Genomic DNA, 56,590 nt, shown 5'->3' on the forward strand with positions numbered 1-56,590 from the left:
TGGTGTTGGTGTGACTGCAACGACTGGCTGTGCCAGCGCGCCAATCAGTTCGCCCGCACGTCCCAATTCCTGCTCGACCGGATAAATCGCCGTCACCAGCGTGCGCGTGCCGGTCGGTAAACCTTCTGCATCGGTCTCACCGAGCAGGAGCAAGACCAATCCGGGATTGACCTGCCGGAAGATGCCGGTATCGCTGCGGCGCACGTCACGCTTGTCCTCAAAGGCGAAGGTTAGGATGGCGCCGGTATTCATCTGCAAGCGGAATTCCGCGCCCGCGCTGATTTGCGCGAACCACGCCGCGTTGTCCTCCGACCACGGGATGCCGATCACCGGACGCACGCTCATGCCGTTCAAGAACGACGCCGTATCCGGGTTCGGATCGAAATTCCACTCCGAGGCGCGCACCGCCCGGCGCTGCACCACCCACACGCGCGGCACGGTCTGATCGGGCAGGCTAATTTGCAGGTTGATCGGATAGAACGGCGCACGACTGGTATCCCCGCCTTCAATCACTTCGTCCTGCGCTTCGAGCGCGAGGGGTGTGGGTGTGATCCCCGGCGGGAGCGTAGCGGTGACATCGACTTCGGCGGTGGTTTCTGCCATACCGCTCGTTCCATCCCCGCCGCGCAGCAAGAGGAATGCCAACATCAGGAACATGAGCGCACCCAGTACCGCGATCACTTTGCCTGATGGCTTACCGGTTTTGCGCGCGTTCCGCCTTCCGGTGCGTCAAACCCTTCACCGCGCTGTGCCGCGTCCTGCACGCGCTTCGGCGCACGCGCCCAACGCAATCCAACCGGGACGAGCGCCGCCTCGTGATAACGCTTGAGCAAGGCGAGCGCAATCTTGCGTTCTTTGACGTCTGAGCCTTCCGCCCCCGCCGTTTTGACTTCACGATCATACGCCGCACGATAGGCACGCTGGCGGTCGGTCGGCACCAGTTCCCACAGGGCACGCAGCTCATCGAGCGAGAGTGCCCGCAGGTCTTGCAGGGTGTGATAGTGCAGGCTGTCGCTCATTCCGTTCCTCCCAAAACCGCGCTGCTGCCGCTCATGGATGCGCTGGAACGCATCGCGTCTTCATAATTCGTGCCTGAGTCTTCTCCGTCGTTTTCCGCCGCTTCAACCGTGATGATCGGTTCGACCTTGACCTCCGGCGCGACGGTGATGGAAGGTGCAGGCATGGAACCGTAAGCGGTCATCTCATTTGGGAGCAACCGGGCGGCGATCTCCAACCGGTTGACTTCCCGTTCCGCCTCGTCCCGTGAACGTTCCGCCGTGATCGCGCCGTCAATCAGTTCATTCCGAGTCGTTTCTGTCAGCCGTCGATCCGGCGTTTCTTTGACTTCGCGCCCGACCCGCTCGGTCTGTTCGGGGGACAAGCCCAAGCGGGACGCACCGTCGATGAACATGCCAAAGCGAGCGAGATCGTCGCGCACCGGGGGGCGCCCATCCTCTGAGCGGTGTCACGCCCACCGCCTGCGCCATCAGACCGCCGACGGCCAGGTGGTCGACACCGCCGTGCCGCGACCACCGAGCAGGCGCATGCATCGCCCATCACGCTCGTCGACGTCGGCCGTTCCCGCGACGCGCAGACTCCGCCTGGTCAGCGTCCTGGCAGCCCGTTCGAGCGCTTCGGCACTCCGTTCCAGCCGTCCAGGTGCGCGCCGCGCCGCGATCCGCGTCCGACTTTGCCACCTTTCCCGTCGCCAACTGCGTGACTTCGCTCAGGTGCTGCTCCATCTCTTCGCCGCGCATGTCGTCGCCGTAGGCTGCGCGCTCACGGGCCAGTTCCTCATCCTGCGGACGCTTCGGTGGGCGACGCCGGCGCGATCGGTGTGAACATGCCCATCCGCCGCGGCCGCAGCGGGCTGAAGCCGGGGATCAGCTCGCCATCCTCGTCCTCGATCCACTCGAATCACCATCCAGTTCATGCCGCTGCGGCGCGCGCCGCGCGGATAGGTGACCGCCCTCCAAACCTGCACCGACCGCCGGGACGAGCATCGGCCGCCGATCAGCCGGCCCTGGTCATCGACCTCGGCCTCTTCCGGGTCGCGGTCGGTCAGCAGCGTCGCGCCCAGCAGCGGCCCAGCCGCCCGTCCGGAGCCGGGGACATCGCGGGCCACCCGCCGGCTCGGCGCGCCTTCCGCGAACTGCTCCGCCGCATCGCCCAACGCCGTCCCACGCACGCCGGGCAGGAGGCGAGCGCCCGCGCCGCGCCGGCCACCGGCTGCACGCCGCCGAAGATCAACCCGGCCGCCTGCGCCGGGGTCGCCCCAGCCTGCAGGCGCGGCGCCCCGCCAGGCGCTGGCCGTGACGCCCATCAGGCCACCGCCAGGCCCGCGCCTGCCGCGCCACCGCGCCGCCGCACAGGCCGCGCATCGCGGCCGCCGTGCCGGGGCAGATGACCGCGCCGCCGGTCGCCTGACCGAAGGCGGTGAACAGCCGGTTGAACGGTTCCACACCGCCCGCACGCCGCTGAACAGCACGATGACCATGAAGATCAGGCACAGCAATCCGATCCCCAGCACGACGATGCCGTTGCCGCTGGTCGTCCCGGCCAGGAAGAAGGTCACCACCAGCGCCTGGATGAGGGCGATCACCACCGTCTGCACGATCAGCTCGATCCACAGGTCGATGATCGAGCGGGCGATGACCTCGGTCTTGCGGAAGAAGGCGAACAGGATGGCGATGCCGAAGGAGAGGAAGGTCAGCCCCTGGGCGATGCTCAGGAGCAGGTAGACGAGCTGCTCGGCCACGCCGAAGAGGATGAGGGGCCAGGCGGTCAGCAGCCGACCCTGCGCCGCCGACGCCATGCGGATCGACGCGGCGCGCTGCTCGTCGGTCAGGATCGGGTAGATCTGCCCGCTGGTCATCAGGTCGAAGTACGAGCCGGGCCGCTCCCACTCCCAGGGGATGACGCCCGCCGTCCACAGCCCGGTCGCCGGGTCGGGGGTGTGCGGCTGGCAGTACGGGTCGCGCGGCGTCGAGGGGTAGCCCATGATGTCGATGCCATCGGCGCGCAGGTAAGCCAGCGCCACATCCAGCCCGTCGAGCGTGTGGTTCCAGACCGGCATGTACGAGCCGAAGTTGTCGCACAGGCCGATCAGCCCCAGGTCGCCGCTGTCCACGCTGCTCAGCGAGCTGAACGCCGTCCCGGTCGCATCCTCCAGCCCGCTCAGGCTGCTGGCGTAGAAGGCCGCAGCCAGGTCGCGCCGGAAGTCGCTCATGCCCTGGTACAGGCTGGGGCCGAGGCTGAAGAAGAGCGCACCCGCCAGATACCAGCCGATGGCGCTCTTCGGCTCGACCACCCGCATCCGGGCGAAGGCGGCCAGCAGGTAGGTGACGCCCAGCACGATCAGCGCGACGACGAAGGCCGCCGTGACCGCCGTCTGCAGACTGGCATTGGTCTGGGCGATGAGCGGCGTGAAGGCGTGGTCGACCAGCCACTGGTTCATCAGCTCGATGGTGTAGCCCATCATCAGGAAGGCCCGCTGGAAGCTCCACCCCATGCCGGCCAGCGCTGAGCAGCAGGTTGTACCACAGGATGTCGATCTGGATCTGCAGGCCGTTCAGCACATCATCGACGATTGGCATTCGTTCTTCCTTTCTCTACGGAGGCGGCAGCACGCCGCTTGGCGGATCGGCAATCGCAGCGCTGCAATACGGGTTGGTGTCCACGCGCCAGACGAGCGCGTTGCTCCCCGGCAGACGGGGCGGCGGTGTGGGGCGGATAGTCGGATCGAGCATGAAGGTGATGCGATCCGGCGCTGCGCCATAGGGAATGAAGCCCGCCAGCGTGAAAGTGCGCGTTTCGTTCGGCGCAAGGCTGATCGCTTCATACGTGACCGTCAGTCCGGCATCGACGGCGGCGTTGGTTGAAGCGCCCCAGACGCCCGTTGCCCCGCCCACAAGCTGACTCACATAGCTCTGGTAGGCGGGGAACACGTCATAGCCACTCCCGCTCAGGTTCTTGATTTCCAGTTCCCAGACGGCAACGGTGCGTCCGGCAGGCGTATTGATTACCGACACGTTCACCAGCCGGAAGCGCGCCGCCTGCGGACTGCGCGTGAAGATGGCATCACCGCGATAGAACGCCGCTGGGGGACGGATGGCATAGGGTGTGACCGTCGGTGGCGGCAGCGCGGTCGGAAACGGGACGAGCGTCGGATAGCCGGGATCGGTACGAAGGTCGGCATCGGCGTGGGCGTGAGAAGGATGGGCGTGGGACAGACGTAGATCGGCGCGCCGGTGATCCCAGTCAACGTCCCGGTACGCATGCGCCGCCAGTGCCAGAACGACTGGCACGAGGACAAATGTTTTCTTCATCGTCACCTCTAGGGGATCAAACCCGGCTGGTTGCCCGGCGTGAGCAGGAGCGTGTAGGCAGGCGCGGCACTGTTGCCGCCGCGCTGCACCGTCCATGTCTCACCGAAATACGGCACGACGATCTGCGCGGGTGCATCGGTCACGACTTCAAACGACACATACCCGCGCTCATCGGTGAAGCCGCTGGCGATCACGCGGTTGGTGTTGATCTCGACCACGCGCACTGAAATTCCGGCGACGCCTTCCGCCGGATCAACGGTGCGATTGCCGTTCTCGTCGTAGGCGATGACCACTTCGGCGGTGACGACGCGCGGCGGGATCGGGGTTCCGGTTGGCTGCAGCGTGGGCGGCGCGCCGACCAGTTCGACCCGCGCGGCGGGCTGGGGTTGTGGCGTTGGGGTATTTGTGATCGACGGCGGTGGGAGGATCAGCGTGTGCGCATCCCCGCGAAAGACCTGAATGGTGTCTAGTCCGATCACGTAGCCTTCGCTGGCATTGTTCTTCTGCCCTATCCCCCGCAGTTCGACTCGATGCGTCCCGCTCCCGACGTAGTACACATCGGTCACCGGGAAGCGGAGTTCATCCGCGTAAGCATCAATCGTGTCCAGCACCACACCATCGACGGCGATCTCGAACCTGCCCATGTTTTGCGCCGCGACGTAACGCACGCGCAACCCTTCACCCTCAAACATGAAAATGGCAGTGTCATATGCGCCTTCCGTGCGGTGATACTGTCCCCGACTGGCGAACTGCGACAGACGTGGTGTCCACGGCGGGGAATAGCGGATCGTCGGATAGTCCGACTCGAAGCTGTACCAGCCCAAGAACGGCGGTGCGGTATCGGTCGCATCTGGGAGCGGTTCGACGGGGCTGGGTGGCGCGGGCAGCAGGATCGTCCCCAGCGGAAACGACGTGAGCGTGGGCGGGATGTACACGCCCGGCAGTACAACTGCGATCTCCAAGACACGTGCACTCAACGTTGGCAGGAGTGTCGGCATGGGCGTATCCGTTGGCGCACTTGTCGCCGTTACCGTGAACGTCGCCGTGAGCGTCGGAGTTGAGGTTGGCACTGGCATATCCGTCGGCGTGAGCGACGGCAGCACCATCAGGGTGGGAATTTGAACATCATTCGCGCCGGGTTGAGCGCGGATCAGGAAAAAGGCGGCAGCCCATGCCGCAAGGCAGAGCGCCGCCAGTACGGGCAGCAATCGTCGCATGTCGTCACTCCGGGTTGGTTTACGCTGGTTTCAGCGTATCAAAGCGGAGTCCTGCGACTTCTGAAATATTCCGGTTGAGGGTTAGGAAATTTTCAGACTCGCCACGCAAATTTCCAGTTCATTCTGGAAAACTGCCGAATCCTTCGGCAACAGCACGGCTGATGAGGTGTTCGTTCGTGGTCGCGCCGAAGCGATGGCGCAGCTTCTCGCGCACCCAATAAATACGGCGAGGTTTTGCCTTTAATTGGGTAGCAATCCGCCCAATGGTCAACCCCTGCGCCAGCAGGCGCAGGACGGAACGTGCTTCAGCATCAAGCTTCCAGTCTTTGTCGCCTGAGTGCATGGTGACCAGATACTCAGCGTTTGCAGTTGGGGAAAGATAGGGTCGGTTGCGGAGCACCGTGTCGATTGCCGTGCAGAGACATCCGGGCAGATCATCGCCGGATGCCAAGTAGCCACGCGCACCAACGGCAAATAGATCGCGAATGAGCAATCCGTCGCTCAACGTACCCATTACGATAATCCGAACGACGGGAGAAGCTTTCAAGAGCTGCTCAACCAGCGCAAGCGTGTCAATCGCTGGATCAAACTGGTCGCCCATCAAGATCACGTCTGGACGAAGATCAGCCGCCATCTGGACGAGTTGAGAACCTGTCTGGGCTTTGGTGATACGGGTGTCGGCGCGTTCCTTAAGCAGGGTCTCCGCGCCGACCACAGTCAAACTGCTGCTGTCCGCGATCAAAATATGTGTGGCTGTCATCTGGATTCCCCTCTTTTTGTCTACCTCGTCTCAGACTACCACAGTGAAAGCGTTCGATGTTGAGACTCTGTGACATTTCAAAGGGAATATGGGACATCACGATGGGCAAAATTCTCGCCACTACCCATTCGTTATTCTTCTCTTGCCGAGTCGAGTAATTTGGATTGGTGGGCGATGTCTATGAGCTGCGCATTACTTTGAGCATCATAGACTGTTCTCATCGTTCGCAAACTCCGGTATACGCTTTTCCGATTGAGCTCCAGATGGGCGGAAATCTCCTTGATTTGGAAACCGTCCGCTAGGAGCTGAAGCACATCAATATCCCGTTGATGAATCCGTTTGGGCAGCGGATGCTGCATATCGAGTAACCGTGAAATGGTGGGCGACAAATAGACCCCGCGCAGCGAAGTCAGCCGAATTGCTTGGTTCAGATCATGCTCGAGATCGTCATCTTTGTGGATCATGCCGCTGACACCATGATCCAGTAGCAGCCGAATCAAGCTCGCGGTTGGGCGCTGTGCGAGCATCAGCACCGCCAGCCCCGGATGACGCTCCATCATCTGTTTTACTTCTTGAGCGAGATTGGTTGAACGTGGCAGCGAATCATCGACCAGCAGCACAGTCGCGTGGCTGTCGTTCAAAAACTTATGTGCTTCTGAAAAATACGCAAACATTCCCACCACTTGGATGGGAACGTCCGACTGAGCCACCACCTGCTGAATACCGCTTCTAATCAGTGCATTGGTGGACACGACGATCAGTTGTATGGAACCCATGAACGGCATCTCTCCTTGTCCGATAGACGTTCCCTCGGTCAGCCGACAGTAAAAGAACAGATGAGCTACTTCGGATTGTCATTGTATTACAAGATTCCAATGTTTGCACAAGTCTGAGGGGGTAGAACCTGGTTAGAAACTTCCTACTCTAGACGTGTTTTGGTTAGCCTCAGCGAGGATTTTGGGAAATCGTGCCATTTCAATGTCACAAATTCTCACCCTGTCCCATTTTGCCCATGCCAATGTCCCATTTTTCCAGAACAAATGTCATAAATTCCCGCCTCAAAAACGCTGTAATCCATTATGCTGGACACACGTTGAGTCGAGTTGGAGTAAGCCAGGAATGTGGACTGCATCGCAAGGTCGCAAAGTGAAAACACCTGTCGATAGGAATTCCGCTACACCACGTGTCGTGCGCGAGATGTTTGATCGCGTTATGACCGTTGCGCAACTGCTGCACCAGCATGAGCAGACCCTACCCTCTCGCTTCGAAAGTGACCGCGAAGATGCCGAAAAAACACCGGATGTCGATGCCGTCGTATCGTGAAAATGCGCAGGGCCTCTTTGTGAATAGGTGAAGCATATGGCACGAAAAAAACGGGCAACACCACATCAGAACGGCTGGGCAATCTACTTACGGACCAGCGATGAGGAAGCGCAGAATCCTGAGGCATCTCAGCAGCGTCAGCGTTTCCTTATTGACCGCTCCGTTCTTGAACGCTCAGAGATGCCGATCATCGAGACTTATCGAGACGTTCTGACCGGAAAGACTCCGCACCGCAAGGACTATCAGCGAATGCTGGACGATGCGCGTTTGGGTCGGTTCTCACATGTTGTGGTTGAGCGTGCGGATCGGTTCGGACGCAATGATACGGAAGCGCTGCGCGCTATTGATGAGCTGGACGAATTCGGTGTCGCTGTACGGTTTGCGAACCATCCCGATCTCGATCCGATGGATCCTGATGACCGGGTCATCGTCGCTCTGTCGTTCACGTTGGCACGCCGCGAGTCAATGCTTTCGGGGCTGCGAATCAAGGGTGCGGGTGAAGCCAAGCGGGAGAGAGGCGGGTATTTGGGACTTCATCCTGATGGATACGTCAGTGTTGAAGACGACGAGCCGGGACGCAAGTCATATATGAAGAAAGGACACCATCTTGAGATAAACCCGGAGCGTGCCAAGATATGGCGTGAAGCGTGGGATTTGCTACTTGAAGATCGCTATACACTCGCTGAAATCGCTGAGGAACTGCACGCCAGAGGCTACCGCTATCGCAGTGGTCGCCCATTCGTCGAGATCAAAGCGAACGGCAAACGCAAGGTCAATTACAACACCTTGGCGGATATCCTTCATAACTGGACATACGCAGGCTGGATACACAATGACGAAGGCACTATTCCGCCGAAAACAATGCGCGGCAACTGGGAACCGATAGTCACAACGGAAGAATTCGAGCGCGGACTGGACATCTTAGCTCGACGGGCGCAAAACAAGTACACCAAGCGCAAGCGCAACTATTTGCTGCGCGGGTTGATTTACTTGGCGGGCGATCCAAGAGACCCGACTGTGCCTGGAACACGGCTCTATCGAATGCAATGTTCAACTTCCAATACGCGGCGATCTGGCGGTGGTACAGCACATTATCGGCTTGAACGTCACCCAATCCATTTTCTATGTGGCGAAGTGGAAGAACAACTAGCGCGCATCTTCGGCAAGTGCAGCTTGATGTAGGACTGATGCCCCGTATTCGTAAGTATTACATCGAGGAGGTAGCAGACAAACTTGGACGTATGCGACCGGATGAGCGCACCGAAATCGAGCGGACGCTCAAGGCGATAGATGAGGAAGAAGCGCGGGTGCTGCGGTTGTATGCCGCGAGTATGGTCACGGAGGAAAACTGGCGCGCGCTCTGGGACGAGTGGCAGGACAAACGCCAGAGGCTTCGCGGCAGCCTCGCCCTGCTGGATCAGCGCTGCGAGACGTACATCAGTGATCTTGATGATGGGTTAAACATCATTGCCAAATTGGGTATACTGTATGAAACGCTTCCGTTTGAGGATCAACAGGAGTTACTGCGGAACGTTGTTGAGAGGGTTGTTTTGAACCCTGAGGGGACAGTACTGCGTGTGGATTTGCTTCCGCCGTTCGGCTACCTACAGGATGTCTCTGAAAAGGTATCTGGGCGGAGGGGAAGTGCCTCGGAAAAACCCGCTGAAACAGAAACACCCGGTGACGTTGCCGGGTGTTCGAGTGGTGTCCTAGATTGTGGGCAGTAGAGGACTCGAACCTCTAACCACTCCCACGTCAAAGGAGTGCTCTGCCAATTGAGCTAACTGCCCGCAGATGATTGAAAGTATACCCGAATTGGCTTTGTGATCAAGACCCAAGTTAACGCCCATAGGGGAGAAATGCCCCGTCAAAATTGACTACTTGACATTATGCAGAATTCTGCATAAACTAAATCTAATTATGCAATTTGATGCATAAAGTGAATAATTCGCATACGGTGCATAAAAGGAACCCGCTGTGGATAACAACTTCGTCCTCGCCCCGGCTCTCGTGACTGTCCGGTTTGACCTCGACCCGGTGAGCAATGCCCTGCAAAGCCTGCGCATGCTCAACGATCTCGAACGGCTCTCCGGCCTGCATGACTGGCTGACGCGGACGCAAGCGGCACTATCCCCGGAGCGGCAGTCTCAGAACCGCATGGTGTTCGTGGCGTTTGAGCCGCTGCTGTTCTTGCCAGCACAGAAGCTGCCGAGCTTTCCGGCGTTCCTCGACTATCTGGCGCGGTTGACGCCCGTCGAGCTGATCGCGAAACAGGACGAGTATCTGGCCGATATGTACACGCACTATCCGGAACACATGGCGCAGCATGAACAGGGCGTCACGTTTCGCGCGCTGCTGACCGACCGCGATCACTACGTCCGCTTCATGACGCAGCTGGAAGAGCTGGATGAACCGGAGTTCTGGAACGCGGCCTACGACCTGACCCGTGACCCGGCGGTCATGCAGCAGTATGTGGTCGAACACCTGCGCTTCATGTGGGAGACGCATCTGCGCGCCGAATGGGAGCGCCAACTGCCGCTGCTCACCGAGTCGATCAACGCCTTCCGGCGCATCGACTTCACCGACAAGACGGCGTTGGAAGCCGCGCGCATCGTCACCAACCGCGATCTGCGTGAACTGCTGGAAAAGAAGCTACTGATGTCGAACGTCATCGAATTTGTGCCGAATCCGCACCTTGGGCCGTATGTGTCCGTCGTTTCGCGCTCCGGATACACCAACATCAACTTTGGCGTGCGGCTGCCGCGCGGAGCGCAGTCGACGGCTCAATCTGAATTCAGCCGCGCCGAGCTGCTCATTCGCCTGAACGCGCTGGCCGACGACGCGCGTCTGCAAATCCTTGAACTGCTGACCCAGCACGACGAACTGTGCGCGCAGGACATCATCGAAAAGCTCGGCGTCAGCCAATCGACCGTGTCGCGCCACCTGAGTCAGCTCCGCGCGACGGGGTACATCATCGAGCGGCGGCGCGAAGTCGCCAAGTGCTACAGCCTGAATACCGACCGTGTAGTGGATACGCTGCGCGCCCTGACGAACTTTTTATCCCGACAGTAAGTATTAGTAGTGGAGCGAGAGATCATGCGACCGATAGACTATTTGGCTCAGACCGAGATCGCTCAGCAGCGCCGCGAAGCGACTGCCCAACACGAACGCGCGCTTCTCATCAAGGAAGCTCTGGCGGGGACGCGCGGCCACATCGCCTTCTACCAGCCTCTGCTGATCAGCGTGGGCAAGCGGATTGAACGCTTTGGCGCGGGTTTGCAAGCGCGCTACAGCGTCGGCCTGGAAATTAGTCACTCCGGAACGTTAGCGCGCGACACCGCCTGCTAACTCCGCCTACATCAAAAAGGCAGCTCGTACTTCGTCCAGAATCGACTGCCTTTTTGATTCCTTGTTAATTGTGGAAGCTAAATGCTCCGTCCGGCAATTGATTGCAGAAAAGGCGCGCCTTTTTGCTAGGGGGCAGGCCGTGCCGCACAAACCCATATTCGACCATTTACCGGATGAGAGCACCAAAGCAGAGAAAACAACACTTCAATACCGAGTACCACCAAAACGCTCATACCCCTCTATAGATTTAGGAGGGGCAGTTAGGAAGAGCATTTACGCAATCTGCGCGAGTTCGACGGGGACTTCTGCGTACTGGATCGCCTGCGCGAAGGTCACGCGGTTGCCGTCGGGGTCGGTGATGGTGAAGGCGCGCTCGCCCCACAGTTCCTCATGCATCTCAGTGCACAGGTGCACGTCATGCGTGCGCAAGCGGCGGTACAGCTCGTCGATTCCGTCATTCAGCGTGATGTACAACTCGGAGCGGCACACGGTCAGCGTGGAGAGGGATGCTCGCCGGGCGAACAGCACCCGTGCATCCCCGAGATACGCTTCTGCCGCCGCGACTTTACCATCGGTGCCGGGCAGCCCGCCCTCGCCAGTGAACCCCAGCAGATGCGTGTAAAACCGCAAACTACGCTCGACATCGCGAACACGGAGTACGGGTGTAATCATCAGAACAACCGCCTTTTCGTTCTAAACAAGTGTTCTAATTTTAGCCGAAAATTGACGATTTTTCAAGCAAATTTGACGATTTGATCGACCCAATTTCGCACTGCTTCCGCGACAATTTTGGGCTGTTCCAGAATCAGTTTGTGCCCCGCGTTTTCGACCATGATCAGCGTCGAATTGGGGATGTTATCATGCAAAAACTGGCTGAACTTGGGCGGCAGCATTTGATCGTGCGCGGCGCCGACTACCAGCGTCGGCACATGGATTTCGTTCAGGCGCGGACGCGCGTCGAAGCCCGCGCAGGCCACAAAGTCGCCATGCATGACTTCCGGAGCGATCTGTAATATCGACGCGGTGCTGTTCTGCAGGCTGGCGGCGTCCGCGCCACTCACCCACGACCAAGCAGTGATCAGCTGCGCGACGCGTGGCTGATCGCTCACGGCGTAGTTGAGGATATCCGGGTGAATCGGGATCTTCGCGCCCGTCGCGATCAAGGCGATGCCTTGCACGCGCGCTGAATAATCAAGCGCCAGCGCCTGCGCGATCGCGCCGCCCATGCTGTGCCCGACCATGATCGCCCGCGGGAGGTTGAGCGCATCGAGCAGGGCGACGATGTCCGCTGCGTAGTCGGCGATGCGAGTGCGCCCCGGCAGCGGACTTTTGCCGTGACCGGGTAGATCGACGGCGATTACGCCCGCGTTGGGCAGACGGCGCAGTTCCGCCGACCAGTCGAGGCGCGTGCCCGCCGCGCCGTGAATGAGCACGACGACGGGCTGAGGGCTATCGGGAGTGCGCCCATCGGCGATCCAGATCGATGAGCGTGAGGTTGATACGAGCGACATAATCACCCTCCTGAAGGTGAGTTCGGGAACCACCGTGCGCCGATCCTAAACAAGACAGGAAGGCTGGCGATCAGAGCACCCACGACCAGTGGGGCTGACCACGAAAACGTTGACCACTGCAAATAAGCTTCCTCGAAGCCCCGCCCCAGCAGCACAAGCGTGATCGGCAGGTTGAGCAGCAGCGCGGTCAGGGTACCGGGGGCATAACGCCGAAGGGACAGCGTGGCGAGCAGGTGCGGTATCACCACATTGAGCAGCATCGCCAGGGCGTAGCCCGCGATCAGATAAGCCGGGACGCTGGCTTTCCCGGCGATGCTGACCGCCGCCGCAAGCGCATACGCAAGCAGGGTCAGCACTGACACGGCGAAACGAAAGACCGGAGCGCGCACGGGATGATGCCAGCGACCCGCCGTTTGCGACCAGTCAGGCAGCAACCACGCTTCCTCAGCGTTATGAATGGTGACCCCGATGGCGAACAACCAGCTCAACGTGGTAAAGGTCGGCATAATTCTCTCCTGCGCTACGGCGGGGGCACGGTGACGTCTACGCGCACAAACGTCTCGCCGTCTGCCCGCGTGATGCGCTGCAAATCGGGGAGCGTGTAATGCCCGATGTCGAGCGTGTAGCCGTCCCCCGGCGGCACATCGAAGAAATCCGCCATGACGATCACGCGGTCGCCAGAGCGCCACGTGTGGATCGACAGCGGCACATCCGAACCCATGAACGGTTCGCCCTCGCGCGTGTCGGCATTCCGTAGATGATGGAACTGCTGCACGACGCTTGTCGTTGTCAGGTCGCCCACCCGCCAGAGCGTCGAGACGCGGAAGCGGCTGCCAACCCAACGTACGCGCCAGCCTTCCAGCGTCGTGCCATCAGCGAAGGCGACCGGATCGAGGGCGGTGAACCCCTGCGGGTCGCTCACGCCGTCATAGCGCGTGGTCATGAACGGGAGCGCGCCTTCGCGCCGCGGAAATTCGCGCACATCGACCGCCAGCCCCGCCGCGACCAGTTCTTCCCACATCTGGAACGGCGCGAGCGTGGCGATCAGCGTGGTTGGCTCGGACGGGAGAATCAGCAGCACGTCGCCATTAATGACGCGGTGCGGTTGATCCCACAGCAGCGTCTCGAATACGGCGACTTCGCCGTCAATGGCCGCGACATCCCCGTGCGTGAACATGAGAACAGGTGCTTCTGACCCGTACGCCACATCCCGCGATTCGCGCAGAATGCTCGATAAGGCGCTGTTGGGCGGGCGGTTGAGCGCCGCATAGTTGAGCGTATTGACCGCTTGCAGCGTCCAGACGACGGCCACGGTGACCGCGACGGCGGCGGTCAGGAGCTGCGTTTCCGCGCGCGCGCGAATCATCCCTGCGCCGACGAGCAACGCAGTTGCGGGCAGCGCGATCAACTGGTAGTGGATCAGCACGGGCGACGAATGCCGCAGGAAGGCCAGCGGCGAAATCAGCAGCAGGAGCAGCACGAATTCCGCGAGCAGAGCACCTCTCCCCATCTCCAACCCCTCCACGGGGGGAGCCTTTTCTGTCTCCCCTCCCTGAATTCGGGGAGGGGCCGGGGGTGGGGTCGGATCTTCACTCCTCTCCCCTACAGGCTTCTCTTCGTCGGGATGTTCATGATCGCGTGTGCGCCGCCACCCGGTGACCAACTCCCGCACCAAACCGATCGCCCCATTGAGCAGCAGCAGCCCAACGAGCAGCGGCGCGAACGGATCGCGCCCGTACGTGTCATAATCGCCTTGCCCAAGGTAGCCCCAATCCCAGTTGAGCGCGAGGCGCGTCAGATTGGCGAACCCATCCAGCGAATAGGCAACCTCCCCGCCCGCCACCGAGCCGAAGCGCGCCAGCACATTCGGGTCGATCACGGTGATGTAGTACAGATACGGCAGCGCGAAGATCAGCGCGACCGCCGCGCCGATAATCACCGGGATGAGCGATTTGTACCAGCGCAGCCGGAAGAACAGATAGGCCGTGCCGAGCACGAACGCCACGCCCGCAAAATGCACCTGCACCACGCTCAACCCGACGGCGACGCACGCGGCAATGGCCGCTGAACGCGGGCGTCCGCTCTGCGTCACGGCGAGGTACGCCAACCCCAGCCAGAGCGTGGCCAGCGGTGCCAGCAGGTTCGGCTGCCAGATCGAGCGGGCGTAGAACACGCCATACGGCGCGGCCGCGAGGAACAGCGCCGCGATCCATCCTGCGCCGGGATGCCACTTGCGCCCCAGTGCCAACACGCCGATCACGGCGAGCACGTTGAGCGCGGCGGTGAACTGCGTGGCGAACAGCGGATCATTGGAGAGGCGATAGGGCAGCGCGTACACCCACACGCTGAGCGGCAAAAATGGAATGTTGACCGAGGACTGCTGCCCCGCCATGACGAATTCATCGTGCATGCGCAGCGCGTCAAGGCTGATGCGGGCTTCATCGCCCGCGAAGGAGTTCACGCCCGCCCAACCGAAACGCAGCGCCGCTGCGAGGGCGATCACCGGGACGAGGGCGATCAGTTCAAACAGGGTGCTGCGTTTCAGGGGCGTTACTCCTCAGGGTGTAAGATCACGGTTCAGCCCGCAGCGCCGCCGGAATGCTCTTGATCGACAGGGTGGCATCGCGCCCGGGTTGCCGGGTAATGCGGCGCGTCACATCGTTCAGCAAGCCGCCGATCACCTTGCGCGTTGTCAGTACCTTGACGACCAGACCGGTCTTGCCATCGGTCGCGCTGGAGGCCAGCCACAGCGCTTTGTTCGCCGGGACATCGGCATCATTCGCCCACCAGCGAATCACCGTGCTGAGCGGCTTGAGCTTCTTCTCATAGCCTTCGACGGCTTCCAACTGGCGCAGCATGTCCGTATCGACCAAACCGGGATTGAAGGCGTAAATCCCCACGCCATCCCGCTTGTGTTCCTGGGCCAGCGCCAGCGTGAAGCTGCGGATCCAGATTTTACTCGACGCATAGGCATTTTGGTACTTGACCGGGCCGTCGTCGCCGCGCCCGAGCAAATTGATCAGCTTGCCGGACTTGCGCGGCAGCATGTGTTCGAGCGCCACCATCGAACCGTAGTACGTGCCGAGCACATTGGTATTGATCACCGCCTCAAACCGTTGGACCGGGATGCTGGAGGTCGGGCCATAGGCGTTGGACAGCCCGGCATTATTCACCCAGATGTCGATTTTGCCGAAGGTTTCCACGGCCAAATCCGCCAGCGCTCGCACCTGCATGAGATCGCCCACATCGCACGAACGCCCCGCCGCCTGCGCTCCACTCGCGCGCAGATCGGCGACCACTTGCTCAATCTGGCGGCTGTTGCGCGCCCCAATGACGACCGCCGCACCCTCGCGGGCATATGTCTGCGCAATAGCTAACCCCAAACCGCGGCTCGCGCCGGTGATAACTGCGACTTTGCCTGCTAACTGTCCCATAATCTCCCTGTACATCTCGTACTTGGTATGCACTGTAAAAATGAGCCTGTCTTCATCATACGAGAAGTGTAGCACACCTAAATGTATGGATGACGAACGCTAACCAGATTATAAATATTTACGGCGAATATCGGGAGTTTTAGGGGCACATTTAGCAATCAAGAGAACTGTAGGGACGCCCCATAGGGCGTTCACAGGATTTGAAACGCGCCGCACGCCTCGTTGCGCGGTCGGGGAAGCTGGCCACCGTAGGTCAAAAGCGTCCCTATATGAAACGAATTGAGAGAACAGACCCAGAAATGACGCTGTCGTAGAAATCTAGCTTGCCGACGTACGATAACGTGAAGCAGAATGTGGGCAGCGGACGCAATGAATTGCGTCCGCAAACTGCCAAGTCAGAACCGACCTATTCTCCATGTTCACGGTATTCGGCGCACTTACTGGCTTGCCCCTCCTCTACATGGTTCTGGCAGGTATCGAATTGTCGCTTCCGCAGGTTCACACAAGCAAGCTGGGCGAGTGATGTTGTTTCCCCTTCCTAAATTCGGTCGACAACTTTCAGGCTTAGTCGCCCACCAACCCCGCGGCGATTGCCTCGGGATCGAGCGCTCCGCCCGCGTCAGCGAGCACCTGATATGTGCTTGCCCCCAGCTGCTCGCGCAGCGCCGTGACCAGCCGATCCAGCAGCACTCGATAGACGCGGTCGCCACGCCAGCGCGTGATCAGCAAGCCGCTGATCTGCGCGGCGGTTCGGTCATCGCCTTCCGCGGCGGCGAGATACGCGGCGGCGGTCAGCGGGCGCAGGTGATCGACCTGGAGCGTCTGGGAAGCGCCTAGCGCTTCGCGCAGAGCCGCCCACGCGGTGGGGCGGTCACCCTGCCGCGCGGCAGTGATCGCCAGGCTGGAGGCCGCATAGGTGATCGGCTCGGGCGTTTGCATCTCCCGCGCAGTAACCAGCGCCGCTTCGAACAGCGTCCGCGCCCCCGCGTCGTCACCGCGCAGCTGACGCGTCAGCCCAAGGCCGTGCTGCGCGAACATCTCTTTCCATCGCCACGGCTTGATCTTCCCGATGCGCAGCGCGTCCTCGTAGTAGCGCGCAGCCGTCTCCAATTCGCCGCGGGCGAGCGCGGCATCGCCGAGTTCGGGCAGCGTGCCGATCACGTCGCTGCTGCCCGCCTGCTCACATTCGATCTGCTGCGCGGTTTCGAAGAGGTAACGCGCGGTGTCGTCGTTTCCAGTCTGAAAGGCGACCTGTCCGCGCACGGCGAGGATATTCGGCAGGGCGTAGCGATCATCCATCTGTTTTCGGATCGCGTGATTCTGATCGACGTAGGTCAGCGCCGTGTCATAGTCTTTCTCGTACAGCGCGACCGTGCCGAGCATTTGCAGGCTGATGCCCTCGCCGCGCCGGTAACCCGCCGCGCGGCATTCTTTCAGGCACATCTCGGCGTATTCCCGTGCCAGCGCATAATTGCCCCGCCGCGTCATGATCAGCGCGAGGTTGTTGAGCGCGGTGATCGCCTTCCACAGCCCGCCAATCACCTGAAACAAGTGGATGCTTTCAGTATAGTAGGCGATGCAGTTCTCAAAGTCGCCGCGATACGACGCGAACACGCCGAGCGTGTTGAGGATGCGCGCCTGTTCCTCATACAGATTGAGCGCGCGGGCGGTGGCCAGCCCGATCTCGGCTTTGCGGAGCATCTCGTCATGGCGGCGGAGCATACTCAAGGCCTGCACCTGCCCATCGACGGCGCGCGTCCATGCGGCGCTGTGCGGCGGTGCCTGCTGTTCCAGCGCTTCGAAATGCGCGAGCGCGGCCGTGTACTCCAGATTGAGCAGCATGGCATCGCCGAGCTGCCACGCCAACTCGAAGGCATGCTCACCCGGATCACGGTCGAGCGCGCGCCGCACTAGCGCCTTGATCTTCGTGATCTGCCCGGATGTATCCCGCGTATGTCGAATCGCCGTCATCAGGTGCTCAACTTCGGTGTGCGGATCGCCAGCCATGGCCGCGTAATCGGCGAGCAGTTCGGCGTAGGTCGGCGTGTTGGGGTAGGCCGCTTCGATAGCCTGCGCCAGCCGCCGCGCCCGCGCGGGCAGCACCCCCGGCGCGATGTCTTCGCGCAGGGTTTCGCGCAGTTTGTCGTGCGCGAACTGCCAGCGCCCGTCAATCCAATCCAGCACCGCCGCGTTGACGCATTCCGTCAGCCAGTTGTCCCAATCGCTGACCGCCTGCGTGGCGAACAGCACGCGCGGATCAATCGCGCGTCCGAACAGCGCCGCCAGTTCGAGCGCTTCGCGGCCCCACGCGGGCACGCGGCTCAGGCGCTGGCGAATGACGGTCGTCATGCCGCCCGCCGTGATGCGCGTCGGCAGCGTGTTGTTGAGAATCGCGTTGAGGTTGCCCGCCTGTTCCGCCAGCGCCCGCATCACCTCCACCACGAAGAAGGCATTGCCTTCGGTTTCCCGGTGCAAAAAGTCGACCAGTGCGGGATGTCGCCCCGCCTCCCCGAGCATCGCCGCGCTCAGATTCTCAATCGCCTTGAGGGGCAGGCGCTGCAAGCGGATGGTCTGCGCGCCGGGGAGCAGTTCCGGCAGGGTGAGCGCGTCATCGTCGCGGAAATTGGCGATGATCAGCCAGTTGTGGTCGGTCGCCAGCCGAATCAAGCGCTTGAGCGGGGCTAACGCCGAGAGCGCCCAATGCACATCTTCCAGCAGCAGCACAACGGGCCGGGTTTGCCGCCGGAACAGATCGACGATGGTCAGGTTGAGGCGTTCCTGCAGCGCATCGTCATTGAGGTGCGGCGCATCCGCGACGGGCTGCCCTAACAACGCCTCAATCCCCGGCACAATCGGCTTGAGGATGCTCGCTTCGAGATCGGATACAGGCGTGCTGAGGATCAAACGGCGCAGGGGGTCGCGCCACAGGGCATAGGGCACGCCGTCGCCTTCCAGACCGCCGCCGCGCAGCACCAGCGCCCCTTTGACCAGCGCGCGGATGCGCAGTTCGTCCAGCAGGCGCGACTTGCCCACCCCCGATTCGCCGCCGATCAGCCACGCCGAGCCTTGACCCTGCAGCGCGTGATCCAGCGCCAGTTCCAGTTGATCGAGTTCGGCGTCCCGCCCGACAAACGCCGACGCGCGCAGATAGCTTTCGCGCACTTCGACCTTGGCGGAGGGCAGCGGCATGTGCGCGATCTGCGCGACTTCGCGCAGCGTTTCGTCGGCGCTGGCATAGCGATCCTCGGGGTCCTTCGCCAGCAGCCGTCCGATGATCAGGCCGAGCGCCGGGTCCAGTTCGCTGAGATCGGGCTGGTGGCGCAGAATATCTTGCAGCAGGTCGCGCATCCCGCCGAGGCGATACGGGAAACGTCCCGTGAACATCTCATAGGCGATCACGCCGACGGTGTACAAGTCCGAGGCCTGGGTCGGCGGCTCCCCGGCGATGATCTCCGGCGCGAAATAGGGTGTCGTGCCGGAGAGACGCGCCTCGTCGACCGTGTGCGCCGACAGCGACAGGCCGAAGTCGAGCACGCGCACCTGTCCCCCCGCATCAACCAGCACATTGGCGGGCTTAAGGTCACGATGAATGATGTCACGGCGGTGAATGTAGGCCAGCCCGCTCAACATGTCGAGCAGCAGCCGCAGACGTTCGTTGGGCGGGACGTGTGCCGCCCGCTCGGTGATGGTGTGCGCGCCTTCGAGCAAATCCATGGTGAAGAAGGGCTGTTGTTCCGCGTCGAAGCCGTAGTCGCGCACGCTGATGATGTGCGGGTGGCGCAGCGTCGCCAGAATGCGAAATTCCCGCGCCAGCGCCAGATGCGGCTCTAGCCCGGCATGGCGCGAGTCGAATTGCAGTTGGGAGGGTTGGATGAGCACGCGTTTGAGCGCGACCGCCGATCCGGTGAGGTGGTCAACGGCGCGAAAGACTTCGCCCATGCCGCCCTTGCCGAGCGGTTCCGTGAGTTCATAGCGATCATTCAGGCGTGATACAGATTGCAGCATGTTGGTGGTGGGCTGTGCGATCACAAGGCGACACGCTCAATACTACTGGAAGAGTCGCCTTTTGAGTGTACCTCTGTCTGAAGGATTCATGAATGAGCGAAAAAACAACCTCACCCCCAGCCCTGTTAAAGGTAGGTATTTCGTTGTAGGGACGAGGCGTGCCTCGTCCTGAACGTTCAACCTCATCCCTCAATGAGAACACGCTTTTCGCCCCTCTCCCCGCTTGCGTGGGAGAGGGGCGAGGGGATTTTTGGGTTTACGGGTACGGAATCAACTGCACCTGTTCGGCGTAGCGGAACACGTCGTCCCGGGTGCACTGCGCTGTCCCCGGCTGCGTGACCGTCGCCGTCGCCGCGCCGAAGCCGACGCGCAGACCGTCTTCGATGGGCAGCCCCTTGTCGAGCGCATATGCCAACCCTGCCAGCACCGCATCGCCCGCCCCCGCTGCGTTGACCACCGGCACCGGAATGATCGGAATGTGGTAGGCACGATCCCGCAGCACGACGAGGCCACCCTCTGCGCCGAGCGTAGTCACGGTGATCGTCCCGTACTGCTGGTAAAGCGTGAGCCCCGCCTGATACGCATCGTCGATCAGGATCACCGGGCGACCGATCAAGCCCGAGAGTTCATCCTGATTCGGTTTGATGATCGTCGGGTAGCTGGTCAAACCGGCGCTCAGGTTCGGCTCGGCAGCATCGAAGATCACCGGGATGCCGCGCGCGCGCGCCAGCGCAATGTAATCGACGTAGAAGGCGGGGGTCATCCCCGCGGGCAGCGTGCCGCCCAAAACGACGACCGAAGCGTGCTTGAGAGCGTCGATATATTTAGCACGCAGTTGGGCGAGGTGTTCCTCGATGACGAAGAGGCTGTTGGTGGTGATGGCGGTCTGCCAGCCTTCCTCGCTGATGAGGATCAGGTTGCGCCGCGATTCGCCGCCGACGGGTACATAGTCGATCTGCACGCCCTTGTCGCGCAGAAAGCCCGCCGCGCGGTCGCCATTGGGCCCGGCGCTGAAACCGAGCGCATGACTGGTCACGCCCAGCTCGCCGAGAATCCACGAGGCATCCGACGGTTTCCCGCTGATGCTCTCGACCATCTGCGTCGCGCGGATCGTTTTGCCGCGCGGCAGTTCCTTGACGAACGCGATGTAATCAATGCCCGTGTTCGCCGTGACAGTGACGATCATTTAAACGTCCTTACCAAAGCGCTCGGCGGCGGCGGCCAGTTCGTGCCGCTCCTTGTACAGCATATCGGAGTTGCCGAAAGCGGCGTGCGCCTGCAAAATGCAGTACGCGTTGGTGTCAAAGCGTTCGACCGCGTCAAACGCCGCGTCGAGGTCTTTGCCCATGAGGAAGACACCGTGCCACGGGGCGATCACGCCCGCGCCATGCTTGACGATGCGCTGTTCCTGCCCGCGAATGCCGCCGACCACATTTTCCGCGAGCTGGGGGCTGTGGGCAGGCGCGTACTCGATCACCTGAATTTCACCGAACTTGAGGTTGGCTTCGAGCACGGGGGGCATGGGCTTGGCCAGCGCCGCGAAGACCATCAGGTTGCGCGGGTGCGCGTGCATGACCGCCGTGCCGTACTGTCCGTATTCGCGGTGCAGCGCCAGATGCACCTTGCTCTCGCGGCTCAGCTTGCCGTCGCCTTCCAGAATATTGCCGTCCTTATCGAGCACGAGCACATCTTCCGGCGTGATCTGCCACTGGTGTTTTTGCCCCGCGTACGTCGCGGACATGCACACAAATTCGCCCACGCGCACGCTGATGTTGCCACCGCCCGCATCGGTGAGGTGCCGGTCGAACAGCATGCGACCGAAATAGGCGATCTTTGCGCGCATCGCGTTAACTGCTTCTGAAGCCATGATATCCCCCTGAGTAGAATGACAAAGTGCTCTGATTATACCGCGCTTAACCTTATGTAATCGAATGCGTTGCCGCCCCTACAATAACAGCAATGCATCGAAGCTGTAATAGAGGTTGACGCACATGTATCGTGATCCGGATCGCCGCTTGGCTGTCACACTGCTGGTATTAGGGGTGATCGCGGCGCTCATCCAGACGCACAGCGCGGGGAGCTTCCGCGTGGTCGATTTGTGGCCGCTGCTGTTGTGTGGTCTCGGCGTGGTCATCATGCCGAAAAGGATTTAACCACAGAGAACACGGAGAACACAGAGCCGCAAGCTCAAAAGCAAGCAGGAAAGAGAAGATTCAACGCAAAGACGCGAAGGCGCAAGGACGCAAAGAAAGGGATTGTCGGGATGCCCCATGGCGCGTACAACCGAATGGCGTCAAACGCTGTGTGCTCGTCTCGAAGCTCGTGCTCAATCGCAAACATGATCCGACTACTCGCTGATGAAAACTCACGGGGAAAAACACAGTCCCCTCTCCGCGTGGAGAGGGGACTGCGGGGCTGAGGCGAATTACCGATTCATGTAGCCCTGGAACTGCGTGCACAGCGCCTGATCTGTCGCGGCGTACACATAGAGGATCGTCTCGTTGTTGACCACAAACTGACCCGAACCGCTGCACGGCTGCTGTTCCGCCGCCTGCGCGCTGAAGGCCTGCACGCCGCTCAATGCGCACTGCAGGAAGTTATTGACCACACGGTTCTGGTTGACCAGCGCCAGCGCGCCGACCACCGGGACTTGCCCCTGCAGCACCGAGCTGATATCGGCCTGCGTGTACACGCGCGCGCCGACCGCCCCGACGTTCTGGTAGCACTGAATCATGCTGTCGATTTGCGCGATGAGCGCCGCCGTGACCGGGTTGCCCGTGATCAGCGACGCGCCGCCGCCCACCGCCGTCACCGCATCGACGATGCTGTCGGCATCGGTCGCCACGTAGCCGGGAATGTTCGGCAGGAACTGCTGCACCGCCGAGGGATCGCTGGACGTGTCGCCGGTCGTCGGCACGATCACGCCGCCGCTGCCATTGCTCGAAATCATGGAACACGCGCCCACCAGCACGGCTGCCACCAGCAGCACGAGAGTCGTCACAATTTTACGCACAGTCGTTCGCTCCTTCTTAAGGTCATACGCTTAGTATAGCCCAAGTGCGGGGTGAATGATCCCCCTGTCATCTGGGGGAATGAACGGCGTAACTTGAAGAGGGGAATCGGTCTCCCCTCCCTGAATTCGGGGTGGGGTCGGAATCTGATCTTTACACTTCCGACTGCGCGGGGGCTTCTTTCGCAGAGTCGGTGCGCCAGCTCTCGAACAGAATCAACAGCACGCCAAACACAATCGCATGGTCGGCGAGGTTGCTGACATTCGAGATCACGCCGGGGATGGTGTAGTGAATGAAGTCGATCACCGCGCCGTGATCGATGCGGTCGACCGCATTGCCGAGCGCCCCGCCGCACACCAGACCGGTCGCATAGCGGGTGATGCGTGCGCTCGCCGGAATGCGCGGGTAAAAGGCGATCATCGCGATCACCACGATGATGGCGATGATGAGGAAGATATCGCTGGCATGCGCTAAAAATCCGAAGGCGGCGCCGGTGTTCTCACTCCGGGTGAGCTGGAACACGGGCGCGAGCGCGGGGATCGGCTGTACGCTTTCGCCCAACTGCAACTGCGCGATGATGATCCGCTTCGTCGCTTGATCGACCGCCAGCGTCAGCGCGATCATGACGAAGAGCACCACCCATTTACGCACCATAACGTTTCCCATTCATGTCTCTGTCAATCTGCGTGGCATTGTATCACACGCCGAAGAGGTCCTCTAAGTAAGCGCTCATGCTCTGCTGCCACAGCGCCGGGTCGTTTTCGAACAGGCCAACGTGCTGTGCGGTCGGGAAGAGCACCAGCGTTTTGGGATCACCGGCCGCGGCGTACAGCCGCCGCGCGTTCTCGACATTCAGCAGGGGATCGCGTTCGCCGTGCATGATGAGCAGCGGGCGCGGCGCGATCAGCGTGATCTGATCAATGGGGCGTAAATCCTCGATGTTGGCTTCGGCTTCACGCTCCCCGAAGAACAGGATCAGCGGCGCAAACGGAAACGGCGGCAGTCCGGTGAACGCGCGCACGCCATCAGCGACATTGTCTTCGAAGGTGCTGAAGGTCGATTCGACGATCACCCCACGCACATCTGGCAAAAGCGCCGCCGCGCGGATCACCGCCGCCCCGCCCATCGATTCGCCGTGCAGCAGCACCCGCGCCGGGTCGATTTCCGGTTGGGCGATCAGCCAGTTGTACGCCGCGAGTACGTCGGCGCGTTCCAGATAGCCGAGCGTAGAGAGTTCACCGTCACTTTCGCCGTGGCCGCGTAAATCGAACAGCAGCACGCTATATCCGCGCCGGACATACCACGCGGCGCGCGGCAGCACATTCACGCGATTGGCGGCGTGTCCGTGCACGAGGATCACGGTGGGGGCGGGCTGCGCGGGCGGGACGTACCAACCGCGCAGCGTCAAGCCATCGGCGCTGAACTCAACATTGCGCCATGTGGCGATGCCGAAGTCGGCGGGTGAACTCGTGATCGGCAGATGCGCCGGGCGAACAATCGCCAGCGCAAAACCGCGCGTCACCCATACGGTCGCGCCAACTACCACGATCAGAAGTAGGGCAATGACAAAACCAACCAAGCGGAGGACTTTCGTGCGTGCTGGCATCATGGATCTGCGCTAGCTAAGCGAAACTGCGGGCGGATGATACCCGGTATTGCAAGTTCGTCACACCCTTTATACGGTACATCTGGCAATTGTTGGTTAGAATAGAGTGAGTTTGTCTTCGTCACCACTAGACCCGTGCTGGAATCCTGCTTATGACCTCTGACATCATCGTTAAAATTGACGATCGTGTGCGCTTGATGTCTGCCTTGCTGGCGGCGACGCGCTACCCCGAACTGTCGCAGCAGAAAAAACCGCACGGCACGCACGCTCATGCCCGTGCCACTAAGAAATTCCTCGGCCTGCAAGCCGGGCACGAGGCCGCGACGACGCTGCAAACCATGATCGATCAGCGAGCGCCACTGGAAGCGATCTTCGCGCTGGCGCTGGTGCTGCGACCGCCGCAGTACACGGTCGACAAGCCGCCGCGCTGGATGCCGCCCGGTTGGAACGACAAGGTGCGCGACTTCGAAACGGTCAGTCGGCTGGCTGGCTGGTGGCAGTCCGAGGCGGCAGTCTGGTCGAGCGCGCTCGACCAATCGCAGAAAATGTTTGCGAAGATCAATCTGGAAGCCGTTCCTCAAGCCGTTTGTGGGCGAGATCAAAGAGCGGTTGATTTTTCATGCCCAACATCCTCTACCCGACCGATCAGGAACTCTCGTTCCGGCTGGGCAATGATCTCGTGGCGATCATCCCGCCGCGCCTCGCCTGGGGCGACAGTCCGCCGTGGCCGTTCGATGAAGACCCGGCGCACGTCTACCGCGCGGCGATCCTCGCCTATGGCCGCCTACTCATGAGCGCCTATCTGCGGACGCATCAGGCCAAAGTTGCCGAGATCGCGCAGACCCCGCTCCCCATCAGCGATGCGCTCAAGGCGGCGCATCCCGGCTGGACGGAGCAGTTCACGGCGCTGTTCGTCGCTGGTGCCGTGGCGATTTATCTGGAAGATCATGTGAGCCATGCCGAGGCGAAGTCCTATATTCTTATGGAGAAGAAGGTCAACGGCCTCGACGTGCTGCCCGGCGTGGTCAGCGTGCTGCGGCGCTACCTGACCGAGCGCGAAGCAGGGCGTTACCAGAATTTGCTGGAATTTTTACCGGTGTTCCCGCGTCAACTGCGCGTCGCCCGCCGCATTGTGACGCTCTAAAAAGTAAGTTCTCTAAAGGATCTACGAACGGAGGTAGGGGCACACCTATGAGGGTGTTTAAAAACCCCTCACCCCAACCCCTCTCCCACGCAAGCGGGGAGAGGGGAGGCGTTGCGAGCGGTGTTGGCTCCCCTCCCTGAATTCGGGGAGGGGCCGGGGGCGGGGTCGGAATCTGACCTTTTTCAACACCCTCATGTGTGCGCCCGAAAATGGGCAGACACATAGGTCTGCCCCTACTTTTGAGAATCCACTTAAGCCGTCCGCTGGAAGTTGGGTTCGGGCGACTGTTTCGGTCGCCCTTAATAGACTACATACAATATATATCTTGACAGTTATATAACTAATATGGTATATTATAAACATGGTCACTACTGTCTATGAAGCGCTGGCGGAACCGACGCGCCGCCGCATCCTCGATTTGCTGCGCGACCAGCCCCGGCTGGTCGGTGAACTGGTGACGCTGCTCGACATGAGTCAGCCGGGCGTCTCCAAGCATCTGCGCGTGCTGCGCGAGGTCGGGCTGGTCAGCGTGCGGCAGGATGCCCAGCGCCACTGGTATGAACTGCGCACCGAACCGCTCGAAGAGATTGACGGCTGGCTAGAAACCTATCGCTACCTGTGGAACGAGCGGCTGGATCGCCTCGACCGCTACCTCAACGAACTGCAGGCACGGCCCGACGATCTGCCCGACGCCTAATCTCGACCTGCGCTGCCGCACTTCTCCCGTGCCCGGCGTCCCTACTGGACATGCACCCACCGCTTGGGTAAACTATCACAAACTGTTGAACTTTTCGGAGATGTTGGCATGGCAACCGACTCGCGGACTTGGTTCTACACCACGCCCGACGCCCGTCCTTACTTTATTGAGGAGCGCGTGAATCACACGCTCTGGAAGCATCGTCTCGCAAACATTCACATGCTTTGCACCCATGCCGAGTCCCCCATTCGCATGGAAGGGCGCTGGCAAAACGAAATGCCCGTGGTCTTCGAATGGCAGCCGGGCAAGTACTTCATTCTGCGCACCGGGGCCGAAAGCCGCGAGATCATCGGCGTGATGCGGCAGATTTTGAAGATGCGCCCCGCGCTCACCTATCAAGACACCGACGGCATGTTCGTCGTCGAATGGCACACCGACGGCGGCGAAGCCCGCTGGCGCGAAGTGCAGGGGCAGCCGCAGTACCAGTCACTGCGCCGCCTGCGCCGCGACTAACGAACCTACGTAAGAGTCGATTGCATCGAGCCGTCTGCATTGTAACTGTAGACGGCTTTTTGCTTGGAGTCCCACATCCTCATGTTGAATGTCAAAGTAACCCTTGGCGCTGGCTATGAAACGCTGATTGAGACCCGTGGTTTGACGGCAACCGCCGACGAACCCATCGAAGACGGCGGCACGAACAAGGGCATGACGCCCCGCGAACTCCTGCTGGGGGCGTTAGGCGCGTGCGCGGCCATCACCGCGAAGCTCTATGCGACGCGCAAGGGCTGGCCGCTGGAAGGCGTCGAGATTAATGTGTCGAGCGAACGCTACAAGGCGAGCGAGTACCCCGGCACCTACACGGGCACATCCGCCAATATCAGCGATTTTCGCCAGCTCATCAACTTCAAAGGCGATCTCACCGAAGAGCAGCGCACCCGCCTGCTCGAAATTGCCGGAAAATGCCCCGTACACCGCATTTTGACCGAAGATAACTTCCTTTTCGAAGAACTCGTCACCCAGGCAATCAGCGAAGAGTCCTAACCTCCGCCACCTTTTGTGTTACTATTGACATTATGTCGATAGCGAACCAGAAGGTGGTAGACATGTCTGAAACGACGTACGCGCTTGACCGCGATCTGCGCGAAGCCGAAGCGATGGCCGAGGGGCTGCTCTCATATCTCCAGCAGGATCGCCTGTACGGGTCGGTGGGCAGCGGCGGCCTCTTCGGTGGTGGGAGTATGCCCAGCCTGACGATTGGCGCGCTGCTCATGCGCCTGCGCCGCCTGCAGGCGCTCAGTGACAGCCTGACCGATGCCCAGCGCGAACAGCTCCGCCGCGTGGTTGCCGCGCACGATTCCGTGCGCAAGGAATGGACGCTGCGCTATACGGATCGCCTGCTGCAAGAGGCAACGTCCCGCCTCAAAGCGATGGATGCGTTCTTCGAAGAATGCGAAGATAACCCGCGTACCTGTGCCCGCAACTACATGCCGGAGACACTGCGCCGCAACATTGTGCAGGACATCCACGCCGCGCTCACCGAGCTCGGCGCGGAAAGTGCCGAACTTGACCGCGCGCTGCGTAACGCCGACGGCAAGCTGCGCCGCACCACCGCGCCTGCCGAGTTCGTCTGGTCGAAGGCGCTGCAGCCCGCTTATCCGCAGTCGCCCTACTGGTGGCTGTACGCTCTGCCGCCCACACCGGAAGAGAAGTAGCCAGTCAGCCGCTCTCAGTTTACAGCTAACGAGCCGCTGGTCTCAACTGTAGCGGGTGTCTAAAAAGGATTTCCATTACACCCCTCACCCTGCTTGCTGCGCAAGCCGTCCCTCTCCCACGTAAACGGGGAGAGGGACAAGAACGACTTCACTCCCCTTCTCCCCGCTTGCGTGGGAGAAGGGGTCGGGGGTTGAGGGGCTGATTGGACACCCTCTGTAAACTGATCACTGTGAACTGTCAACTGATAACTCTTATGCGCCTGTTCATTGCCATTGAACTGCCCGATGACCTGAAAGATCGCCTTGCGGGGCTGAAAACCCCGATTCCCGCTGCGAATTGGGTCAAACGCGCCGGCTACCACCTCACGCTGAGTTTCCTCGGCGAGGTGGACTCCGATCGCGTCCCGGCGCTCACGGCGGCTCTGAGCAGCATACAGTCACCGTCGTTCAGCGTGACGCTGCGCGGAGCAGGGCGCTTTCCGCCCAAAGGTGCGGCGCGTGTGCTGTGGATCGGCACGGAGACGCAGCCCGCGCTCATAGCGCTGCACCAGCAGGTCGAACGGGCGCTCGTACCGCTCGGCTTTCCGCCGGAAGATCGCCCGTTCAGCGCGCATATCACGCTGGCGCGGCTGAAAAGCGACGCCCGCCGCGAAGTCGAGGTGTTTCTCGACAAACATCGGGATTGGCGCGCCGATCCCTTCCCCGTGACCGCCTTTCACCTGATCGAGAGCACGCTCACGCCGCAGGGCGCGCACTATCGCATCGAGCACAGTTTCCCGCTCAACGAGGGCGCATCCCCCATCTGACTGTGAACTCGCAAGCCTAAATGAAGGGGCATCGGGGTGCATGCTAGAATGGACTCATAATTCCGTTCGCTTGTGGAGTGCGCCATGCTCGACCAACTCATTCGCCAGCTCGACGATGCCGACCCCGCACGCCGTAAACAAGCGGTGATCGCCCTGGGTAAAAGCCGTGATGCCAGCGCGCTGAAACCGCTCGCCAATGTCTACCGCAGCGACCCCGAGCCGGAAATCCGCGAACTTGCGCGCAAAGCGGGCGTTTACATCAAGCAGCACGCTGAAGTCATCCCCGATGTGCCTGCGACCACGCCGCCCATGCCCAAACCCGCCGCCCCGGTTGGCGAAAGCTACACACAGCGCAAAATGCGCGAAATGGAAGAGGCGAAACGCGCCGCCGAACTCGCGCAGGAACCACGCTTTGAGACGCAGGAAGCGGACACGCGCCGCCCGATTCGCGGTCGCGAATATCAAGTACCGAAAGAGGCGCGCGAGCGTGCCGCGAAAGCCGTCGATGCGGCGCTCAGCTACAACCTGGCCGGCGATGATGCCAAGGCGATGAAAAATCTGACGGAAGCGATCAGCCTCAATCCGAACCTGATCAACGATGCGTATTTCAACAGCATCACCGCAGGCGTCACCGGGCTGGATGGCGATGCGGCGATGGACATGATTCTGGATCGCGGCAAGCGCAAGGAATTCGAGGTGACGGCGAAGAACGTCACCAAGCAGGCGAAGATCGACAAGCACATGGAAGTCGCGACGAAGTCGTCGTGGACGGATGTGATGTGGGAAGGCGTCATCTACACGCTGATCGTGATCATCGGCCCGGTGTTGGCGGGTCTGGTCGCCACGCAGACCGCCATGAACTACTTCAATGCCATCGCTGGCTCCGCGCAGGTCACCATTGAGCCGTCCATCGCGACCGAATTGCAGTCGTCGCTGATGGCGATCACGGCGGCGACGCTCATCCCGGTCGGTATCATCTCCGGGATCATCGGCGTGGGCGGTCTGCTGCTGGAACTGGTACTTGTGCATTTCCTGGCCGTGTCCGTCTTTCGCGGTCACGGCACGATTCAGCACCTGCTGTCGACGCTGCTCGGTTTCGACAATCGCTGGCTGCCCGTGATGTTCCTGATCCAGTATCTGATGACGGCCATCTTCTTCGTTTCCGCCGGGTCGCCGATCACCTACTGTTTCACCATCATCTTGGTCATCCTCACGCTGTATGTGCTGGGCAAAACCTCCGGCAAAATCGGCGAGGCTTATGATTTTGGCGGGATGAAGGGCTGTCTGGCGTATAACCTCAGCAACGTGATCGTGATCGGCGCGATCACCGCGGTGATGTACCTGCTGTTCAACGCGCTCGGCTCGGCGATGGTGCAGTCGCTGTTCCAGCTCAACCCGGAGATGCTTCCTCCACTGCAGTAAAGCCCCGCAACCCCCGACACCTGCTTCCACGCAAGCGGGGAAAGGGGTACCTTGTTGGGCGGAATTGCTAAAGCGTATCCGTCATGGCGTTGGTTGTAGGGGCAAGCGCGCCTTGCCCCTACGAATCCGCTTTAGCCTCCTTCTTTAGCACGTCCGCTGCCACCTCGCCCCATTCGTCTGGTGTACAATACGGGTCGTATGTCGGCTGTGTTCCCAAAGGACGACTTTGAAACTCGGTACCTCTCTGCTGGTAGGCGCGGCGGGTTTGGCGGTGGGGGCGTTGACCTACGCCAACCGCATCGAGCTGAATCGCATTGATGTGCAGGAGATCCCTGTGCCGCTGCGGCAGCTCGATCCCGCGTTTGATGGCTACACCATCGCGCAGATCAGCGATATTCATATGGGCGGCAGCATGACGCCCGCTCGATTAGCAGCGGCGATTGAGGTGGTCAACCGTTATGAACCGGACGTGATCGCGATCACCGGGGATTTTGCCACGCGCCGCCTGCCGCTCAACGTGAGCGATTTGATCACGCCGCTATGCCAGCTCCGCGCGAAAGATGCGCTGTTCGCCGTGCTCGGCAATCACGATTACCGCAATGCGCGCGCTGCCGTGCGCTTGGCTATTCGCAGCACCGAACTCACACCGCTGCATAACGCCGTGCAAACCATTCGCCGTGGAGACGCCGTGCTGCATTTTGCCGGGGTGGAGAGCGTGATTCTGCACCGCGCGCGCCTCGACCGCGTGCTCGACATGCTGCCTGCTGACGGCCCGGCCATTCTGCTGGCGCACGAACCGGACTTCGCGCTGGTCGCCGCCGCCACCAGGCGCTTTGCGCTGCAGCTCTCCGGGCATTCGCATGGCGGACAGGTGCGCTTGCCGTTCGCGGCCAGATTTGTGCTGCCGTCGTTTGCGCGGCGCTACGTGATGGGCCTGTATCGCGTCGGCACCATGCAGCTCTACGTGAATCGCGGCTTGGGCACGGTCGGCATTCCGTTCCGCTTCAACTGCCCGCCGGAAATCACGATTCTGCGCCTGTCCGCGCGGTGATTATCGCCTGACTCTATTGAACCTCACCCCAAGAATCTGACAGTTCTTTGCCCCTCTCCCGTGGGAGAGGGGCGGTTGAGCGGAGCGAAACGGGGTGAGGCCAAATGAGAAGTCTCTGGAAGCGAATACAGCGTAGTCAATCCCCCTGCCGCTGATACAACTGCATCCCTGCGCCGTAAAAGTCGAACGGGTACTCCGTGATCAGCGCGTACTCCGCGTTGAACGCCTCCTGCTGGGCTAGTCCCTGCCGCACGAATCCCTCCATCGTCACCAGATAATCCGGCTGTGTGTCGTAGATCAACTGCGGCGGGATGGCATAGTTCATCCCCGGCACGATCAGCGCCGCGTTGATGGGGTAGTAGCGCGTGAGTTCCGGCGTCACCAGCCCGACCGTATCGACAATCGTCGCGCGGCTGAAATAGCCGACCGCGCCAATATCGCCAGACGCGACGCGCGTTTCCGCCGTCACACCGAGGTCATTGCGCAGGTGTTCGCCCATCTGCTGATACAACAGTTCGATGGCATGCCATGCCATTTTCGGCGCGGGACGGTTCGGCCCGTGATCCGGCGTGAGCGTCCACCCACTGAGCGAAGTCACGACGCACAGCACGCCGATCCCGCCCGCGATCAGTGGCAGGGCGAACCTCTGTTTCTGAAGCGGTCGCAGCAGCGCCCACAGCCCGACGAACACGCCGACGATCAACGCGGGAAGGGGCGGCGCGTTGTACCAGCGAAACATCTGCGGATTCAGCACGGCGAAGGCGGCGAAATACACCCACGGGTACAGCAGCAGCGGCACCATCCGCCGTTCCGAGCGCAGCGCATAGCTGAACGCGAACAACGTGCACGCGAGGATCAGCACCGCGCCGATCATCACGCCGAGCGAACCGAGTAGATCGAACTGGAAGAAGGCGTTGGAGTAGGTTTGCAGCAGTTGACCGAGCGCGGCGTTTGGCTGAATGAGATAGGCGAAGCGTTTGGCCGTCACCGAATTGGGGATCGCCGTGCCGAAGTAGGCGAGGCTGAACAGCATCCACGGCAGCACGACCAGCACCGCCGCGCTCCACGTGCGCAGCGGCAGCTTACGCCGCGTGATCCACGATTCGCCCAATTGCCACACCAGCAGCGGCCCGATCCACAGCACCGAATCGACGCGCGTGAGCACGCCCAACCCTGCGCACAAGCCCATCGCAATGTCGCGCCACTTGTGCTCCGACACGACATAGAAATACGTCGCCACGATCAGCCACAGCACGACGACGCTCGTCTCCATGCCGCCGACCGCGAAGGTCACGCTCATGGGGCTGATCGCCCACAGCGCGGCGGGGAAGATCGCCACCAGTTCGCGCCCCGTGACTTTGCGCGCGATCAGGAAGATCAGCGCCGTGCTGATCGCATCGGCGAGGGCGCTCACGGTCAGCGCGTACCACGGATACGCTCCACCACCGACCACGCCGAACGCCGCCATGATCAGCGTGAACAGCGGCGTCGTCGTGCCGAGCGTGTGCACGCCCGGGTTGTACACGAAGCCGATCCCCTCGACGATATTGCGGCTGTAGCGGAACGTGATGAAGGCGTCGTCAATCGTGCGCGGGCCGGGGATGATCCGCGCCACCAGCGCGACGAGCATGAGCACAATAATCACGATGAGGGTGTGACTGCGTCGGGGCATCAGACTTTTCCAGAGAATCAAAAAGGCGCAAAGCTGAGTCTATCTTACTCGCTTTGCGCCTGCGCAAGTGTTGGGGAACGACACAGTTAGCTTTTGGCGCGTAACTCGAATTTTAAGTCTGACCGAGAAAAACACACATCGTATTCCATAAAGAAGTTTACTTGTCCAAGAATAAGAGACACGGTGGACGCGCGTGTCCAAGCGAAGGCCAACCGCACTGGAGGGAATGCACCAACGGTTGCCGATAGGATCACACCACGTGCCTCGAAATTGGCTAAGTTACCCGAAAGCTGAAATTGATGCCGCTGCGCTTCCCAGATTAATCCAAGCTGTAGCCCGATTTGAAATGGCAGTACATTGACATCTGCGCCGCTGTCAAGCAATCCCAACGTTTCCTGAACTTGGTTCTGATGCATCAATGTGATTGGTAAGAGTGGTCGTGGCGTGACTTCACCAAGCGCGTTACTGACCTTGACGTAAGGAAAAGACAGTGTTTCACTCACGTGCGCCTTGATCCTCTTCCAGCATCTGCAGCAAAATGCGCGCTGCTTCACCCGAATCGGATGGCGACCAGACTTCATACTGCGCGTTCGTCAAGACCGTCGTGTCGTCTGCGGCCAGGTCATTCACCAGTAGTTGAACGATCCGCAGTTTATCGGCACGACTTAGCCCGTGCAGCTCGTGAACGAGTTGTTCTAGGCTCATAGCCCCTCCTCAACCAAAAGGCGCAAAGCTGAGTCTATCTTACTCGCTTTGCGCCTTGAGTCCTACGTCTTGGAGCGAGGTTACGCTCGTTTGAAAAGGTTAATCCCCGCTGGTGGCGACCTGCGCTTCGGTGCTCAGGTCTTGGAGATCGCGTTCGCGTTCGCCTAACCAGTTGACCGTCGCCAGCGCCGCCGAGGCGCCCTGACCGGACGCGGTGATCGCCTGCCGGAAGTAGTTATCGTGAATCTCGCCGCCCGCGAACACGCCTTCCACGCTCGTGCGCATGAAATCATCGACAATCAGGTAGCCGAGATCATCCGTTTTGAGCTGCGTACCAAAGATGCCGCTGTTGGGGTCATACCCGGCGAAGATGAACACGCCGTCGATCAGCTTGTCTTCGGTCGCGCCCGTCTGAACGTTGCGCAGGGTCACATTCGTCACCCTGCCATCCGCGCCCTTGATCTCGTCCACAACCGTGTCATAGATGAACTTGATGCGGTCATTCTGGAAGGCGCGCGTCTGCAGCGCAACGCTCGCGCGGAGTTCGTTACGGCGATGCACCACCGTCACCGAGTTGGCGAACTTGGTCAGGAAGATCGCTTCCTGCAGCGCCGAGTCGCCGCCGCCGACCACGATGATGTCCTTGCCGCGGAAGAAGAAGCCATCGCACGTTGCGCACCACGACACGCCGCGCCCGATGAATTGATCTTCGCCGGGGATGTGCAGTTTACGCGGGTTCGCGCCAATCGTGACGATCACGGCATCCGCCATGTATTCTTCGTTCTGCGTCTTGACGTAGAACGGCGAGCCTTTGGTGAAGTCCATCGCCGTGACAATATCGTAGTCAAATTCCGCGCCGAAGCGTTCGGCCTGAGCGCGGATACGTTCCGCGAGTTCCGGCCCGGTGATCCCTTCCGGGAAGCCGGGGAAGTTATCGACATCATGCGTGGTGGCGATCTGGCCGCCAAGCTGCGTGCCGGTGATGACAACCGTGCTCAATTGGGCACGAGCCGTATAGATGGCCGCGGTCAAACCCGCTGGTCCCGACCCGATGATTAACACACGTACCTTGCGCATACCCTATCCTCTAAGAAGCTGTCAAACCCTGGTTTTCGGCGCGAATAATCGCCAGTAATGCCTCGTACTCTTCGCGGCAGTCGGGGCAGCACATCAGGTGCTCCTCGACCGCTGGCAGCAGATCCCGCGCATCCGCGCCGCTGGCTACCAGTTCCGCGAAACAATTAAACTGTGAGCCACACGTCTCGCAGTCAATGATCGTATCCAGATGGGCATCAAAAATACAATCGACTAGTTTACGCAGTTGATCATCCACCGCGTTCCCCCAACGTTCCGATTTTCGTATCTATAGGATCGGACGCCAACCGACAGGGCAATCTTACCGCAACCACGGCAGCGTATTCGTCGGCGGCGCACACGAGAATCATAACCTGAAATGAGCGAATGCGTTGGAGGAGGTAACGCGTGGAAAAATCCTAGGGCGTGCTCATGGTGCTTTGCCCTCTCCCAAGGGAGAGGGCGGTTGCGCGCAGCGCAACGGGTGAGGTTCGCCTACTCCGCGCCGACCGGGCGCAGTTCCTTCGCCTCGATCTCCGGGGGACTGTCCGCCGTTTCCGGGAGATAATCCGGGCGTTCACTTTCGATATAGCGCACCCGGGGCAGCGCGTAGACCAGCGCCGTGGTGATCAGCAGGCCCGCGCCCGCCAGTATAATGATCAAGCCCATGCCCGCGCCCGGTTGACTGCCGACCAGCGGCGCGAAGACGGCCCAGCCCGGCGTATTGACCGCGGGTTCGAACACGTTGTCGACCAGCGGCCCCACCAGCAGGTAGGACAAGGGCATGAAGAACATGGTCATCTGACCGAGCGCGGCGAACACACGCCCTTGAATATCCGGCGGGACTTTAGCCTGCATCAGGGAGGTGGCCGACGCATTGACCATCGGCGCGGTCAGCGTCATCAGCACCAGCGTCACGCCGAGCAGCACGGGCGTCTGCGCGCTGCCCACGCCGATCATAAACAGACTGCTGATCAGAATGCCGCCCATAATCGTGTGAATGCGCGGGCGCGTGCCGCCCCACACGCCGATGATGATCGCGCCGATGATCATGCCAAAATCAGCGACCGCCTGCAGCAGACCCATCGTCGCTTCGCTGCCCGTGCGCGCCAGCAGATAGGGCGTTAAGAGCATCCCCGCGCCCGCGAACAGGAAGTTCACCAGCGAAATGTGCAGTGTGAGCATGAATAGGTTGCGCCACGACCACATATACTTCAGCCCGCCGACCATCTCTTTCCAGACCGTGCCCTGCATCTGCCTGCCGATTTCGGTCTGCGTGGGGCGTGGGATGCGCATGAACATGACGACGACCGCCGCGACAGCAAATGTCACCAGGTCGAGGCCGATGATCCCGTTCAGGCCGATCAGCGCGTACAGCGCACCCGTGAGCGCTGGCGCGAGCACGCCCGCCAGCGGCCCGGTGAGTGTTTGCAGCGCATTCGCCCGGTCGCGCTGATCATCCGGCACGAGCATGGTGACTGCCGCGGTGAAGGCGGGTGACTGGAACACGCCAAACCACGACTTGATGAAGGCGATGATATACAGATGCCAGATCTGGAAGCCGCCGGAGAGGAAACTGACGAGCAGGATGACCGTGCCGAGCGCTTGCCCCGCGTCCGAGAGCATCATCACGTAACGGCGATCCCAGCGATCCGCCAGCACGCCCGCGAAGCTTGCGCCGATGATCTGCGGCAGAATGGTGAAGACCGAGACGAGCGCCAGCGGCGTGACATCGCCGGTCTGGTTGTAGATGTAGATGCTCAACGCCAGATCGGTCATGCGCGACCCGATCAGCGAGAAGGTCTGCGTGAAGATGAGCGTGTAGAACGTCCGCAGATTGCGTGTGGCGTCCATCCGATTTCCCCCGACATGTGTGTGATGTCTGGTATTACGGATGAACGCCGAATTTGTTCTAAAATCGAAAGAATCTCCGCCAAAAGTCGGAGAACAACCTGAAATTTATGTCAGTTATGGATAAGCGTCGGTTGGTGCCTACCCCTCACCCCCCACCCCCTCTCCCACGCAAGCGGGGAGAGGGGAGACCGACAGCGCTTTTGCTGTCTCCCCCTCCCTAACTGACGTGAAATTAGGGTTTCAAATACCCGTTGGTCTTGCCATTGAGCAGCGGCGGCGACTTCTTGACGACCGCATCGACCAGCCCGTACTCGACTGCCTTCGCCGCGTCGAGGTAGGTATCGCGTTCCATGTCGCGTTCCAGCACGTCGCGCGGTTGCCCGGTATGGCGCTGGAAAATATCGAGCAGGCGGTTCTTCAGCCGCTGGAACTCGTTGGCGGCGATCATCATGTCCGTGACCTGCCCCTGCATTCCGCCGAGCGGTTGGTGCATGTGGATCGTCGCGTTCGGCAGGGCAAAGCGCTGGCCGTGTGCCCCGCTGATCAGCAGCGTCGTGCCGAAGCTGGCCGTCATGCCGACCGCCGTCGTGCTCACGGGCGCGTTCAGTTCCTGCATCGCATCGTAGATCGCCAGACCGGAGTACACCTCGCCGCCGGGAGAATGGATGTACATCTGGATCGGGCGTTCCGGGTCTTCCCGGTTGAGGTAGAGCAGTTGCGCGACGATCAGGTTAGCGACGGGCGCGTTGATGTCTGATCCGAGGATCACCATGCGCTCTTTGAGCAGCAGCGAATAGATGTCGAAGGCGCGTTCGCCATAACTGGTCTGTTCCACCACCATCGGGACGAGATTGAAGAGATTCATAGCTCACGTTCCTCTCTGATTTGATCCCATGTCCAGCCGCTGGGCCGGGGTTATCGTCGTTCCGCGTGTAGGGGCAGACCTATGTGTCTGCCCGTTTTGGGCGCACACACAGGTGCGCCCCTACATCCGTTCGTGGATCTCTTTTGAGAACCTACTTTGGGTTACGATGACCCCTGTTCCACCACCGCCAGCGTTGGGATCGGCTGTTGATACCGTCGATACAGCGCGACCAACGCGGCGATCTGCACGTCCATGAGCCAATGATCGCCACCACCCAGTCCAGAGATCGTCGTGGTGAGGCTCATCATGGGCAGCGTTTCGCGCAGATGTTCGCGGGCGTACTGCAAGCGCTTCTTGACCGTCGTCAGCGGGAGCGCTAACCCCTGCGCGATCTCATCCAGCGAGTAGCCGTAGCCGTAGAACAGCTCGGTGACTTCGCGCTCGTGGCGCGGCAGGCGCTTGACCGCCCCCCAGACCTGATCGCGCCGTTCGCGCTCTTCGGCACCACGTGCGGGGTCGGCCTCATGCGGCGCGGGCGCGTCGTCGTCCATCGGGCTGATCTCCGGCGTGTGGCGGCGCGTCATGCGGCTGCACTCGCTGAGCACGATCCGCTTGAGCCACGCGGCAAACGCGACCGGTTCGCGCAGTTGATCGAGCTTGCGATACGCCGTGAGGAACGCTTCCTGCGCGGCATCCTCGGCGGCCTGCTCATCGCCGAGCACGTTGAACGCCCATGCGCGCGCCGCCGCGCCGAACCGTTCAATCAGCGCGTTGAAGGCGTCACGGTCGCCGCCCTGCGCCGCTTCTACCCACCGTACATAGGACTGCATGTCTTTACCCTCGTGACTCACGCTCTACCTATAAAGAGCCAGTATAGGCGCAAAAGGTGACAAAATTTCTTTTGCGGTACAATGCTCATATATTGGATGGTCATTTTGTGAAACGCTGAGGCTCTCGCCCTATGCCCAACATCAACATGAATGTCAATCTCAAAGTGGTGGTGCTGGATACCGACTACTACGCGCTGCAATCCATCAACAGCTATCTGGCGTGGGATCGGCGCACGCGCGTGACGCTGATGGCGCAGTCGCTGGATGAGCTCTGGGCGTACATCAATCGGGTGGGCGTGGCGGAGCAGCCGAATGTGATCGTCGTCGATGCGGATCATGTCGGCGGGGCGAGTGCCTTGCAGACCATGCTGGAACATCTGCGCCGCCGCATCAAAAAAGTCATGGTGATCTGCTTGGTGCGCGCTGCGGACCCCGCCTTGATGGAAGCGGCGGCGGCGGGTGGCGCGCGCGGTTACTTCGTCAAATCGGAGGTCGGCTCGCAGATCGCGTGGGCGATTGTCTACGCGCTCGACCGCGAGTTCACCCTCAGCCGCGGTATCGAACGGCGTGGCGCGGATCATCCCCGTTTACGGGCCGCGGATCGCCTGCCGCAGCAGCGCCAATTCCCCGAATTGACCGGGCGCATCCGGCAGGCCATTGAGCTGTGCGTGCTGCGTGGTATGCCCGCGCAGTTGGCCGCCGACGAAATGGGCATCAGCCTGCACACTATCCGCTCGTATATCAAAGAGGGCTACCGCATCCTCGAAGCCCACGACGACACTCATTTCCCCGACGATTTTTCGCCGCAGGAACGCGCGTTCATGCGCCTGACGAGCTTTGTCAAAGACGAAGGCGCGTAAACGCGCTTCAGCAGCAGTCTGAATACTCGCAATTTCACTCGTAGGGGCGCACGGCCGTGCGCCCCTGCAACCTCATATTCGGCTGTTTACCGGATACAACACTCGAGTAGGTTTCGAAAGTTTCCGTGTAGGGGCAGACCGATGTGTCTGCCCGTTTTCGGGTGCACACACAGGTGCGCCCCAACATCCGTTCACGGCGTTCTTTCGAGACCAGGCTTCAGTCGATTCGCACGAGTTAGCAGTCGAAGACGAACCAGCAGTAGGCGTTGCGCAGCCGTTGATCATCGAGCACGAGTTCACGGATCGCGTCGGGAAGCTGCGTGCGCTGCCACTGGCATTCCCGGCGACCCGCCTCTATTTGCATTTCTTTGGGAGCCGCCGCTCGAACCGCGCGAATCGCATAGGCCGCAGCGCCGAGTTCGTGCGCGGCGACATGCGCCACGGCGGCGGCTTGTCCGGCGGCGTAAGCGGCTTCCCGCGCCGCCCCACGCAGTTCCCGTGCTGCGCCCATCGCGTGTCCGCCGAGCGCCCGGGCTTCCATCATCGGCAGCTCACCGCGTACCCACGCGCGCGCCGCGTCAATGGCCTGGCGCGGACGGTCATCACCGGGCTGCATTTGCTCGAAGAAGGGCAAAACATGTTCGGCGCAGACCGCTGCCCACAGCGCTAACAGACGATGATCGGCGTCCTGTAAGGAGCCACCCCGCCGCACGGTGATCAACCGCGGATCCCGAATCGGGCTGAAGATCACAGGTCTACCCTTCGTGCCGAAAAAGCCCCTTTCACCCCCCTCACCCTGCGGGGAGGGGTGCTCCGACACCGTTGCTGTCTCCCCCCTAAAACGGGGAGAGGGGTGACAGGGGTAGGTTCTTGCTGTCTCCCTCCTGAGCATTCGTCTGAGGACAGCACACCTTAACCGGTCGGGGAACCATTAAGGCGCCTGTTTGAGGAAAACAGATGACGGGGAGGCACCCTCGTCCAGTGAAACAGTCCGGCGGACGCCCCTCGTCCCTACAGGTCCCTCGATTGGAAGTCCTGTTTCCTAGGGCAAGCTGAATTCGAGGACCCCGGTCAGGGGGCCAGAGAAGGGTTATCCGTAACTCACGTTAGTCTCAACATCCTCGGCGCGCCCTGCTCGTGAAGCGCTCAGGCGCCTTTACGGCAGATCGGGCAGCGCTTTGCGGTACAGCCACGCGTCGAAGAAATCCGTGTAATCTTCCCCGGTGACCTCGTTGACGACGGCGATGAAATCCTCGGTGGTGGCGTTGCCGTACTGGTAGCGTTCCAACCATGTGCGGGCAATGGCGAAGAAATCGGCATCGCCCACTTCCAGGCGCAGCGCGTGGAGCGTCATGCCGCCGCGTTCGTACACGCTGTAGTTGAGCACATCCTCGGCGGGCGGGTCGCCGGGCGGGGGATATGTTTCGCTGTCTTCCGCGGCATACTCGTAAATCGTCGCGACCCACTCGTCGAAGGCGTCCGTGCCGTGCGCGTGCTCGATCCACAAGCCTTCGCAGTACGTCGCCCAGCCCTCATGCAGCCAGATGTCGCGCCAATCGGCGATGGTCACGCTGTTGCCAAACCACTGGTGCGACAGTTCGTGCGCGACGAACAGCTCCATTTCCAGCGGATCGGTGTCGGTGAAGATGTCGCTGCCGAACAGCGAGAGCGTTTGACTTTCAATTGCGCTCTCTGTGGTAGTGTTCACGACGACCGCGCCGTACACGTCGAACGGGTACGCCCCGAACAGGCTTTCATAGAAGTCGAGCATTTCACCCTGTCGGGCGATCACGCGGCGCGCGTCGGCGGGGATGCCCGCGTCGAAATAGTTGCGGATCGGCACGCCGTTCCCGCTCACAGCTTCGACCAGCTCGAAGCGCGCAATATTGATCGTCGTCAGGTAGCTCGCCATTGGCGCGTTCACAGCGCTGATGGTCGTGGTCGTGTCGCCGTTGTCGATGATTTCGCTGACAACGCCATTGGTCGCGACCGTGTACGGCTCGGGCACGGTGATCGCCAGCGTGTACAAGGCTTTATCCAGCGGATGATCGTTGACCGGATAGAAGCTGGCGGCGCCATCTGGTTCGCTCATGACGAAGATGCCGTCGCCGTAATTGATCCAACCCGTTAACCCCGCAAAGCCCTGCGACTGCATCTCCTCCGGCACGCCCGCATAGTGGATTGTCGCCGTGAACTTGCTCCCGGTGACCAGCACGGTTTCCGGCGTGATGGTGAGTTCTTGTCCGGCGCGGCTGACCTCAGCGGGCGCGTGCTCCACCGTCGCCTCGAGCACGTCGAAGCCGACCAGATCGAGATTGAAGCTGCTGAGATCGGCGGTGGCAATCGCATCGATGGTGACCACCCCGTCAAGTGTGCCCGCCTCCGGGTCAACCGTCAGATTGAGATCGTACAACTGCACATCGTACCCGCCGTTGCCGAATTCAGGGTAGCGCGAGTCGCCGATGCCGGGCGCGCCCGGTTGGGCGTCCTGCGCGACAGCGGGCGTCACGATGAGTAAGAGAGCAGTGATGAGGAAAAACGCTGAACGCAGGGACATCGTGTGACCTCTCTACGGCATCCACATTTCGATGAATTGTACGCTGTCTACCCAATCACCATTCACGGCCAGTTCCCAATGAAAGTGCGGGCCGCTCGTGCGTCCGGTGTCGCCCGTCGTGCCGATCACCTGCCCTTTTTCGACGTCCAACCCGCGCGTCACATGCGTCGTCGAGAAGTGCGCGTAGCCCGTGAACACCCCGTACCCGTGATCGATCAGCACATAGTTGCCGCGAATCGGCAGCGTCCCGGCGAAGACGACGCGCCCCGCCGCCGCCGCCAGCACGGGCTGCCCCAGTGTCGTGCGTATGTCCCACCCGGTGTGGCGCGTGTTCAGCGTGCCATTGAACGTGCGGAACGCGCCGAATGGCGAGGTGAGCGCGGCGGGAATCGGCAGTTGGAAGCCCGTCTCATCCCAGCGGCGTTCCTGCTCATAGCCGCTGATGATGCTCTCTAACCGCGCCAGTTCGTTTTGTTCCGTCTCCGTGTCGAGCAGATAGCCTTTGTCCGGCGCGAGCGTCACCTGCTGGCGGATGAAGCTGCCCTGCACGATCTCCACATTCGCTTCGAGCGTCGCCCGCGTGCCGTCGGTGAACGTGACGTAGACCGCGAGCGCGTTCTCGCGTCCGGTCGCCTGTTCCATACCCGTCGCAATCAGGCCGTAAAAGTCGTCGTCAATCGGGAAGAAGTCGATCAGGTCGCCAAGGAACAGCGCCCGCGCATTGGCGATGTCATTGCCGACCACGCGCATTAACGCGGTCGTCCCCTGCGGCAGCACCTGAAAGAAGAAATGCAGTTGGGCGCGGTCGTTTTCCGCAATCAGGAAGGAGGCTGGGCGCGCGCCGCGCGTGGGCAGCGGGATCGGCGTTCCGGCGACCGCATCCAACCCGGATTCATCGGTGGGCGGCGGTTGATCCTGCGCGCGCAGCGGCAGGACGATGAAGGTGAGCAGGACGAGTAGGAGCGACAGCAGGCGGGTTAAGCGGTTCAAGCGCGTGATCCTCAAGTCGGGCGGTCTGCGCTTTATGATTCCCCATGCCCTGCCGGATTGCAACGGGCGACTGCCTGACGCTGCTGACATAGGGTTGTCACACGCGGGTGATAAGCTGAGATCAGGTTGGGAGAGTGAAGGAGAAATTGGACCATGACACACATGACTCTGCTGCGCGGCGTGGCGACGATCAGCTTTTACGCGGACGATGTGGCGGCGGCGAAAAAATGGTACAGCGAATTATTAGGGTTGGAGCCGTACTTTCAACGCCCGGATGCGGTCAACCCAGCCTATGTCGAATTCCGCCTCGGCGATTACCAGCACGAACTCGGCATCATCGACCGCCGCTACCAGCCGCCAGCGGCGGCGGGTGGCGTGGGCGGCGCGGTTGTGTTCTGGCACGTCGATGACATCGAAGCGGCCCTGACCCGCGTCAAGGGGATGGGCGCGACCGAATATGAGCCGTTGATCAAGCGCGAAGCGGGCTTTATCACGGCCTCGGTGCTCGATCCGTTCGGCAACATCCTCGGCCTGATGTACAACCCACATTACCTCAAGGTGCTGGGGGAGAGGCAATCAGTCTAGACGCGATGTGGGAATTTGGCCTCACCCCTAAATAGCATTGTCCGGTACTCAGATTGTCTTACCTCACCCTCATCCTCTCTCCTCACCATTCTGAGAGAGGTGTTTGAGGGGTGAGGCTAAACACAATGCTGCGCGGATCAGCCGCTGCGCGCGGGACGGTAGCGCTGATACAGCACGCCCGTGGGCAGCAGCTCGGACGAGACGAGTGTCAGGTTGACGCGCTTGCCGTCTGGCCACAGGCGCTTCCCCGTCCCCAGCACCAGCGGATACACGTGCAGCACGTATTCATCCACGAGGTCGTGTTCGATCAACGTATGCGCGAGCACGCTGCTGCCATCCAGCATGATATTTTTGCCTTCGGCCTGTTTGAGTTCGCGCACCGTTTCGACCACGTTCTGGCGGATCAGCGTCGAATTGCGCCACGCCTGCGCCGACGAGAGCGTCGTCGAAACGACATACTTGTTCAAGGCGTTCATGGTATCGCCAAACGGATCGTCCACCATTGGCTCAAACGCGCCGCCGTGAATTTCCCAAGTCTTGCGCCCGAGCAGGAGGGTGTCGGTGTGCGTCATCGCCTCGAAAAAGTGCTGACCAATGGAGTCATGCCAGTAGGGAAACGTCCACCCACCGTGCAGAAAACCGCCGTCCAAATCTTCATCCTGGCCACCCGGCGCTTGAATCACGCCGTCGAGCGTGATGAACTCCGCGATCATCAACTGTCGCATGCTGTCTCCTCCACATCAGGTCTTATGCGGACTCATGTGTCGATCACGGGTCTGTGTGAAAGCGAGCCGCAGGTTCGCGCTTGATCACCGCCTCCACGTTGACCGGGCGTGTCGGCGCGCCAGTGATGTTGGCGGCGGTTGCCCCCTCCTCCACGTCGAGTTGAAACACGGGCTGGCCAACCTCTGAACCGTTGAACGCCACCACCATTTCAAAGGCGGGATATGTCTCGATCATCCCCTCGAAGCGCACGGTGGCGGCGTTGTTATCCGCGCTCAGCCGGATGGTGATCGTTCCGTACAGGTCGACATTCGGCGCGAGCTTGACGTTGGCGACCGTCAGGCAGGGGTTCTTGGCGCTCGCCTTGAGATCAATACTGAACGTGCCGTCCGCTTCCGCCGCGACGAAATTCTCAAAGTGCATATGGTTGGTGTCGCCGTGCTGGCGGCACTTCTCCTCACCGCTGGTACAGTCGATCTCGACCGTCTCGTGGCAGTGGTGAAACTCGTAGACCACTTTCTTTTTCTGCACATCGATTTCGACTTCGGAGTGCAGACGCGACTGGGCATGCACATTATTGCTAAAAGTGCGGTCGTCGGTGAGAAAGCAGCGATTCACCACCCACAGCGTCGTCAGCATGGTTTTCCCGGCGTGTTTCCCGGCAGGTACCGTCTCCGCCCCTGTATAGGTGGAAGGAATAAATGCGTTCACCCACAGCTTAATTGTATGAATGCGCCCATTCGTCATTGGTCGATCCGTCATGTCTGCTCCCGATCTGGGCAACCGCCTGCCCACAGCACAGATCACCGGCTCATCCACAAGGACGAACGGTGCGGCGCGGCTGCTTCTATTTCATTTTACATTGCATTCATTATCGAGCGCCTGCGGGAACGCTGCCTGAGCAGTAGATAAGCATCTGGTGACAGGCACAGACTATGCTATAATCCGCCGCCGTAAGGCATATTGAAGGCGACGAACAATGCAAATGAAAACGGCGGAAAAACGCTCGACGCCCAGCGCGAAACGTCTGACGTTGAGCGTGTTGATCCCCTGTTACAATGAGCGCGATACGATTGAACCCGTGCTGGATCGCGTCGAAGCGGTGGGGCTGGCCGACGAAATCATCATCGTGGATGACGGTTCCACGGATGGGACGCTTGAGGTGCTGCGCCAGATTGAAGCGCAGAACCGCCCGCACGTGAAGATCGTCTATCACCCACAGAACGCAGGTAAAGGCGCGGCGCTCGTCACCGCGTTCAAGCACGCGACCAGCGACATTTTCCTCATTCAGGACGCCGATTTCGAATACGACCCGCGCGAATACCCGGTGCTGCTGCGTCCGCTCGAAGAAGGCATCTCCAAAGTGGTGTACGGTTCGCGCTTCCTCGGCGGCCCGCGCAAGGCGATGAACTTCTGGAACATGGTCGCCAACAAGTCGCTGACCTTGACGACCAACATCCTCTACAACTCCATCCTCAGCGATATGGAGACGTGCTACAAGGTCTTCCGCCGCGAAGTCGTCGAGGGGATGGTGATCCACGCCAAGCGCTTTGAATTTGAGCCGGAATTCACGGCGAAGGTACTCAAGCAGGGCATTCGCATCTACGAAGTGCCGATCTCGTACAACGGACGCGAATGGACGGAAGGCAAGAAGATTAAGTGGACGGATGCGCCGATTGCGCTCTGGACGCTGATCAAGTACCGCTTTGTCAACTAATTGACGCGCTCACTGCAAACATACGCGCTCTATCTCCACATCCTCGCATTTCTAATCGTCCTCGCCATCGGCGCGGGGGCGGTGCTGGTGCCCGGTGCGCAGACGACGAACGTCCAACTGAACACCAGTTCCATCTATCTGGCGGTTGATCGCAGCGTGGTGTTTGCGCCCGGCGCCTGTGTGAACGTCGAATGGCGGGTCGACGGCGTGCGGGAAGTCTATTTCGATAATCAGCCGACCATCGGTCAAGACGCGCAGCAGGTGTGCTTACAGAGCGAGACGACGCCCGCGCTCCGGGTGGTCTTGGTCGATGGCAGCGTCAACGAATATACACTCCCAGTTCAGTTTTTCATCCACCAGCCGCTGGCGCTGTTTCTGCTGTTGGCCAGTATTGGTATCGGCATCTCGCTGCTGGCACTGCTGGTACTCCCCCACCATCGACCCCACGTCCGGAGCACAGCACTCACCACCCAACCAGCGGCAGTCGGCTGGTTCCAACGCATGCTGGTGACAGTTGGCGCGGTCACCTTAGGGGTGATCGGCACCGCGCTCAGCCTGGAACTGGCGCTGCGCTTCATCTTCACCAACTTTGGCACCGAATCAGATCGCATCAGTTACATCTACACCCGCGAAGAAGTCAACGAACTCAACCGCTCGGCGGTCGTGCTGCCGTTTATCGGTTACACCTTGAATCCAGTTCGTCGACATTTGGCGCCACCGAAGACACCGACACCTATCCGGCGTGGCTGCAGCGTATTCTGCGGGAAGACTATGGCCTGACCAACGTCGAGGTGATCAATGCGGGCGTGCAGGGCTACACGACATGGCACACGCTCAGCAACTTCGAATTCCGCATGCTGGAGCTTGATCCGGATCTGATCATCTTTTACCAGTCCGTGATTGATATTTCAGGGCGCGCCGCCAACCCGGATTGTTACCGGGGTGCCAACCTCCTGCGCGGGCTCGACCCACGGAATGTGATGGTGAGCACGTATAACCAGGGGACGTTCAGTATCAGCACGCTGTACCGCTTCCTCACGATTAAGCTGGGTCTGGAACGTGATCCCGCCGATCCGAGTTCGAGCGCGTCGGAGACCTACATCACGTGCGGTGACGGGCAGACCTATGCGGACGCCGAAGCGTATGCGCTCAACCCGCCGGTGTACTACGAACGCAACCTGCGCAGCCTGATCGGGATCGCGCAGATTCAGGGCGTCGATTTGCTGCTCAGCACGTGGGCCTACGACCGCGCTGATCCCAACGCGGTTCCCGAATGGCGGGCGGCGGCGGATGAACAGAATGCGATCGTCACCCGCTTAGCGGACCAGTACGATCTCCCCTACATTGATTTCGCAACCGTGGCGCCCGAAGGGATTGCGCTGTGGGTCGATCACCTGCACCTGAACGGCGAAGGTTCGCGCCTGCAGGCCGAAGCCTATGCGGCGTATCTGGTCGAACAGGGGATCATTCCTGCGTCGTGAGGACGCGATCCTCATCTTGAAAGCGCTTACCCGCTCTGCTAGAATGCCGTTATGGGTGCAGACCCAAATTTCACACGCCCGGACTCGGCGGCGTGTTGTCGCGTAGAGCGATGATCCGCCGGGGGTGAACGGCGTGCTTGTACACAAACACGAACCCTTTAGGAGAATGCAATGCCCACGCAAGTCACTATGAAGGCGCTTCTCGAAACGGGCGTCCACTTCGGTCACCGCACGACCAAATGGAACCCGAAGATGAAGCCGTACATCTTCACCGAACGCAACGGTATCCACATCATTGACCTGCAGCAGACGCTGGTCAACCTCAACAGCTATGCCGACATGCTGCGCGACAAGACGCAAAAAGGCGGCACGGTGCTGTTCGTCGGCACGAAGCGGCAGGCGCAGGACGCCATCGCCCGCGAAGCCGAACGCTGCGGCATGCCCTACGTCAACACCCGCTGGTTGGGCGGCACGCTGACCAACTGGAAGACCATTAAGGATCGTATCGAAGCGCTCAAGAAGCTGGAAAAGCGCCGCGACAATGGCGAATTCGAACTGCTGTCGAAGCGTGAAGCGCAGGTCCTGAACACCAAGATCACCAAGCTGCAGGAACGCCTCGGCGGTATCCGCAACATGAAGAAGCTGCCCGACGTGCTGCTGGTCATCGACACCATGCGCGAAGTCACGGCGGTCAAGGAAGCAAACACGCTCAAGATTCCGGTGATGGCGCTGGCGGATACCAACAGCAACCCGGATACGATTGACTACGTCATCCCGGCAAACGACGACGCGGTGCGCGCGATCAAGCTGCTCATCGGGGCGCTGGCAGATGCCATCCTCGAAGGCCAGCAGATGCGCAAGCCCGATGACTTCTGTCAGGACGGCGACAGCGGCGCCCCGGTGTTTGAAGCGGCGAGCAAATACGACGAAGTCGAAGACGATGAAGCGCTGCTGGGCGCGTCGACGCTGGCGAAGCTCCGCAACTCCAAGCTGTTTGAAGAAGAAACTGAGGAATAAACTCTATGGCGATCACCGCACAACAGGTCAAAGACTTGCGCGAAATGACGGGCGCGGGTCCCCTCGATTGCAAGAAAGCGTTGGAAAGCACCAACGGCGATGTTGAAAAAGCCGCCGCGTTCCTGCGTGAGAAGGGTCTGGCGAAGGCGGCCAAGAAGCTCAACGCCGGTCGTTCGATGAACGAAGGCTTGATCGAAAGCTACCTGCACTTCACCAAGCGCCTCGGCGTGATGGTCGAAGTCAACTGCGAAACCGACTTCGTCGCCAACACGGACGCCTTCAAGAAGTTCGCCAAGGAAGTCGCGCTGCACATTGCGAACCTGAACCCGCAGTATGTGAAGCGTGAAGATGTGCCCGCCGACCTGGTCGAAAGCGAACGTCAGGTGCTGCTGGCGCGCACGCTCAACGAAGGCAAGAAGCCGGAAGTCGCGGAAAAGATCGTCGCTGGTCGCCTCGACAAGTTCTATCAGGACATCGTCCTCATGGAACAGCCGTGGCTGAAGGATGACAACAAGACCATCAGCCAACTGCTGGCGGAAACTGTCGCAGAAGTCGGCGAAAGCATCGAAATTCGCCGTTTCGCGCGTTTCGAAATCAGCACGCCGGTCGACGTACCCGAATAACCGATGCTCGGACGACCGCGACATACCGTTTTCTAGTGTTAACGAAGGGGATGAACATTTCGTGTTCATCCCCTTTTTTATGCCCACAGGAGGCAAGGCGATGCAAGAGAAACCCGTCTATAACCGGATCATGCTGAAGATGAGCGGTGAGGCGCTGGCAGGGGATCATGGCTACGGCATTGATCCGGATCGCGCGGAGGAAATTTGCGAGAAGGTCAAGGGCATCCACGACCTCGGCGTTCAGATCGCCATCGTCATCGGCGGGGGGAACATCTGGCGCGGCGCTCAAGGCGTGGCGCGCGGGATGGAACAGAGCACCGCCGACCATATCGGCATGATCGCCACCGTCATGAACGGACTAGCGCTGCAGGACGCGCTCGAACGACTGGGGGGCAAAACCCGCGTGCAGACCGCCATCGAAATGAAAGCGGTCGCCGAGCCGTATATCCGACTGCGCGCCATTCGCCACATGGAAAAAGGCCGCGTGGTGATCATCGCGGGCGGCACGGGCAACCCCTACTTCACCACCGATACTGCCGCGGCGCTGCGCGCGGTGGAAGTGAACGCGGAGATCGTCATCAAGGCGACCAAGGTCAACGGCGTGTATTCGGCAGACCCCAAGAAGTTCCCGGATGCGACCCGTTACGAAACGCTCAGCTACAAGCAGGTGCTGACGGATCGCTTGCAGGTGATGGATATGACCGCCTTCACCCTGTGCGAAGAGAACAAGATGCCCATCCTCGTACTGGATCTGTGGTCGGGCGACGACCTCAAGCGCGCCGTGCTCGGCGATCACAGCGTGGGCACACTCATTCAGGCGTAAGCGCACAAGATCAGCCTCATCCCCAACCCCTCTCCTAGAGGAGAGGGGAGACAACACCGCTCGCCAAACCGAGCGCGTTTTCGTAGGGACGCGATTTATCGCGTCCGCTGGCGAGTGGAAAGGCTTTGAGGGGTGCTTTTTGAACACCCTTTTGCCTCGCCCCGCCAAAACCCGCATATCAAAACCCCCGGCTGATACAATTTAACCTGCTGCAAATTATGATTAATCACAGGCTAGTCCGAGATTTGGTTCGCTTTAACATCCGATCAATCCGGCGCATGAACTCATGATTAACACCCTTCGTAGATTCTGCCCGCTGCACCCCGTACAATGCACAGTAGTGCTGCAAGCACACCCTTTTTTATTCCAAATTTGAGCGGAGTACAGGACAGTGATCGCACCTCTTTTGATTGCGCTGCGCGAAGGACTCGAAGCCTCGCTGATCGTCGGCATCGTGTTGAGCTACCTGCGCAAGACGAACCAGATGCGTTATCAACGCTATGCCTGGGCAGGGGTTCTGGCGGCCATCGCCGTGAGCGTGCTGGTCGCGCTGGGGATTCAAGCGGTGGGCGCGGAATTGGAAGGCCGCGCCGAGGAAATCTTCGAAGGCGTGATGATGCTGATCGCCGTGGCCGTGCTGACGTGGATGATCTTCTGGATGCGCTCGCAGGCGCGTACGCTGAAGGGCAGCCTCGAAACCGAACTCGCCGCCGTCCGCACCAGCCCACGCGGGCTGTTCAGCGTGACGTTCTTTGCGGTCGTGCGCGAAGGCGTCGAGATGGCGCTGCTGCTGGCGGCAACCGCGTTCACGATCAACGGGCAGGAAACCCTCATCGGCTCGCTGATCGGCTTAGCCGTCGCCGCGCTGATCGGTGCGCTGGTCTATGCGTCGAGCATTCGCCTGAATCTGCGCCACTTCTTCAGCGTAACGAGCGTGCTGCTGCTGTTGTTCGCGGCGGGGATGTTCGCCAGCGCGCTGCACGAGTTTCAAGAGGCGGGGCTGCTGCCGACGATCATCGAGCAGGTGTGGGATACCAATGGGTTGCTCGCCGTTGAGTCGCCGCTCGGCAGTCTGTTGAAGACGCTCTTTGGCTACAACAGCACGCCGTCGCTGGTCGACGTGATCGGCTATGCGGCGTACTGGTTGTTCGCGCTGACGGTCATGCCGTGGCTCATCGACCGCTCGCTGAAGGCGAAGGCTCAGGCCGACACCGTCCCCGCACCGTTCACGCCGACGACCGCGTAACCCAGCGTTTAGCGGCGCATCCCCTCTCCACCCGGAGAGGGGATTGAATGATGAGGTTGTCTCTACGGACGCCAATCGGGGGCGATATCATCGCCGTCCGTATTCGTGATTTGACGGACGTTCGACCCATCGGCATTCATGCTGTAGAGGTCGCGATCGCCGTCGCGATCCGAGCTAAAGACGATGTGACTGCCATCGGGTGACCACGCCGCCTGATAATCTTCCCCTTCACGGTCAGTGAGGTTTTGCAGCGCCGTCCCATCTGCCCGCATAACGTAGATCTCTGCATCTGCGAAAAACCCCCGGGTGAACAGAATCTGCTGGCCGTCGGGCGACCAGGTGGCACTGTAATCCAGTGACCCTTCCATTGTCAGTTGGTACGCGCCGGTACCGTCCGCGTTCATGATGGCGATCCCGTCATCGGAGAGGTAAAGAATTCGGCGGCCATCCGGCGACCACTGCGCGGATGAATTGAGCGCATTGTCGAAGGTCAACTGCTGGAGGTTCGTCCCATCCACGCCAACGGTGTAGATCTCGTCGTCACCATCGCGGTTCGAGGTAAAACCGAGACGTCGATCCTGGGTTAGCCACGCGGGCGCGTAATCATCTGCCTGATTGATTGTGAGCTGGCGCTGATTCTCCCCAGAGGCATCCATGAGGTAGATTTCCCAATTGTCCACGCGATAAGCAGCAAAGGTAATTTGCTCTCCGTCCGGCGACCAAGCCGGATAATCATCTACGCCTGACTCATCAGTGAGCTGGCGCACGTTCGTGCCGTCCAGATGCGTCACATAGAGGTCGTAATCTCCATCGCGATTCGACACGAACACAATTTCAGCCCGTCCGCCGCCGTTCGGCGTGGGCGCTTGCGCGGTGAGCGTCGCGTCGCGATTCTGGCGCAGGCGTTCATAGGTTTGCGTGGCATCACGGGTGGCGGTCGCGGTATTCGTCGCCGTGAATGTGCCGGTCGGTCTGGGCGTCCATGCATCGGCGGTGCGCGTCACATCGAGCCAGACTTCCGTTTCGGGATTCGGCGGCTCGGTGTCGGATGGGGCAATCGTTGGTTCGGGTGAGGCCGTATGAGTCGCGGTCGCGGTCGCCGCATCGACGATGACCGCGTTCGTGTTCGTCAGCGTCAGCGTTGGTGTTGACGCGACTTCGTCCGGGTTGGGCAGCAGTGACGGCAGCAAGAGGGCAGCGACGATCACGATCACGAGGAGCGCAGCGCCAAACGGCAGCAAACTGCGCGAGCGGCGCTGGCTGACAATGGGCGGCGGGGAGGAAACGGGCGGTGTGCTGGTCGGCGTCACGACCGGGATGCGCTCAATCGTCGGGGCGGAGCCCTGCGCGACCTGCACCGCTTTGGCCACATCGGCGCCGCGATCAGCGCGCCGCGTCACGCCCACTTCTTCCAGCGCGTCGAGGAACGTGTCGGGCGGCAGCACCCAGCCGCGCACATCGACAAACTGCGTCGCGAGGTAGGGTGGGAAGATGTAGTCTTCCGCGCGCAGGGGGATGATCGGCAGGCGCTTGAATTCGGCGTATTCGCGTTCGCGCCGCACCCAGCGGCTCTCCCATGCGCCCTTGGTCATGATGACGACGACCGCCGCCGCGCGATCCAGCCCATCTTCGAAGATCGCACGTTCCCATTCCGACCCAAAGTCGATGCGGTCGTCGATCCATACGTCGAAGCCGCGCGCGATCAAATGATCGGCGAGCTGGCGCGCGTAGGCACGGCTGCTGTCTTTGTGATAGGAGATGAACACGTGCGCCATCGGGACTCCGAATAGATTATTTTTTCAGGACGCGGCGGGAGGTAACAAGTCCGCCCCTCAATAGCGTTGTGCGGTACTCAGAGGATCTTACCCCACCCCCGACCCTTCCCCGAATTCAGGGAGGGGAGACAGGAAAGGCCGTTTTCTCCCCTCTCCCCGCTTGCGTGGGAGAGGGGTCGGGGGTGAGGGGCACAAAATGGTTTACGGGTTCAGTCCCAGATAATGCAGCCACGCATTGAGCAGCAGGCGATTGTTGTACGCGCTGATCAGCCGCTCAATTTCGGCGGGATTGCTGCCGAGCTGCATTTGCAGCGCGTTGATCAGATCCTGCATGTAGTTGATGAGCAGGTTGGACGGCGTCGACGCGCAGGCAGGCGTTTGCAGCGTAGCCACATTGCTGGCGGCGGCAGCCATCGTGTCCTGATTCTGGCGGATCTGCGGCGGTGGCATCGTCTCCGGGTTGACGGCAAGGTAAGCGTCAAGCAGCGTATCGCGCTGCGCCTTGGCCGCCTGATACCATGCCGATGCGCCGCACGACGCGCCGCTGTCCGCCCCAATGCCGCTGGCGAGCGGTGAGCCATCCGTCGCGATGCCTGCGCGCCAGAGTCCGGCGTGTGCTTGCGCATAAGCGTCGCCAGCCATCAGCATGAGGCTGCGCGCACCGGGCAGGTCACTGTTGTTGACCGCTTCGAAGGCACGAATCTGGAGGTCATAACCATTGACGAAGGCCGTCCGCACCGGATCGACACAGGGTACGAGCACAGCAGCCTGCGCAGCATCACGGCGCACGCGCATCTGCTGCAGGGTCGCCAGCAGCGTCTGCGGCGGCTGTTCAATCGACAGTGCGGCGAAGGTCGCATAGATGGCGGATTGATCCTCCCACCAGTCGGCCATTTCCGTGCACGCGGTGACCGGCGTCGGCGGGATCACGGTGACATTCTCCGACGTCGCCGTGGGCACAGGTACGGGCTGGCCACCGGCGGTGTCCGTGGTCGGCGCGGCAGCGGCGGCGACTTCCGTCGGCGGCGGCTGTGTCGGCACGCTGACCGGGGCATCAGTGGGCGGCACGCTCGTCGGCAGCAGGCTAATCACGGGGACGCTGGCGCGCGAGAAGTCGATGATCTCGACGATGCCCGCCGCGCTCAGGCCAAAGGTGATGCCCACGCCAATCAGCAGGAAGATCAGCACGGAGACCAGCGCGATGCCGATCACGCGGAAAATGCCGCCGATGAAGCTGACATTCCCCGGCACCCCGGACGGACGCTTCTCGCGGGGCTGATCCTCAGCGTCGTCCTCGGCAGGCGCGACATCGTCGAGGAACCCGCGTTCGTCGCCGAGTTCCTCCTCGCTGCCAAAATCGCTGCGCAGGGAATCGAGGCCGTCGTCCTCGTCTTTTCCGCGTTTATACATATTCTCTTCTTCCTTCTTGTGTGCCGTAATCTAAGCCCAATCGGAAGCGCTGCCCATAGGCGCGGAGCATGGGCACGCCGAACAACAGCAGGACGACCAGCGCGTACATGAACAGTGACGCGCCGCCGCCTGCAAAGACTGGTGCCGTCGCGAACAGCGTCGAGGGCGCGTTGCCCAGCGCATGCACGCCGACCACCAGAAACAGGTTATCGGTGCGGAGATAGATGATGGTGTACAGGAAACCCCAGCCGAGCAGGAGCAGTAGATCTGGCGCGATCTGGTCGAGCGACATGCCGAGATACAGGCGATTCGGGATGTGCGAGAGCGCGAACACCCCCTGCGAGATCAGAATCGCCGCGCCCAAACGCCACCACGGGCGATGCCGCCAGCCGTCGAGATGCAGGTAGATCTGCGGGAACAGGAAGCCGCGGTACGCAATCTCTTCGAACAGCGCGTTGCCGATCACCTGCGCGAGGATCAGGCCGATCATCATGTTGGCGTTGCTCACCCATTCCGGGTTCAGTGTGACCGCGCCGTAGGTCAGCAGGCTGAAGACCAGATGCACGATCTGCGCCATGGCCCAGAAGCCAAACGTGTAGATAATGCCCATCGGGATATGCGACGGGATCAGGCCGACGTCGTAGGGGCGCAGCCGCCCACGTTGCAGAATCATCCAACCGACGAGCAGGCCGATGAACACCACATTGACCAGCAGTGATCCGGTCAACAGACCGCCGGTCGCCGACGCCAGCGGGCTAAAAGGCATTCCCGGCGAAAAACACCAGATTGACGACCGCCGCCAGCGCAAAATGCACCCCGATGAACGCCATTAAAATTCTGCGTTGTGTCTTGCGAATGCTCAACGTTATCCCCGAACAGCAAAAGAGGCGAAGCACCATGCTTCGCCTCCCCGTATTTTACCGCAACTTTGAATCTGCGTGACGGGATTTACCTGAATGGTTGAGCGGTGGGTTGTCAGCCACGGGGTTGTCAGGGGAAGGCAATCAATTGTAGGGACAAGGCATGAGGGTATTTAAAGTATCGCCTATGGGATGCTGTAAGTAGTAGCGATCAGTGGACGCGATCAAGAGGATGTCCAAAAAAGACGTTTCATACCACCCCTCACCCGGCGGGCTGCGCAAGCCGTCCCGCTCCCACGTCAACGGGGAGCGGGATACAACTGCATTTCTCCCCTTCTCCTCGCTTGTGCGGGAGTAGGGGTCGGGGGTTGAGGGGCTGATTAGACACCCTCTTGATCGCGTCCCTACGAAAACCAATTCGGTTCACGGCAGGAAGCTGGGGGGCGGAATTTGACCTTTTTCAACACGATCAAACCAACCAACCAGCCAAAACCAACTGGACATTGTGAGCGCTGACAGAACAAGGCAGAATGATATGCATTCGATTTCATGACAGGACTCGCATGACGCACGCTGACAGTCGCAACCTATCCCCAGACCAACGCGAAAAAGTCTATCGTAAAAACTTCGTCTTCTTTTTGACCGATGGCATTCTTTTCACCCTAGCGATGAATATCCTCGGGCCGAGCACCCTGATTCCCGATTTCATCCGCCGCCTCACCAGCTCAGAAATCCTGATTGGCCTCTCGTCCAGCCTGTTTGATGTGGGTTGGACGCTGCCGCAGTTGTTCATCGCGCGCTACATCGTGCGCTTTGAGCGCAAAAAGTGGTGGTTTGCCGGGCCGAACATCCCGGTGCGTTTCGTCATGCTGATCTTCGCGGGCTTGATCGTCGTGTTCGGCGCGGCGCGACCGGAAGCGATTCTCATCGCCTTCCTGATCTGCTACGGCATCACGGCGATCGGTGATGGCATCGTCGGCGTGCCGTGGGCGGATCTCTCCGGGTCGAGCCTGGACAACCGCTGGCGCGCGCGCATGTTCGGCATCATGACCGCCAGCTCCGGCCTGATCATGCTCGGCATCTCCCCGCTGATCGGCGTGGTGCTGGGCAGCGGCGGCCCGGGTTTCCCCAACAACTATGCGATTGTGTTTGCCGCGGCGGGTGTGCTGTTCGCACTCTCGATCATCCCGACGACGCTCATTCACGAACTCCCGAGCGGCAAAGCCCTCGAGAAGATCCCGTCCTTGGGCGAATTCCTGCCGAGCCTCGGGCGTGTGCTGCGCACCGATCAGCCGTTCCGCGCCATCATCATCACGCGCATGCTGACCAGCCTGTTCGCGATGGCCAGCCCGTTCTACATCGGCTTTGCGACCGTGCAGCTCGGCCTGGCGAGCGCCGTCGCCGTGCCGACGCTGCTGGCGCTGCAAACGGTCGGCAGCGTGAGCGGCGCACTGCTCTACACGTGGCTGGGCGCGAAGAATAACGTGCTGTTCATCCGGTTGGCGCTGGTCGGCGCGGCCTTCCTGCCCATCAGCGCGTTAATCGCGT

Annotated in this window: 60 protein-coding genes and 1 tRNA gene (1 of these 61 cut by a window edge); 23 read left to right on the forward strand and 38 right to left on the reverse strand. The window is 60.9% G+C overall.

The window, feature by feature from the left end:
- The 8 genes from IPK17_RS39650 to IPK17_RS39685 all read right to left on the reverse strand — a co-directional run.
- Positions 1-681 (reverse strand): hypothetical protein (locus IPK17_RS39650; protein WP_343423287.1); only part of this gene is annotated, 681 nt, incomplete at its 3' end.
- Positions 678-1,019: a hypothetical protein gene (locus IPK17_RS39655; protein WP_343423288.1), complete on the reverse strand. Its 342-nt coding sequence runs from the start codon at positions 1,017-1,019 to the stop codon at positions 678-680. The genes IPK17_RS39650 and IPK17_RS39655, both read right to left, overlap by 4 nt.
- On the reverse strand, positions 1,016-1,438 hold the full coding sequence (locus IPK17_RS39660; RefSeq protein ID WP_343423289.1) for a hypothetical protein: 423 nt from the start codon (positions 1,436-1,438) through the stop codon (positions 1,016-1,018). The genes IPK17_RS39655 and IPK17_RS39660 overlap by 4 nt, the downstream gene beginning before the upstream one ends.
- Positions 1,439-1,726: 288 nt before the next feature.
- Complete coding sequence (locus IPK17_RS39665; protein WP_343423290.1) at positions 1,727-3,511, reverse strand: bacteriocin-associated integral membrane family protein; 1,785 nt, start codon at positions 3,509-3,511, stop codon at positions 1,727-1,729.
- Positions 3,512-3,611: 100 nt separating this feature from the next.
- Positions 3,612-4,328, reverse strand: coding sequence for a hypothetical protein (locus IPK17_RS39670; protein ID WP_343423291.1), 717 nt, complete (start codon positions 4,326-4,328; stop codon positions 3,612-3,614).
- A gap of 8 nt (positions 4,329-4,336) precedes the next feature.
- Entirely contained in the window at positions 4,337-5,545 is a 1,209-nt protein-coding gene (locus tag IPK17_RS39675; RefSeq protein ID WP_343423292.1) for a hypothetical protein, read from the reverse strand.
- Between the two features lie 118 nt (positions 5,546-5,663).
- On the reverse strand, positions 5,664-6,305 hold the full coding sequence (locus tag IPK17_RS39680; protein ID WP_343423293.1) for a response regulator: 642 nt from the start codon (positions 6,303-6,305) through the stop codon (positions 5,664-5,666).
- A 131-nt stretch (positions 6,306-6,436) separates the two neighbouring features.
- On the reverse strand, positions 6,437-7,081 hold the full coding sequence (locus IPK17_RS39685; protein WP_343423294.1) for a response regulator transcription factor: 645 nt from the start codon (positions 7,079-7,081) through the stop codon (positions 6,437-6,439).
- Between the two features lie 583 nt (positions 7,082-7,664).
- Between IPK17_RS39685 and IPK17_RS39690 the strand changes: the two genes are divergently transcribed.
- Together IPK17_RS39690 and IPK17_RS39695 are read left to right on the forward strand one after the other, a co-directional pair.
- Positions 7,665-8,810, forward strand: a complete 1,146-nt coding sequence (locus IPK17_RS39690; RefSeq protein WP_343423295.1) for a recombinase family protein — start codon at positions 7,665-7,667, stop codon at positions 8,808-8,810.
- Between the two features lie 5 nt (positions 8,811-8,815).
- Positions 8,816-9,355, forward strand: coding sequence for a hypothetical protein (locus tag IPK17_RS39695; RefSeq protein WP_343423296.1), 540 nt, complete (start codon positions 8,816-8,818; stop codon positions 9,353-9,355).
- Here IPK17_RS39695 and IPK17_RS39700 read toward each other — a convergent pair.
- Positions 9,346-9,418: transfer RNA gene (locus IPK17_RS39700), tRNA-Val, on the reverse strand. The two genes, IPK17_RS39695 and IPK17_RS39700, sit on opposite strands and share 10 nt — an antisense overlap.
- Positions 9,419-9,605: 187 nt before the next feature.
- On the opposite strand from IPK17_RS39700, the gene IPK17_RS39705 reads away from it, so the two are divergent.
- Positions 9,606-10,700 (forward strand): ArsR/SmtB family transcription factor, encoded by a 1,095-nt coding sequence (locus tag IPK17_RS39705; RefSeq protein ID WP_343423297.1) that lies wholly within the window; start codon positions 9,606-9,608, stop codon positions 10,698-10,700.
- A 24-nt stretch (positions 10,701-10,724) separates the two neighbouring features.
- Positions 10,725-10,976: a hypothetical protein gene (locus tag IPK17_RS39710; RefSeq protein ID WP_343423298.1), complete on the forward strand. Its 252-nt coding sequence runs from the start codon at positions 10,725-10,727 to the stop codon at positions 10,974-10,976.
- Between the two features lie 273 nt (positions 10,977-11,249).
- Here IPK17_RS39710 and IPK17_RS39715 read toward each other — a convergent pair whose 3' ends face one another.
- The 8 genes from IPK17_RS39715 to IPK17_RS39750 all read right to left on the reverse strand — a co-directional run bounded on the left by IPK17_RS39715 (position 11,250) and on the right by IPK17_RS39750 (position 21,793).
- Positions 11,250-11,648, reverse strand: a complete 399-nt coding sequence (locus IPK17_RS39715) for a VOC family protein (RefSeq protein WP_343423299.1) — start codon at positions 11,646-11,648, stop codon at positions 11,250-11,252.
- A gap of 62 nt (positions 11,649-11,710) precedes the next feature.
- A complete protein-coding gene (locus tag IPK17_RS39720; RefSeq protein ID WP_343423300.1) occupies positions 11,711-12,487 on the reverse strand; it encodes an alpha/beta fold hydrolase in 777 nt (258 codons plus the stop codon).
- Between the two features lie 2 nt (positions 12,488-12,489).
- Complete coding sequence (locus tag IPK17_RS39725; protein ID WP_343423301.1) at positions 12,490-12,993, reverse strand: HXXEE domain-containing protein; 504 nt, start codon at positions 12,991-12,993, stop codon at positions 12,490-12,492.
- Positions 12,994-13,007: 14 nt separating this feature from the next.
- Positions 13,008-14,990 (reverse strand): ArnT family glycosyltransferase, encoded by a 1,983-nt coding sequence (locus IPK17_RS39730; protein WP_343423302.1) that lies wholly within the window; start codon positions 14,988-14,990, stop codon positions 13,008-13,010.
- A gap of 67 nt (positions 14,991-15,057) precedes the next feature.
- Positions 15,058-15,921, reverse strand: coding sequence for an SDR family NAD(P)-dependent oxidoreductase (locus IPK17_RS39735; protein ID WP_343423303.1), 864 nt, complete (start codon positions 15,919-15,921; stop codon positions 15,058-15,060).
- Between the two features lie 564 nt (positions 15,922-16,485).
- Positions 16,486-19,950: a protein kinase domain-containing protein gene (locus IPK17_RS39740; protein ID WP_343423304.1), complete on the reverse strand. Its 3,465-nt coding sequence runs from the start codon at positions 19,948-19,950 to the stop codon at positions 16,486-16,488.
- Between the two features lie 232 nt (positions 19,951-20,182).
- Positions 20,183-21,112 carry a 1-phosphofructokinase family hexose kinase gene (locus IPK17_RS39745; RefSeq protein ID WP_343423305.1) on the reverse strand — a complete coding sequence of 310 codons (930 nt, stop codon included), beginning with the start codon at positions 21,110-21,112 and terminating at the stop codon, positions 20,183-20,185.
- Positions 21,113-21,793: a class II aldolase/adducin family protein gene (locus IPK17_RS39750; protein ID WP_343423306.1), complete on the reverse strand. Its 681-nt coding sequence runs from the start codon at positions 21,791-21,793 to the stop codon at positions 21,113-21,115.
- 124 nt (positions 21,794-21,917) lie between these two features.
- Here IPK17_RS39750 and IPK17_RS39755 point away from each other — a divergent pair, with 124 nt between their 5' ends.
- The gene (locus IPK17_RS39755) at positions 21,918-22,079 is read left to right on the forward strand and encodes a hypothetical protein (protein ID WP_343423307.1); all 162 of its coding nucleotides are present in this window, start codon (positions 21,918-21,920) and stop codon (positions 22,077-22,079) included.
- A gap of 272 nt (positions 22,080-22,351) precedes the next feature.
- On the opposite strand, the gene IPK17_RS39760 is transcribed toward IPK17_RS39755, so the two are convergent.
- The 4 genes from IPK17_RS39760 to IPK17_RS39775 form a co-directional block, all read right to left on the reverse strand.
- Positions 22,352-22,939: a hypothetical protein gene (locus tag IPK17_RS39760; RefSeq protein WP_343423308.1), complete on the reverse strand. Its 588-nt coding sequence runs from the start codon at positions 22,937-22,939 to the stop codon at positions 22,352-22,354.
- 151 nt (positions 22,940-23,090) lie between these two features.
- A complete protein-coding gene (gene lspA / locus IPK17_RS39765) occupies positions 23,091-23,591 on the reverse strand; it encodes a signal peptidase II (RefSeq protein ID WP_343423309.1) in 501 nt (166 codons plus the stop codon).
- A 43-nt stretch (positions 23,592-23,634) separates the two neighbouring features.
- Positions 23,635-24,546 (reverse strand): alpha/beta hydrolase, encoded by a 912-nt coding sequence (locus tag IPK17_RS39770; RefSeq protein WP_343423310.1) that lies wholly within the window; start codon positions 24,544-24,546, stop codon positions 23,635-23,637.
- A gap of 343 nt (positions 24,547-24,889) precedes the next feature.
- A complete protein-coding gene (locus IPK17_RS39775) occupies positions 24,890-25,105 on the reverse strand; it encodes a hypothetical protein (protein WP_343423311.1) in 216 nt (71 codons plus the stop codon).
- 57 nt (positions 25,106-25,162) lie between these two features.
- Here IPK17_RS39775 and IPK17_RS39780 point away from each other — a divergent pair, with 57 nt between their 5' ends.
- The 8 genes from IPK17_RS39780 to IPK17_RS39815 all read left to right on the forward strand — a co-directional run bounded on the left by IPK17_RS39780 (position 25,163) and on the right by IPK17_RS39815 (position 31,375).
- Positions 25,163-25,687 carry a hypothetical protein gene (locus IPK17_RS39780; RefSeq protein ID WP_343423312.1) on the forward strand — a complete coding sequence of 175 codons (525 nt, stop codon included), beginning with the start codon at positions 25,163-25,165 and terminating at the stop codon, positions 25,685-25,687.
- A 361-nt stretch (positions 25,688-26,048) separates the two neighbouring features.
- On the forward strand, positions 26,049-26,384 hold the full coding sequence (locus IPK17_RS39785) for an ArsR/SmtB family transcription factor (protein ID WP_343423313.1): 336 nt from the start codon (positions 26,049-26,051) through the stop codon (positions 26,382-26,384).
- Between the two features lie 108 nt (positions 26,385-26,492).
- Positions 26,493-26,897 carry a hypothetical protein gene (locus IPK17_RS39790; protein WP_343423314.1) on the forward strand — a complete coding sequence of 135 codons (405 nt, stop codon included), beginning with the start codon at positions 26,493-26,495 and terminating at the stop codon, positions 26,895-26,897.
- An 81-nt stretch (positions 26,898-26,978) separates the two neighbouring features.
- A complete protein-coding gene (locus IPK17_RS39795) occupies positions 26,979-27,425 on the forward strand; it encodes an OsmC family protein (RefSeq protein ID WP_343423315.1) in 447 nt (148 codons plus the stop codon).
- Positions 27,426-27,487: 62 nt separating this feature from the next.
- Entirely contained in the window at positions 27,488-28,096 is a 609-nt protein-coding gene (locus IPK17_RS39800; RefSeq protein WP_343423316.1) for a hypothetical protein, read from the forward strand.
- 254 nt (positions 28,097-28,350) lie between these two features.
- The gene (thpR, locus tag IPK17_RS39805; protein ID WP_343423317.1) at positions 28,351-28,902 is read left to right on the forward strand and encodes an RNA 2',3'-cyclic phosphodiesterase; all 552 of its coding nucleotides are present in this window, start codon (positions 28,351-28,353) and stop codon (positions 28,900-28,902) included.
- 84 nt (positions 28,903-28,986) lie between these two features.
- Complete coding sequence (locus IPK17_RS39810; RefSeq protein WP_343423318.1) at positions 28,987-30,324, forward strand: HEAT repeat domain-containing protein; 1,338 nt, start codon at positions 28,987-28,989, stop codon at positions 30,322-30,324.
- A 226-nt stretch (positions 30,325-30,550) separates the two neighbouring features.
- Positions 30,551-31,375, forward strand: a complete 825-nt coding sequence (locus IPK17_RS39815) for a metallophosphoesterase (RefSeq protein WP_343423319.1) — start codon at positions 30,551-30,553, stop codon at positions 31,373-31,375.
- 136 nt (positions 31,376-31,511) lie between these two features.
- On the opposite strand, the gene IPK17_RS39820 is transcribed toward IPK17_RS39815, so the two are convergent.
- The 8 genes from IPK17_RS39820 to IPK17_RS39855 form a co-directional block, all read right to left on the reverse strand.
- Complete coding sequence (locus IPK17_RS39820) at positions 31,512-33,047, reverse strand: DUF8728 domain-containing protein (RefSeq protein ID WP_343423320.1); 1,536 nt, start codon at positions 33,045-33,047, stop codon at positions 31,512-31,514.
- Positions 33,048-33,133: 86 nt separating this feature from the next.
- Positions 33,134-33,550, reverse strand: a complete 417-nt coding sequence (locus IPK17_RS39825) for a retroviral-like aspartic protease (protein ID WP_343423321.1) — start codon at positions 33,548-33,550, stop codon at positions 33,134-33,136.
- On the reverse strand, positions 33,543-33,752 hold the full coding sequence (locus IPK17_RS39830; RefSeq protein ID WP_343423322.1) for a hypothetical protein: 210 nt from the start codon (positions 33,750-33,752) through the stop codon (positions 33,543-33,545). The genes IPK17_RS39825 and IPK17_RS39830 overlap by 8 nt, the downstream gene beginning before the upstream one ends.
- Positions 33,753-33,851: 99 nt before the next feature.
- The gene (gene trxB / locus IPK17_RS39835; protein WP_343423323.1) at positions 33,852-34,829 is read right to left on the reverse strand and encodes a thioredoxin-disulfide reductase; all 978 of its coding nucleotides are present in this window, start codon (positions 34,827-34,829) and stop codon (positions 33,852-33,854) included.
- Positions 34,830-34,839: 10 nt separating this feature from the next.
- The gene (locus tag IPK17_RS39840) at positions 34,840-35,085 is read right to left on the reverse strand and encodes a hypothetical protein (protein WP_343423324.1); all 246 of its coding nucleotides are present in this window, start codon (positions 35,083-35,085) and stop codon (positions 34,840-34,842) included.
- Between the two features lie 236 nt (positions 35,086-35,321).
- A complete protein-coding gene (locus IPK17_RS39845; RefSeq protein WP_343423325.1) occupies positions 35,322-36,680 on the reverse strand; it encodes an MFS transporter in 1,359 nt (452 codons plus the stop codon).
- A gap of 232 nt (positions 36,681-36,912) precedes the next feature.
- Entirely contained in the window at positions 36,913-37,545 is a 633-nt protein-coding gene (locus IPK17_RS39850) for a ClpP family protease (protein WP_343423326.1), read from the reverse strand.
- 161 nt (positions 37,546-37,706) lie between these two features.
- Entirely contained in the window at positions 37,707-38,375 is a 669-nt protein-coding gene (locus IPK17_RS39855; RefSeq protein ID WP_343423327.1) for an RNA polymerase sigma factor, read from the reverse strand.
- 131 nt (positions 38,376-38,506) lie between these two features.
- On the opposite strand from IPK17_RS39855, the gene IPK17_RS39860 reads away from it, so the two are divergent.
- Positions 38,507-39,235, forward strand: a complete 729-nt coding sequence (locus IPK17_RS39860) for a helix-turn-helix transcriptional regulator (protein WP_343423328.1) — start codon at positions 38,507-38,509, stop codon at positions 39,233-39,235.
- Between the two features lie 235 nt (positions 39,236-39,470).
- Here the strand turns inward: IPK17_RS39860 and IPK17_RS39865 are convergent, their stop codons facing one another.
- From IPK17_RS39865 to IPK17_RS39875, 3 genes are all read right to left on the reverse strand, one after another.
- A complete protein-coding gene (locus IPK17_RS39865) occupies positions 39,471-39,986 on the reverse strand; it encodes a putative immunity protein (protein ID WP_343423329.1) in 516 nt (171 codons plus the stop codon).
- A 405-nt stretch (positions 39,987-40,391) separates the two neighbouring features.
- A complete protein-coding gene (locus IPK17_RS39870; protein ID WP_343423330.1) occupies positions 40,392-41,792 on the reverse strand; it encodes a M1 family metallopeptidase in 1,401 nt (466 codons plus the stop codon).
- A 12-nt stretch (positions 41,793-41,804) separates the two neighbouring features.
- A complete protein-coding gene (locus IPK17_RS39875; protein WP_343423331.1) occupies positions 41,805-42,782 on the reverse strand; it encodes a M23 family metallopeptidase in 978 nt (325 codons plus the stop codon).
- A gap of 153 nt (positions 42,783-42,935) precedes the next feature.
- On the opposite strand from IPK17_RS39875, the gene IPK17_RS39880 reads away from it, so the two are divergent.
- Positions 42,936-43,367 carry a VOC family protein gene (locus IPK17_RS39880; RefSeq protein ID WP_502750099.1) on the forward strand — a complete coding sequence of 144 codons (432 nt, stop codon included), beginning with the start codon at positions 42,936-42,938 and terminating at the stop codon, positions 43,365-43,367.
- Positions 43,368-43,504: 137 nt separating this feature from the next.
- On the opposite strand, the gene IPK17_RS39885 is transcribed toward IPK17_RS39880, so the two are convergent.
- Both IPK17_RS39885 and IPK17_RS39890 read right to left on the reverse strand, forming a co-directional pair.
- Positions 43,505-44,092 carry a dihydrofolate reductase family protein gene (locus IPK17_RS39885; RefSeq protein WP_343423332.1) on the reverse strand — a complete coding sequence of 196 codons (588 nt, stop codon included), beginning with the start codon at positions 44,090-44,092 and terminating at the stop codon, positions 43,505-43,507.
- A gap of 43 nt (positions 44,093-44,135) precedes the next feature.
- Positions 44,136-44,852: a DUF3238 domain-containing protein gene (locus IPK17_RS39890; protein ID WP_343423333.1), complete on the reverse strand. Its 717-nt coding sequence runs from the start codon at positions 44,850-44,852 to the stop codon at positions 44,136-44,138.
- Between the two features lie 217 nt (positions 44,853-45,069).
- On the opposite strand from IPK17_RS39890, the gene IPK17_RS39895 reads away from it, so the two are divergent.
- From IPK17_RS39895 to efeU, 7 genes are all read left to right on the forward strand, one after another.
- Positions 45,070-45,807, forward strand: coding sequence for a glycosyltransferase family 2 protein (locus IPK17_RS39895; RefSeq protein ID WP_343423334.1), 738 nt, complete (start codon positions 45,070-45,072; stop codon positions 45,805-45,807).
- Positions 45,808-46,587: a hypothetical protein gene (locus tag IPK17_RS39900; protein WP_343423359.1), complete on the forward strand. Its 780-nt coding sequence runs from the start codon at positions 45,808-45,810 to the stop codon at positions 46,585-46,587.
- Positions 46,566-47,288, forward strand: a complete 723-nt coding sequence (locus IPK17_RS39905; protein WP_343423358.1) for an SGNH/GDSL hydrolase family protein — start codon at positions 46,566-46,568, stop codon at positions 47,286-47,288. The genes IPK17_RS39900 and IPK17_RS39905 overlap by 22 nt, the downstream gene beginning before the upstream one ends.
- Before the next feature lie 171 nt (positions 47,289-47,459).
- Entirely contained in the window at positions 47,460-48,305 is an 846-nt protein-coding gene (gene rpsB / locus IPK17_RS39910; RefSeq protein WP_343423335.1) for a 30S ribosomal protein S2, read from the forward strand.
- Positions 48,306-48,310: 5 nt separating this feature from the next.
- Positions 48,311-48,928: a translation elongation factor Ts gene (tsf, locus tag IPK17_RS39915; protein WP_343423336.1), complete on the forward strand. Its 618-nt coding sequence runs from the start codon at positions 48,311-48,313 to the stop codon at positions 48,926-48,928.
- 100 nt (positions 48,929-49,028) lie between these two features.
- Positions 49,029-49,751 (forward strand): UMP kinase, encoded by a 723-nt coding sequence (gene pyrH, locus IPK17_RS39920; protein ID WP_343423337.1) that lies wholly within the window; start codon positions 49,029-49,031, stop codon positions 49,749-49,751.
- 391 nt (positions 49,752-50,142) lie between these two features.
- A complete protein-coding gene (gene efeU, locus IPK17_RS39925; RefSeq protein WP_343423338.1) occupies positions 50,143-50,997 on the forward strand; it encodes an iron uptake transporter permease EfeU in 855 nt (284 codons plus the stop codon).
- Between the two features lie 62 nt (positions 50,998-51,059).
- On the opposite strand, the gene IPK17_RS39930 is transcribed toward efeU, so the two are convergent.
- The 4 genes from IPK17_RS39930 to IPK17_RS39945 all read right to left on the reverse strand — a co-directional run bounded on the left by IPK17_RS39930 (position 51,060) and on the right by IPK17_RS39945 (position 55,081).
- Positions 51,060-52,772, reverse strand: coding sequence for a TIR domain-containing protein (locus tag IPK17_RS39930; protein ID WP_343423339.1), 1,713 nt, complete (start codon positions 52,770-52,772; stop codon positions 51,060-51,062).
- A 201-nt stretch (positions 52,773-52,973) separates the two neighbouring features.
- On the reverse strand, positions 52,974-54,182 hold the full coding sequence (locus tag IPK17_RS39935) for a hypothetical protein (protein ID WP_343423340.1): 1,209 nt from the start codon (positions 54,180-54,182) through the stop codon (positions 52,974-52,976).
- Complete coding sequence (locus IPK17_RS39940; RefSeq protein WP_343423341.1) at positions 54,175-54,948, reverse strand: CPBP family intramembrane glutamic endopeptidase; 774 nt, start codon at positions 54,946-54,948, stop codon at positions 54,175-54,177. Before IPK17_RS39940 ends, IPK17_RS39935 begins: the two co-directional genes overlap by 8 nt.
- Positions 54,938-55,081 (reverse strand): hypothetical protein, encoded by a 144-nt coding sequence (locus IPK17_RS39945; protein WP_343423342.1) that lies wholly within the window; start codon positions 55,079-55,081, stop codon positions 54,938-54,940. Before IPK17_RS39945 ends, IPK17_RS39940 begins: the two co-directional genes overlap by 11 nt.
- A 524-nt stretch (positions 55,082-55,605) precedes the next feature.
- On the opposite strand from IPK17_RS39945, the gene IPK17_RS39950 reads away from it, so the two are divergent.
- A protein-coding gene (locus tag IPK17_RS39950) for an MFS transporter (protein ID WP_343423343.1) crosses the window boundary here: on the forward strand, positions 55,606-56,590 show its 5' portion. Its footprint extends 350 nt past the window's final position; only the first 985 of its 1,335 coding nucleotides appear in the window; its start codon is at positions 55,606-55,608; its stop codon lies beyond the right edge, outside the window.

This window comes from Candidatus Flexifilum breve, assembly GCF_016713355.1.

Excerpts from the sequence above, each read along its gene's own strand:
- tsf (WP_343423336.1), top strand. The coding sequence starts at position 48,311 with ATGGCGATCACCGCACAACAGGTCAAAGACTTGCGCGAAATGACGGGC.
- IPK17_RS39810 (WP_343423318.1), top strand. The coding sequence starts at position 28,987 with ATGCTCGACCAACTCATTCGCCAGCTCGACGATGCCGACCCCGCACGC.
- IPK17_RS39945 (WP_343423342.1), bottom strand. The coding sequence starts at position 55,081 with ATGGTGCTTCGCCTCTTTTGCTGTTCGGGGATAACGTTGAGCATTCGC.
- IPK17_RS39800 (WP_343423316.1), top strand. The coding sequence starts at position 27,488 with ATGTCTGAAACGACGTACGCGCTTGACCGCGATCTGCGCGAAGCCGAA.
- IPK17_RS39735 (WP_343423303.1), bottom strand. The coding sequence starts at position 15,921 with ATGGGACAGTTAGCAGGCAAAGTCGCAGTTATCACCGGCGCGAGCCGC.
- IPK17_RS39850 (WP_343423326.1), bottom strand. The coding sequence starts at position 37,545 with ATGAATCTCTTCAATCTCGTCCCGATGGTGGTGGAACAGACCAGTTAT.
- IPK17_RS39685 (WP_343423294.1), bottom strand. The coding sequence starts at position 7,081 with ATGGGTTCCATACAACTGATCGTCGTGTCCACCAATGCACTGATTAGA.
- IPK17_RS39750 (WP_343423306.1), bottom strand. The coding sequence starts at position 21,793 with ATGGCTTCAGAAGCAGTTAACGCGATGCGCGCAAAGATCGCCTATTTC.
- rpsB (WP_343423335.1), top strand. The coding sequence starts at position 47,460 with ATGCCCACGCAAGTCACTATGAAGGCGCTTCTCGAAACGGGCGTCCAC.
- IPK17_RS39755 (WP_343423307.1), top strand. The coding sequence starts at position 21,918 with ATGTATCGTGATCCGGATCGCCGCTTGGCTGTCACACTGCTGGTATTA.
- IPK17_RS39720 (WP_343423300.1), bottom strand. The coding sequence starts at position 12,487 with ATGTCGCTCGTATCAACCTCACGCTCATCGATCTGGATCGCCGATGGG.
- IPK17_RS39885 (WP_343423332.1), bottom strand. The coding sequence starts at position 44,092 with ATGCGACAGTTGATGATCGCGGAGTTCATCACGCTCGACGGCGTGATT.
- IPK17_RS39770 (WP_343423310.1), bottom strand. The coding sequence starts at position 24,546 with ATGATGCCAGCACGCACGAAAGTCCTCCGCTTGGTTGGTTTTGTCATT.
- IPK17_RS39675 (WP_343423292.1), bottom strand. The coding sequence starts at position 5,545 with ATGCGACGATTGCTGCCCGTACTGGCGGCGCTCTGCCTTGCGGCATGG.
- IPK17_RS39680 (WP_343423293.1), bottom strand. The coding sequence starts at position 6,305 with ATGACAGCCACACATATTTTGATCGCGGACAGCAGCAGTTTGACTGTG.
- IPK17_RS39670 (WP_343423291.1), bottom strand. The coding sequence starts at position 4,328 with ATGAAGAAAACATTTGTCCTCGTGCCAGTCGTTCTGGCACTGGCGGCG.
- IPK17_RS39860 (WP_343423328.1), top strand. The coding sequence starts at position 38,507 with ATGCCCAACATCAACATGAATGTCAATCTCAAAGTGGTGGTGCTGGAT.
- IPK17_RS39780 (WP_343423312.1), top strand. The coding sequence starts at position 25,163 with ATGCCCAACATCCTCTACCCGACCGATCAGGAACTCTCGTTCCGGCTG.
- IPK17_RS39715 (WP_343423299.1), bottom strand. The coding sequence starts at position 11,648 with ATGATTACACCCGTACTCCGTGTTCGCGATGTCGAGCGTAGTTTGCGG.
- IPK17_RS39930 (WP_343423339.1), bottom strand. The coding sequence starts at position 52,772 with ATGGCGCACGTGTTCATCTCCTATCACAAAGACAGCAGCCGTGCCTAC.
- IPK17_RS39855 (WP_343423327.1), bottom strand. The coding sequence starts at position 38,375 with ATGCAGTCCTATGTACGGTGGGTAGAAGCGGCGCAGGGCGGCGACCGT.
- IPK17_RS39745 (WP_343423305.1), bottom strand. The coding sequence starts at position 21,112 with ATGATCGTCACTGTCACGGCGAACACGGGCATTGATTACATCGCGTTC.
- IPK17_RS39935 (WP_343423340.1), bottom strand. The coding sequence starts at position 54,182 with ATGTATAAACGCGGAAAAGACGAGGACGACGGCCTCGATTCCCTGCGC.
- IPK17_RS39895 (WP_343423334.1), top strand. The coding sequence starts at position 45,070 with ATGCAAATGAAAACGGCGGAAAAACGCTCGACGCCCAGCGCGAAACGT.
- IPK17_RS39695 (WP_343423296.1), top strand. The coding sequence starts at position 8,816 with ATGCCCCGTATTCGTAAGTATTACATCGAGGAGGTAGCAGACAAACTT.
- trxB (WP_343423323.1), bottom strand. The coding sequence starts at position 34,829 with ATGCGCAAGGTACGTGTGTTAATCATCGGGTCGGGACCAGCGGGTTTG.
- thpR (WP_343423317.1), top strand. The coding sequence starts at position 28,351 with ATGCGCCTGTTCATTGCCATTGAACTGCCCGATGACCTGAAAGATCGC.
- IPK17_RS39830 (WP_343423322.1), bottom strand. The coding sequence starts at position 33,752 with ATGAGCCTAGAACAACTCGTTCACGAGCTGCACGGGCTAAGTCGTGCC.
- IPK17_RS39790 (WP_343423314.1), top strand. The coding sequence starts at position 26,493 with ATGGCAACCGACTCGCGGACTTGGTTCTACACCACGCCCGACGCCCGT.
- IPK17_RS39665 (WP_343423290.1), bottom strand. The coding sequence starts at position 3,511 with ATGGGGTGGAGCTTCCAGCGGGCCTTCCTGATGATGGGCTACACCATC.
- IPK17_RS39655 (WP_343423288.1), bottom strand. The coding sequence starts at position 1,019 with ATGAGCGACAGCCTGCACTATCACACCCTGCAAGACCTGCGGGCACTC.
- IPK17_RS39725 (WP_343423301.1), bottom strand. The coding sequence starts at position 12,993 with ATGCCGACCTTTACCACGTTGAGCTGGTTGTTCGCCATCGGGGTCACC.
- IPK17_RS39845 (WP_343423325.1), bottom strand. The coding sequence starts at position 36,680 with ATGGACGCCACACGCAATCTGCGGACGTTCTACACGCTCATCTTCACG.
- pyrH (WP_343423337.1), top strand. The coding sequence starts at position 49,029 with ATGCAAGAGAAACCCGTCTATAACCGGATCATGCTGAAGATGAGCGGT.
- IPK17_RS39940 (WP_343423341.1), bottom strand. The coding sequence starts at position 54,948 with ATGCCTTTTAGCCCGCTGGCGTCGGCGACCGGCGGTCTGTTGACCGGA.
- IPK17_RS39880 (WP_502750099.1), top strand. The coding sequence starts at position 42,936 with ATGACACACATGACTCTGCTGCGCGGCGTGGCGACGATCAGCTTTTAC.
- lspA (WP_343423309.1), bottom strand. The coding sequence starts at position 23,591 with ATGGTGCGTAAATGGGTGGTGCTCTTCGTCATGATCGCGCTGACGCTG.
- IPK17_RS39890 (WP_343423333.1), bottom strand. The coding sequence starts at position 44,852 with ATGACGGATCGACCAATGACGAATGGGCGCATTCATACAATTAAGCTG.
- IPK17_RS39710 (WP_343423298.1), top strand. The coding sequence starts at position 10,725 with ATGCGACCGATAGACTATTTGGCTCAGACCGAGATCGCTCAGCAGCGC.
- IPK17_RS39795 (WP_343423315.1), top strand. The coding sequence starts at position 26,979 with ATGTTGAATGTCAAAGTAACCCTTGGCGCTGGCTATGAAACGCTGATT.
- IPK17_RS39820 (WP_343423320.1), bottom strand. The coding sequence starts at position 33,047 with ATGCCCCGACGCAGTCACACCCTCATCGTGATTATTGTGCTCATGCTC.
- IPK17_RS39690 (WP_343423295.1), top strand. The coding sequence starts at position 7,665 with ATGGCACGAAAAAAACGGGCAACACCACATCAGAACGGCTGGGCAATC.
- IPK17_RS39870 (WP_343423330.1), bottom strand. The coding sequence starts at position 41,792 with ATGTCCCTGCGTTCAGCGTTTTTCCTCATCACTGCTCTCTTACTCATC.
- IPK17_RS39785 (WP_343423313.1), top strand. The coding sequence starts at position 26,049 with ATGGTCACTACTGTCTATGAAGCGCTGGCGGAACCGACGCGCCGCCGC.